Below are 57,671 nucleotides of genomic sequence, written 5' to 3' on the forward strand. Positions count from 1 at the left end.
AGACCGGCTTGAAGTCGGCCTCGAAGATCGGTTCCAGCACCAGTTTCAGCGCCGCCTGAACGACACGGTCCGCGATCGTCGGAATCCCGAGCTTGGCCTGGCTGCGCGCCCGGCGGCTGGCCGCGGCCCGCGGCATCGCCCTGCGCCCGCTGCTCATGCGCGACACCGACCGCGACCTGACCTCGGTGGTCGTGGTGCGGCACGACTCCCCGCACCGCAACGTCACCGACCTCAAGGGCACCACCGTGGCGGTCGGCGCCCTCGACTCGCCCCTGGCGACGCTGATCCCGCTGTCCCATCTGAACGGCCTCGGCCTACGCCCCCACGCGGACTTCCGGGTGGCGCGGCACGACGTGGGCGTGGGCCTGCACGGCGACCACGTCGGCGGTGAGCGCGACGCCGTCCGCGCCCTGCTCGCCGGACGGGTCGACGCGGCCTGCCTCCTCGACGCCGACCATCTGCTGTTCGGCCGTGAGGGAACGGTGCCGGTCGGCGCTACCCGCGTCCTCACCCAAACCGCCCGCTACGACCACTGCCTCCTGGTGGCCGGCGAAACAGCACCGCCGGACACCACTGACCGGCTCGCCTCGCTGCTGCTCTCCATGTCGTACGCGGATCCGGACGCCCGCCGCCTCCTGGACCTCGAAGGCATGACAGCCTGGTGTCCGGCACGCACCGACGGCTACGCCGCGCTGGACCTCGCGGTGCGGGAGAGCGGCTTCTACGATGCCGAGGGCTCGGTGACCGCGCAGGAATACCGGCCGTGACCGGGGAGCGCCCCACCACCGACGGGTCTCCCGTCGTCGATCTCCAGGACCTCGGATTCGACGAGGGGGCCCACCTCCTGGTGGGCCGCGCGCTGGCATGGGTGCCACCGGGCGGGGAGATCGCCGTACTCGGCTGCCGCCCTGACCTGACGACCGGCCTCGCGGCCTGGTGCCGACGCGAGGGCTGCGAGGTCCGGCTCCCCAGCCCGTCCGACGCGAAAGACGGCCGGCCAGGCGGCGCGGCGGGCGTGGGTGCGGCCCGGGCGCCGCGCGGTGGACCGCTGGTCGGGGGCCGAGCGCGCCGGCGGCGCGTCCCCCGACGGTGTCGCGGCCCGGCCCCCAGCACACTGGGGACTGGCCGCGCGCGGCGCGCTTGTCGAGGCAGGCGGACCCGAGATGGCCTTCGACTTCGCCGACCGCGACATGGTGTGGAGCGAATTGGCACCCACCCTCTACGCCCACGCCGCGGCCGCCAGGTGGGACCCGGCGACCGCGATCCCCTGGGACCGCCCCTTCACGCTCCCCGACGCCGTGGAGCAGGCCGTCGTGCAGATCATGACCTACCTGGTGGAGAACGAGCAGGCCGCGCTGATCGTCCCGGCGCGGCTGCTCGCCCGGGTGCATCCACACTTCCGCGAGGTGCTGCAACTGCTCGCCGTGCAGGCGGCCGACGAGGCACGACACGTCGAGGTGTTCACTCGCAGGGCGCTCCTCAAGGGCGGCCGCATGGGCACCTCGTCGGTCGGCGGGCGGGCCTCGCTGACCACACTGCTGGCCGAGCCCGACCACTCCCTGGCCTCCTTCCTGCTCTCCGTCCTCGGCGAGGGCAGCTTCCTGAACCTCCTGGCCTTCCTGGACCGCCACGCGCCCGACCCCGTCACCCGGCGCGTCGTCCAACTCGCCCGCCAGGACGAGGCCCGTCACGTGGCGTTCGGCATCGCCCATCTGGAACACCAGGCCACGGTCGATCCGGGACTGCGCCACCGGCTGCGGGCCGCCGTCGAACGGCGACACGACGCCTTGGCCGACACCGCTGGTCTCAACCAGGACGTGACGGACGCGCTGATCGTCATGGCGGCCGGGAAGTGGACGCCCCGGGCGATCGCGCGCGGCCACCGCGAAGTCCTGCGGCTCCAGGCGCAGATGGACGAGGGACGCCGGCGCCGACTGGTACACCTGGGATTCCCCCATCGCGAGGCCGCGGACGTCTCCGCCCTGCACACCCGCAACTTCATGTGACCCACACCGGAGCGCACCCGCGGCTCGTGGCCGGGATCACGGTGCCCCGGCCCCCGGCCCCCGCCGACCGCCGGCTCGGCCAGGGACGTCCCAGCCCGTCGATCGCGGGTTCGGTTCTGCCCGCCGCAGACGCGCAGCCGATGCACGAGGCGGCCGTCCGGGTGACCCGCTGTCCCGCGGCGCTCGCCCCCGGTCCGAGCAGGGGCGAAGCGGTGGCGGCGCTCCCCGGGCGGCTGCGGAGGCGCGCCCGCAGGCGACTCGACATCCTGCTTCCGGCGCCACCGAGAGTGCAGGTGGAGAGTTGCGGCCGCAGCCGCCGTTCGCCTGGAGGACAACTGGACCGGTGTCATGCGCCGATCGCGGGCAACCACCCGGCCGCTTCACTCCGCGACCGGCGCTCCCGCGGGCAGCAGGGCGCGTACGAGTGAACGCGCCGTGGCCCGCAGCCGCTCGGCGTCGTGATAAACGCTCTCCATGACGACGTTCCCCCTCGTCATGGTCACCAGCACGCGCGCCGCCTCCGCCGGGGAGACCGTCAGCCGGAGGCGGGCGTCCTCCTTCGACAGACGCTCCCGGACGAGCTTCTCCAGGGCGTCGAGCAGACCGCGCAGAGCGGTTTCGATGCGTGGGCCCTCGGCCTTCGTGTCGGTCGCGGTCTTGGTAGTGAGGCAGCCGCGCGGGGGGATTCCCTCGGTCATCGACGTGATCGTGAAGTCGAAGAGGTCACCGAGGGCGCGGTCGACATCGAGGTGCGCCAGCATTTCGGCAGCTTCCGAGAGGAAATCGTCGCGATATCCCTCAAAAACGCACAGGAACAGCGTTTCTTTGTCGCGGTACGCGTTGTAGAGGGAGCCGCGCAGGACGCCTGTCGCGGTCGCGATGTCCTGCATGGACGTCGCCCCGTAGCCCTTGGTCCAGAAGACCTCAAGAGCGCGATGGAGGGTCTGCTTCTCATCGAACTGACGCTGCCCGGCCATAGGCGGACTGTAAGCCATCCTTGACACACCCGTCAAGGAATGCCGGCATCCATCTATGACAGGTGCGTCAAACATGGGCCGCCGCGTCATCCGGACACCGGCCCGTACCGCAAGTGCAGCGATGTCCCGCACGGCAAGTGCGGCAAAGTGTGCGGCACGTGCGGCACGTGACAGCAATGTGAGGAATTTCCGCGATGGAGCATCAGACTTCCCGCCCTCTCGATGACCGCGTCGTGATCGTGACCGGAGCCGGTTCGGGGATCGGCCGGGCCACGGCGGTCGCGAGGGCCGAGGCGGGAGCGCACGTCCTCGGCGTGGGCCGGCGCCGGGCGGCCCTGGAGGAAACCGCCACCATGCACCCCGGCATCGCGACCCTCGCCGTCGATGTGCGCCTGGAGCAGGCCCCAGAGCTGATCATCGGTTCGGCGATCGACCGGTGGAAGCAGCTCGATGTGCTGGTGAACAACGCCGGCGCCTCCGTACGCGTCTCGTTCGACGAGGTGACTCGCACGCGCATCACCGATCTGTTCGACCTCAACGTCATCGCGCCCACCATGCTCACGCAGGCGGCGCTGCCTCATCTGCGCCGCAGCCGGGGCTCGGTCATCAACATCTCCAGTACCTTTGGCCATCGCCCGCAACCGGGCGCCGCCCACTACGCGGCGACCAAGGCCGCCCTGGAACAGCTGACGCGCACCTGGGCACTCGAGCTGGCCAAGGACGGGGTCAGGGTGAACGCCATCGCCCCCGGCCCCACCGAGAGCGAGGCGCTGTCCGTGAGCGGGCTCCCGGCGGAGGACGTGATCCGGGTCAAGAGGGAGCAGGCTGACCAGATCCCCCTGGGCAGGAGGGGCGAGCCGGGGGAAGTGGCGACCTGGATCGTCCACTTCGCGGATCCCACGGCGACCTGGCTGACGGGTCAGGTCCTCACGATCGACGGAGGCCTCGAACTCGTCTGAGGTGACGCGCCGTTGCCGTGCGGCCTCCGATTCCTCGCTCCTCCCCATGGCACGTCGTAAGTCGTCGATGAAATCGGTAAGTTGATTCTGCTGCCGGCATTCGTTCCATAGGGGGAGCGCGGGTCGAGGTGCGCAGGGAGAGTGCGAGCCGAGGGGGAACGATGACGCAGACGATGAACGCCGCTCGGCGTGGCGCGGACAGGGCTCCGACCGCCGCGGCGCGGGGCGGGTGCGCGCGCATGGGCGCGCGCCTCAACCGCGCCGGCGTCGCCCCACTCGCACCAGATGCCCCCATCGGCTTCCCAGCCGATGTACGGGACCGCGTGATCGTCTGCGGCCGGATCTCCGTGTGAGGCCCGAAGACGCCGCGCGCCGTATCTTCCAGCAGGCCGAGCGCGCGGAAGCCGAGCCCGGCGCACTGGAGTGGTTCCTCGGGTCGGAGGCCGTGGAGGCGGCCGACGAGGTGCGCGGTGGCATCGTCCTGTCCGACGGGAACGTGTGGGGCCTCGGCGCCCTGGCTCTCGGTTACGTCGACTGGTGCCGCTATCTCGCGGGGGGCGAGGTCGATCGGGGAGCGCTCGGTGCCGCGGTGCTCTGGTTCGTCGAGATTTACGAGCAGGATCCTGGACAAGTGCCGGACGGGCTGCGCCCGCTGTTCGCCACGTTGTCCGGCGAACCCGACGGTGCCGCGACGGAGCCTGGTTTCGCGTACGACGGGGGCGTCGGGGTGGCGCTGGTGTTCCAGCAGAGCCGCCACCCCGGAGCCCTGCCCATCGCCGAGGCCCTGCTGCGGCACGCCGTCGCCGGTTTTGGTGAGGGCAGCGTCGAGCAGGGCATCTGCCTGTCGGACCTCGGAATCGTCCTCCTCTACGGATTCCAGGACGGCGCGGGACGCCATGTGCTCTCCGAAGCCGTCGACATCGGCCGTGCCGCGGTGGTCTGCGCACCCGGCGTCCGGGACGAACAGGCCCGTAGGCACGGCAACTTGGGGTACACGCTCAGACACTGGGCCGAGGCGAGCGCGAACAGGGACGCGGCGCGGGAGGCGGTCGCCGAGCTGCGGCAGGCGGTGGAACTGTGCACGTGGAACAACCCGTTGCGCGCGCAGCACAGTGCCACCCTCGGTTCGGCGTTGTGCCGCGCCGCCGGCGATTTGAAGGAGCCCGCGCTGCTTTCCGAGGGCACGGCACTGCTGCGCGCGGTTCTTTCGGAGCCGGACGTCGTCGTGCCTCAGCGCGCTTCGTTCCTCTCCGACCTGGGCGCCGCCCTGATCATGCGGGCCATGGAAAGTGGCGACGACGTCGAGCTGTACGAGGAAGGCATCGCCTCCTGCCGCAGGGCCGCCGATACGGCACCGAACCCCGTCGAGCGCACGGTGTATCTCGCCAACCTCGGCCTGATGTTGAACGGGCGTGCGTCGCGTACCGATCACCCAGGTGCCCTGGACGACGCGTACACGGCCTCCTGCGCCGCCCTTGAGGGCGCACCCCCCGGGCATCCGGTGCTCGCCCAGGCACACTTTGTCCTCGCCCTTGTGCTGGACTCGCGCTACACAGCGACGGGCAGCCTCGCCGACCTGGACGAAGCCGTTGTCCACGCTCGCCGGGGTATGGAGTCCGCACCGGCCGACGACCTGCGCCGACGGGTGAACCACGGCACCAAGCTCGCCGACTTGCTAGGACGGTGCGCCGTCCCGCGGCATGCCACCGCCCCCGAGGATCCCGGGGAACTTGACGAGCCGATCACGCTGCTCCGCGGCCTCGCCGAAGAGGTGCCGGCCCGCTCCGCGGAGCGCGGCCGGGTACTCCTCGCGCTCGGGCGCTGCCTGAAGGCCTCAGGCAGAGGTGCCGACGCGGACGAGGCCATCGACTGCTTCCGCAAGTGCCTCGCTCTGCCACACCCCAGCGGCGACTTCGAGGCCACCGCACGTTTCGAACTCGGGGCGGCGCTGGCCGGACGTGCCGGTGCACACGACGACGCCTGGCAGCGGGGCGCCGACGAGATGCTCCGGGGTATCGACCTGCTCCCGCCCGGTGACCCGTTGCGCCGGGACTGCCACTCGCATTACGCCAAAGTCCTCGTGGACCGGGGCGACGCGACCAGCGGCGTCGACCTGTACGAGGAAGCGGTGCGCCTCCTGCGCGAGGTGATGACGCACCTCCCGAACGCCCGCAGCGCCGAAGGCGCCACGTTACGGTCGAACCTCGGCACCGTCCTGGCGAAGCTCGCCCTGCGCACCGGTCATGTCGAGCTCTTCGCCGATGCGGTGGCCAGCCATCGGGAAGCCGTCGCCATGACCTCGGCGGAGGACCACTACCGCGTGCACCGGCTCGGCGCCCTGGGCGAATCCCTGCTGGCTCTCGCCGAATTCCGCTCGGACCCCGAGTTGCTGAAAGAGGGCGTCGAGGTGCTGCGCGCAGCCTTGGCCGCCTCCGGCGATGCCACGCCCGGCCGGGCCCTCTGCCTCACCTCCCTCGGCGACGCGCTGCGCACCCTCGCCCGCTTCACCGGCGACCCCGCGCCGATGGAGGAGTCCATCCGACGCCATCGGGAGGCGGTCGCCACGCCGGTGGGACCACCGACGCCCGTGACTCTGCTCAACCTCGCCAACAGCCTGGCGGACCACTACCGCCACACTCGCGACGTACGCCACAGCGACGAGGCCATACGGCACTTCCGTGCTGCCCTGGCCGCTGTACAGCCCGCGTCCGACGTGCGGGGCGTCATCCTCATGTGCCTGGGCTACGCCGAGTGGTACCGGGCCGCCGACAGTGGCGACGAGACCCTCATGGACTCCGCCATCGGCACGCTGCGCGAGGCCGTGACCAACATGCCCAGGGCACGCCTCGGCATGGCGCTCACGAACCTGGGCGGCGCCCTCATCGACCGCGCGCGGGTCACCGGCAACCGCGTCTGGCTGGCCGAGGCCGTGACGGTGCTGCGCCGCGCGGTGCGGGACAGCCCACCGACGGCCATGGAACGTTCCCTGCACCTGAACAACCTCGCCGAAGCGCTGCGCCTCTGGTACGAGACCGTCGGCGATCCGTCCGCCGCCGATGAGGCGGCCGCGCTCCTGCGCGAGGCGATGGCCGTGGAGCACGGCGAGCGGCTGGGCGCCGAGCTGGCCGCCATCAACCTGGGTGTCCTGCTGACCAGCCGGGCCCGGCAGGACGAGGATCCGCACGCCGCCGGTGAAGCCCGGCGGGTCCTCGAAGAGGTGGTGGCCGGGCTCGGCGAGCATCACCCTTCGCGTTCCTTCGCCCTGCTCAACCTGGCGGGTGCCTGCGTCGCCGCTGCCCATGTGGCGGAGAAGGCCACATCGACCATGGCCAGGCAGGCGCTGCGCCGGGCGGTCACGGCCGCCCGAGAATCCCTCGTCAACATGCCCGAAGGCCATCCGAACCATGGCCCTGCCCAGTTGCTCCTGGCCCAGGCACAGCTGGCCCGTGCCACGCTGGGCGAACAGGTCGACCTGGCGGAGACGGCCCGCATCGCCCGCAGCTGCGCGCACAGTCCGGTCGCACTCAGCGCGGCCCGGCTCCTGGCCGCGCGCGCCTGGGGCCAGGCCTCGGCGAAGGCGGGTCACCACGCTGACGCTCTGGACGGGTACGCGTACGCCGTCGGCCTGTTGCCCACCATCGCCCCGCGCAGCCTCGCCCGCGCCGATCAGGAGGCGCGGCTGAGCATCAGCGAGGGCCTGGCGAGTGACGCCGCGGCGCTGGCGCTCAACGAGGGCGCGGCGGGCCGCGCCCTCGCCCTGCTCGAACAGGGGAGAGCAGTGCTACTCGCCCAGGGCCTGGAGAACCGGGCCGACGTGTCGCGACTGCATGACCTCGGCCCCGCCCTCGCAGCCGAATTCGAGCGGATCCGCGAGCAGCTCAGCGCCCCACCCCAGCTCTCCCCCGCGCTGCGCACCGGAGCCGGTGGCCTGGCCGTCCCGCCCCACGACGACCGCGAGGCGGGCGCGATCGCCGAGGCCCGGCACGCCCTGGCCCGGCGCTGGGACCAACTCCTCGACGAAATCCGGGAGTTGCCCGGACTTCACGGCTTCCTGCGCCCGCCCCCCATATCGGAGCTGGTCACCGCCGCCGCCGACGGCCCGGTTGTGGTGGTCAACGTCAGCGAATACCGCTGCGACGCCCTCGTCGTGACCCCCGACGCCGGGATCGACGTGGTCCCCCTGCCCGGCCTCACCCCGGACGCCGCCACGTCGCGGGCGGCGGAGTTCATCGACGGGATCGACGTGGCGTACGGCGGGAACGGCGTGGACAACGCGGTCGCCACGATGCGTACGCTCTCCGGGACACTGGGCTGGCTGTGGGACACGGTGGCCGCACCGGTGCTCGACCGGCTCGGCCTGGACGCCGTACCGCGCGACGGCGACCCCTGGCCCCGGCTGTGGTGGTGCCCCACCGGCTGGCTGTCCTTCCTGCCGCTGCACGCGGCCGGACGCGGCGCGCCGGACTCCCGCACCTGGGTTCTCGACCGTGCCGTCTCCTCGTACACGCCGACCTTGCGCGCCCTGGTCCGGGCACGCGGTGGGCTCACCCCCGGCCCTCCGGCGAACCCCTCCCCGCTGGTCGTCGCCCTTGACGAGACACCCGGGGCCGTGCGGCTGCCCGGCGTCTCACGGGAGGCGGCGCTGCTCGCGGAACTGTTCCCCTCGGGACGGCTGTTGGCCGGCGCCGGCGCCACGGTGGAAGCAGTCGTCCAGGCGCTTGAGGCCCACCCCTGGGTCCACTTCGGCTGCCACGGCGTCAGCGAGCTGCTCAGCCCGTCGCAGAGCGGCCTGGTCCTGTACGACGGACGGCTCACCGCGTCCGACGCCGCCGCCCAGCGCCTGAGGAGCCCGGAACTCGCCGTGCTGTCCGCCTGCTCCACGTCCCAGGGCGGCGTCACACTGCCCGACGAGGCAGTCCATCTGATGTCGTCCTTCCAACTGGCCGGATACCCGCATGTGATCGGCACCTTGTGGACCGTGGCCGACAAGCTGGCGACGCACGTCGCCGAGCAGTTCTACACCGCGCTCGCGGAGGACGTCGCCCGGGGCCGCCCCATCGATCCGGCCGCGGCCCTGCACCGTCCAGTGAGGTCCCTGCGCGACCGCTACGCGCAGGCGCCGCATCTGTGGGCGGCGCACATCCATACGGGCCCGTGAGACATGGCCGCACCGGACCCGGACCGGCGCGCGCTCAGGACGCCTCCGGCTCCGCGGCCCCGCGGACGGGCGGCGCGGCATCCCCCATCGCCGTGCCCGAAGGCCCCTGCGGCACCTCCTCCGGCTCGTCCAGGGCATCGGCCGGCCGATAGGTCCTGCGAGAGGAGAACTCCTCGACCAGGGCCGCCAAATCGGCGTCATCGCCCATCGCTTGATCCTTCGTCATTGACTACTCCCTCCGCTGCCGCCGCGGACGGCGGCAGCAGGACCTCCAGCACCTCTACGTCACTCGCCCGCACGTACACGCCCGCGGTACCGGGCACCTTTCCGAGGAACCTGCCGTCGGACCCCACACGGTACTGAGCCTGTAGATAGAGGTCCCCTTGCTGCGGATACGCCGAGACGGCGGACCGCGAACCGAGCCAACCGCCCACCCACAGGCCGCTTTTGAGGCGTATGCGTACGAAGCAGGACCCGCGGTCACGGAAGAGGGCGTCCCAGGCGGTCGGCATCGGCTCGTACCGGGCCCGCGCGTGCCGCCTCCGCCACACCGCCTCCGCCCAGGCCAGCGCGGACGGAACAGCGACAATCAGTAGCAGCGCGGCCAGTCCCGCTTGGCGCGGCTGCCACAGCAACCCAGAGATGGGCCCGCCTCCACCCCCGGCCAGCAGCCGCACCAACCATGGCCCCGCGGCCACCGCGTAGACGGCGTCGAGCAGGGCCCCGGCGGCGATGGCGCGCACGAGCCGGTTCTGTGGCTCCTGCTCGCTGGCGAGGGTGCCGCGCAGCCGCTCCCCTACGGCCTGGTAGAAGACGCCGGGCAGCACGAGGATCAGCAGGATGGTCAACTGCTGCGCCGTTCCTGGAACCATCGTGGTGCTGCACCCCCGTGCTCAGTGCGTCGGCCGCATTGTTGCCGCATCAGGATGACGTATGGGGAGGCCCGCGTCACGGGATCACCGAAGGTCGGCGACGCCAAAAGGACGGCGTCCGCGCTCGCCGAAGCGGTTCGACAGGTTGTGAAGGGGACGCATCAGGGGCCCTACAGCAGTAGCGCGAGGAATCCGACTACCGAGGGCGTGCCCACGAACGCTGCCGGTCCCGGAGCCTTTGACGCCTGTCGTCCCCCAATCGGCCGATCAGTGTCGTGTGCCGGTCGGCCGCTCCTGCGAGGCGTCCGCTCCCCAACTGGCCAGCAGGCGCAGCGCCTCTTCCGAGGGCGAGCCGGGCTCGGCGTGGTAGGTCGTCAGCGATTGCTCCTGATCGCCGGGGAGCGCGAGGGTCTCGTAGCGCACCGTCAGCTCCCCCACCAGCGGATGTGACAGGCGCATGGTGCCGTGTGTCTTCTTCTTGACGTCGTGAGCGGCCCACAGCCTGCGGAAGTCCTCGCTCTTCATGGCCAGTTCACCGATGAGCGAAGCGAGCAGTGGATCATCCGCGTGCAGGCCGGCCCCCAGCCGCAGCTGTCCCACCACGTCGTACGCCTTGGACTCCCAGTCCGCGAACAGCTTCCGGGATGCCGGATCGAGAAAGGTGATCCTGGCCCAGTTCCGCTCCTGCGGGGCACGGGCCGCCCAGTCTCCGAAGAGGGCGGAGGCGGTCTGGTTCCACGCCAGCACATCGGCACGACGGCCCCACACGTACGCCGGCACGCCTTCCATCGCCGTCAGCAGCTCTCGAACCTCGGGCCGCACCTGCCGGCGTGGCGGCGCGGGCCGCGGCCGGTGCCGCTTGGGCTGGGCCAGGCGTAGCAGGTGGGCGTGCTCGGCATCGGAGAGCTTGAGCACGCGGGAGATCGCATCCAGCACTTCGCGCGAAACGTTGCGGGCGTTGCCCTGCTCGAACCGTGTGTAGTACGCCGCGGAGACTCCGGCGAGCTGTGCCAGTTCCTCCCGCCGCAGACCCGGCACGCGGCGCCGTCGGCTGTGGTCGGCGAGCCCTACGTCGGCAGGCTTGAGGCGGGCCCTGCGGGTACGCAGGAACTCGCTCAGCTCCGCACGCGGGTCGAGTCCGCCACGCAGGTCGGGTACCGGAGCCGAATCCGAATCGGCAGACGGTCCGGTGCGGGCGGCGCGATGGGTTGCCATGTTCCGAGTATCGCTCGAAGTCCGCGGCCCAACCTGTCCCTGCCAGTGATAGCCATGCGAGACGTAGACGAGACGGGTGTCTGGCTAACACCGTGCGCCCGAAGCACGCTCGATACGTCCCTGAGTAACGGCATCGAAGCCGTGGCCAGCTCCGGGACCCCCACATCGCCGGGCAACGGCCCGTGCTGCCTTCATGGGCCCGCCCGGCCAAAGCACCACACGCCCCGACGGGCCACATACCGCTCCTGGAACAGGATCATGACCGACACCAACACCGAATCCGCGGCCTCGACGGCGACGGCTGCCCGGCAGGACCGCCTCCCGGGCAGGGCCTTGCTCGGCCTGTTCCTGGCCGGCTTCATCAGCATCCTCACCGAATGCCTCCCGGCCGGTCTGCTGCCGGAAATGAGCCGCACACTCCACACGAGCGTCTCGCTGACCGGTCAGACCGTCACGCTCTACGCGCTCGCCACCGCGCTGGGTGCCATCCCTCTCGCGCGGGCGACGGCCACATGGCCGCGCAAGCACGTCCTGCAGCTCGCCCTGGCCGTGGTCGTCGTCACCAACGCGCTCACCGCGCTGTCCAGCGACTACACACTGACGCTGGTGCTCCGCTTCGTCGCAGGTCTGGGAACCGGACTCATCTGGCCCCTCCTCGGCGGCTACGCCGCCCGCATCGCGCCAAAGGGACGCCAGGGCCGTGCCATCGCCATCGCCCTGGCCGGAACCCCTATCGGGCTGGCCCTGGGTATCCCGCTCGGGACCTGGCTCAGCAGCCTCGGCGGCTGGCACCTCGCCTTCTACGCCTCGGCCGCCGTGGGCGTCGTGACCATGGCATGGGTTCTGGTGGCACTTCCGAACCCGCCGGGACAGCCGGTCGACGCACGCCTCAAGATCTCGCGGGTCCTGGTCATCCCCGGGCTGCGTCCCATCCTGTTCGCGCTGGCCACATACATGATCGCGCACAACATCCTCTACACATACATCACCGACTTCCTCTCCTACGCGGGGATGGCCGGCCAGACGGGCTGGGTCCTGTTCGCCTTCGGGGTCACCTCTGTGCTCAGCGTTCTCGTGGTCGGTACGCACATCGACCATCACCTGCGCAAGCTCGTGGTGGGCAGCACCGTACTGTTCGCGGCCTGCGTGCTCGTGCTGGCCGTTCTCGCGCATACGCCGGTGCTGGTCTACGTCGCCGTCGCGGCGTGGGGCTTCGCGTTCGGCAGCTCCCCCAGCCTGTTCGTCGGTGCCGCGATCAACGCCACAGGAGAAGCCACCGACGTCGCCCAGTCCATCACCATCACGGTCTTCTCCGCCTCCATCGCGGTCGGCGGCTTCATCGGCGGTCTGCTGCTCGCGGGCCTGAGCACCGCCTCGATCACCTGGGCAGCACTGATCCTCCTGATCGCCGCAGCCGCAACCGTCATCGCCGGCAGGAAGCACTCCTTCCCCGAGAAGGCCTGATGCCGTGACACATCGCAGCCACGGCGCCGCACCAAAAAACGCATCCGCCGGGGCAGCCCGGCGAACCGAACAAGGGAGATCCTGAAATGAGTGACAACACCCCAGCGCCCGCCCACAGCACGCGAACCGGACACTGCCTGTGCGGCTCGGTCAGCTACCGATTCGATACACAACCCGAGGCCGTCGTCCTTTGCCACTGCGCTCATTGCCAACGACACAGCGGCGCGGCATTCTCGGTGAACGTTCTCGTGGACCGCGACGCCCTGGAAATCAAGGGAACGCCCAAGTCCTACCAAACCGTCGGAGTGGAAAACGGCAACCTGCGGGACAGACTTTTCTGCGGCGATTGCGGTACTCCGATCCTCACGATCCTTCACGAACGGCCCGATCTTGTGATCGTCAAGGCCGGAACCCTCGATGACGCAACAGGACTTGAGCCATCCGCCGAAGTATGGTGGCGTCGAGCTCAGGACTGGATCGAACCGAACCCGAACCGAGCGAGGTTCGACGGGGACGCGAAGTAACGCGCGTCGAGGATATCGCGGCGCCGGGAGTACTGCCCCCGCACCCCCCTTGCATTGGGAAAGCCGGAACGAGGAGTAGACCATGAGCTTTCGTACGATCAACCCGGCCACCGGTGAATTCGTGAAAGAGTTCCCGCTGCAGTCGGATGAAGAAGTATTTGCCGCACTGGAAACCGCGGACAGGCTTTACCGTGAAGACTGGAAGTTCAGGCCGGTCGCGGAACGGGCTCGAATCGTCAGCCGTGCCGCTCAGATCCTGCGGGAGAAGCGGGATGAATACGTGGAATACCTGACCCTGGAAATGGGAAAGGTCACCCGCTTCGGCTACTTTGAAGTCGATCTTGTAGCCAATATCCTGGACTACTACGCAGAGCACGGGGAGAAATTCCTCGCGGAGCAGTCGCTGCCCGACGAGCCCGGCGCAAAGCTGACCACCGAACCCATCGGCGTCATCTTGGCGATCGAGCCGTGGAATTTCCCCTACTACCAGCTCGCCCGTGTGGCCGCGTCCCAGCTGGTCGCGGGCAACGTGGTCATGATGAAGCACGCCGAGAGCGTGCCGCAGTGCGCCCTGGCCTTCGCGCGGCTGTTCGAGGAGGCGGGAGCCCCGGAAGGGGCTTACACGAATCTCTTCTGCAGCATCGAGCAGATCGCCGAGTTGATCGACGACTTCCGTGTGCGCGGCGTCACCCTGACCGGTAGCGAGAGGGCGGGGACTTCGGTCGGTGAACGCGCCGGCCGCAACGTCAAGAAGGCGGTCCTGGAACTGGGCGGCAGCGACCCTGCTCTGATCCTGGAAGGCGCGCCTTTGGAGCACGCGGTCGAGCAAGTGGTGATGGGACGCACTTACAACTCGGGGCAGGGCTGCGTCAACATCAAGCGCGTGATCGTGGTCGGCAGGGAACGGGGTGAGGAAATGCTGGCCGCGCTGAAGGAGCGCTTCGCCGCGATCAAGGTGGGTGATCCAAAGGACGAGGCTACCCTGGTCGGCCCCATATCCAGTGAGCGCGCCCTGGAAGGGCTGCTTCTGCAAATCGAGGACGCGAAGGCCGCGGGAGCCCGAATCGTTCACGGCGGCAACCGCGTCGACCGCCCCGGGTTCTACCTCGAACCGACGATCATCACGGACATCGGCGAGAACAACCCGCTCTACCAGGAAGAGGCCTTCGGGCCAGTGCTGTCCTTCTACGTCGTGGACAGCGAGGAAGAAGCGATTCAGCTCGCCAATGCCACCAGGTTCGGCTTGGGGAGCTACGTCTTCGACGCTGACGTCGAGCACGCCCAGCAGGTGGCGACTCGCATCGAGTCCGGCATGGTGTACATCAATTCCTGCTTCGCCGACTCGCCGAGCCTGCCCTTCGGAGGGGTCAAGAACTCCGGATTCGGGCGCGAACTGTCGGAACTGGGCATCGGCGAATTCCTCAACCGCAAGCTGGTGAGGGTCGCGCCGTAGCGCGCGCCGTTGACCGCCTTCGACGCGCTCTTCCACCTTCCGCTCACCGACACCCGTCGCGGCCCGGAAGAGATGCCGTCACGTCACCCGGTCAGGTCGTCCCGGATCATCTCCGCGGCCCGCTCGGCGATGCCGTACACGGTGGCGATCGTGTTGGCGGAGACGATGGTCGGCATGACCGAGGCGTCGGCGACGCGCAGGCCCGTCACACCGCGCACGCGCAGCGTCGGGTCGACCACGGCCAGCCGGTCCGTGCCCATGCGGCACGTGCCGACCTGGTGGGAGTAGGTGCGCAGGCTGGCGCGGAGGTAGTCGCGGACGTCGGCGGCGTCCCGCACGCCGGGCCCCGGCAAGACTTCCGCGGCACGCCAGGGCGCCAGGGCGGGTGCCTCGCCGATCCGGCGCGCGAGGCGCAGCCCGGCGGCCATGACGTCCAGGTCGCGGGGGTCGCCGTAGTAGTCGGGGTCCAGCAGCGGCGGGGTGCGGGGGGAGGGACCGGCGAGGCGGACCGTACCGCGGCTCCGCGGGGCGACGGCGCAGAAGGCGATGGAGTAGCCCTGGCCGGACACCGGAAGCTCCGGCGGCAGGGCGGGGGCGTGGTACGGGATCTCCACGAGCTGCAACTGGAGGTCCGGAGCGTCCATGGCAAGGTCGCCGCGGACGAGGCCGATCACCTCGGCGTGGTTGCCATCACCGGCCGGAACGGGGCGGGCCGGACTGTAGACCACGGTGGAGCGAGGGTGGTCCTGCAGGTTGCCGCCCACGCCGGGCAGGTCCAGCAGGACCTCGATCCCCACGCGCCGCAGGTGGCCGGCTGGGCCGATCCCGGAGAGCATCAGCAGCTGCGGGGAACCCGCCGTGCCCGCGCTGAGCACCACGTCGCCGTGGCAGGCCGCGAAGAACGTTCCGCGGCCGACGCCGTACTCGACGCCCGTGCAGCGCCCGTTCCTCACCCGCACCCGGTGAGCCAGGGCATCGGTCACCACGGTGAGGTTCGGCCGGTCGAGCGCGGGCGTCAGGTACGCATCGGCGGCCGACTGCCTTCGGCCGTCGACGATGTTCAGGTCCGACCAGCCGAAGCCGACCTCAAGACCGCTGTTGATGTCGGCCGCCGCGGGTTGGCCTGCCTCGGCCGTCGCGGTCAGGAATGCCTCCGCGACGGCCAGGTGCGAGGCGGCGGGGGCGACGGTCAGCGGCCCATCGACCCCGCGGACGGACGGATCGCGGCCCGGCGCCCGCTCGCTGCGGCGCAGGTACGGCAGCAGATCGTCGAAGCCCCAGCCGGTGGCGCCGGCGGCCGGCCACCGGTCGTAACCGGACCGGTGGCCGCGGATGAAGCACATGCCGTTGATCGAGGAGGAGCCGCCGAGGCCCCGGCCGCGCGGCCACGGGATTCGATTCCCGGTCGCGGCCTGCACGACGGTGGTATTGGCCCAGTCCGCGGAGGTGCCCTGCAGATCGGTCGTCCAGACGGCCGGTACACCGACCGCCTCCAGGGGTTCCCGGCCGCCGGCCTCCAGGAGCAGCACCCGGGTGTCGCGGGCCTCCGACAGGCGGGCCGCCAGCACACAACCGGCCGTTCCCGCGCCCACGACGATGACGTCGTACGTGTCCATGTCGGCTCCCGTGGCGATCCGCGACGCCCGAGATCCAAAGTATGCCCGTCCGAACGGCTTCGCCCGACGATCGGTGCCGCCGGCATCGGCCGGCACCGGGCACGCCCCGGGGCGGATCGCGACTCGCGGACGGCAGACAAGGGGTGATGTCAGCACTGACCCGCCGGACGGGCGTGCGGCTGTTACGCCCCGGGGCGGTATGCCTCCAGGTGGTCGGCCAGTTCCGTGGGGTGACCGAGCATGGGGCAGTGGTCACCGGGCAGTTCGTCGGGTGTAATGCCCAGGCGTTCTCGCACGATCCGGCGCATGTACTCGGCGGGGAAGAAGCGGTCCTCCCGGGACAAGAGGAACTTCGTGGGCACATCCGGCCACGCGTCCCGTGGCCATGCCTTCATGAACGGGGTGGCCGATTGCGTGCGCGTGTGCTTCTTGGCCTCGGCGGCCAGTGCCGGCGGGGTGTCGTGGTGGAACAGGGCGGTGTCGTCGTCGGGATCCCTGCCGTCGCGTTCGTCTTGCTCGCGCCTGGCCTGCTCGTAGCCGGTGTTGGCCCACCACTGGCCCGGACTCTCGCCCGTCGCCGGGATCTGCGCCTGCAGCATCACCAACAGGTCCACTGTCACGCGGTCGCACACCAGCGGTGCGGTGAACCCGCCGAAGGAATGGGCCACCAGGATCAGGTCGGTGCGACCACCGATGGCGTCGACCACGGTGTCGGCGTACTCGGCCAGCCCGGCCGATTCGTCGTCGCAGGGCAGGTCCACCGCCACCACGTCATGGCCCCGCCCGCGCAGCTCGGCCTCCAGCAGGTGCCAGTACCACGGGCCGGACGCGGCACCGGGAATCAACACATACGTAGCCATCGTCAGCGACCCCCTCGGTAGCGAACACGGTGCCTCAACGCCGTCGCACTGCCCGTCGATGCACGGCGAGCGAACACCCCCCTGCCGGGCCGGAGTTGTCCCCGCACTCGGGAGGAGATGTTCCACACGTCGATCAGGCGAGGGCATCCATGATCATTGTGTGACGAACAATCTAAACATCCTCGCGACCGCACTCTACGTGAAGTCGGAGTCCCCCGGAAAAATTCGGAGTCTCCGGCCGGCTTCCCCCCGAAGCGGAGGCCGGCCGCTCTGCGTTCAGACCGGCGGAGCACCGGTCCAGGCGGTGCGGTGGATGGGCTGGTCCGTCAGCGTGGAAAGCGGTCGTCCGCTGCCGCTCCTCCGGGCACGGACGATCTCCGCCGCGATGGACACCGCTGTCTCCTCGGGCGTCCCTGCCCCGATGTCCAGGCCGATCGGCGCGGACAGGAGGGCGATGCGCTCCTGGGGCACTCCCGCGTCCCGCAGCCGACGGACCCGGTCGGCCTGCGTGCGGCGGGAACCCATGGCGCCCACATACGCAACCGGCAGTCCGAGGGCCACATCCAGCAGCGGGACGTCGAACTTGGGGTCGTGGGTGAGCGCACAGATCACCGTGCGGGAGTCGATCCGCCCGGCCGCCGCCTCCGCCGCCAGGTAGCGGTGGGGCCACTGGACGACCACGTCGTCCGCGCCGGGAAACCGCTCCGGCGTGGTGAACACCTCTCTGGCGTCGCAGACCGTGACGCGGTAGCCCAGGAAGCCCCCGATCCTGGCGACCGCGGCTGCGAAGTCGATCGCCCCGAAGACAAGCATGCGCGGTCGCGGTGCGTAGGAGGCCACGTACATGGTGAGCTCCTCGGCCGTGCGCCGACCGTCCAGGCCGTAGCGCAGTGTGCCGGAGCCGCCGCGGGCGAGCATGCCGCGAGCGTCCTGTGCCACCGCCAGGTCGAGCCGCTCCCCGCCGAGGGTCCCTGTGGTGCGGTCGGTCCGGACCACGAGGCGCCTGCCCAGCCGGCTCCGGCCTGGTGCCGTGCAGGAGACGCAAGTGACTACGGCGACCGGCTCCTGCCGGGCCACCGACGCGGCTATCCCGCCGAGTTCGGGGAATGTGCGCCGGTCGACCCGCTCGACGTAGACGTCGAGGGTGCCCCCGCAGGTCAGGCCGATCGCGAAGGGGTCGTCGCCGCCGGTCACGCCGTAGCGCGCCAGGACGGGCTTTGCGGACACCGCGACCTCGCGGGCCAGTTCGTACACGGCCGCCTCCACGCAGCCACCCGACACGCTCCCGACGGCCCTTCCCCCAGGGCCGACGAGCAGGGTCGCTCCCGCCGTCCGCGGGGCGGATCGAGAGGTCGCGATCACACTGGCGACGCCCACCGGATCGCCGGCCCGCCACCACCGCAGCAGCTCGTCCAGGACCTCACGCATGCACGCTCACCTCATTCACGCCCCGCGCGCCGGGCCTCCGGCGCGCGGGGCCGGGTCGTCACAGTTCCTGGGGAAGGAGCTTGTCGAGGGTGATGGGCAGGTCGCGGATCCGCAGACCCGTGGCGTGGTACACCGCGTTGGCGATGGCGGCTGCCACGCCGACGACGCAGACCTCGCCGAGCCCCTTGGTGCCCAGCGGGTTGGTGTACGGGTCGACCGAGTCGATCCAGTGCGCCTCGACGGACCCGATGTCGGCGTTCGCGGCGAAGTGGTAGCCGGCCAGGTCGTGGTTGACGATCTGGCCGATCCGGTTGTCGATCACACCCGCCTCGTGCAGGGTCATCGAGATGCCCTGGGTCATGCCGCCGATGAGCTGCGACCTGGCCGTCTTGGGGTTCACGATGCGGCCCGCGTCGAACACGCCCACCATCCGGGGGACACGCACGGTCCCGGTCTCCTCGTGGATCCGCACCTGAGCGAACTGGGCCCCGAAGGAGTACATCTCGTACTGCGACGCGTACGGGTTGATGGGCGCGTCCACCGTGATGTCGAGCCCCTGGGCGGGGATCGTGCCGCCGTGCTCCTCGTCGACGAGGCGCCGCATCTCGCGCGTCGCGGCGACGATGGACGTCCCCCAGCTGCTGGTCCCCGAGGAGAAGCCGGCGGGCGAGGCCGACGGCAGGTCGCTGTCGCCGATCCGCATCGTCACGGCGTCGACGTCGACGTCGAGGCCGTCGGCGGCGATCTGGACGAGGGACGTCCAGGTGCCGGTGCCGATGTCAGCGGCCGCGATCGACACGGTGTAACGGCCGCCGGGAGCGGCCTGAACGCGGGTGGAGTTGCCCCGCAACTGGGGCGCCACGTGCAACCCGGTGGCCACCCCGGTGCCGATGAGCCAGCCGTTCTCCCGCCGGGACCTCGGTGTGGGGTCGCGGCGGTCCCAGCCCACGATTCGGGCCCCCGCACGCAAGCACTCCACGACGTGCCGGCTGGAGAACGGCAGGCCGGACTCGGGGTGCGCCTCCGGCTCGTTGAGGATCCTGAACTCGATGGGATCCATGCCGAGTTCGATCGCCATCTCGTCCATCGCGGATTCCAGGGCGAACGCGCCCTGTGTCTCGCCGGGGCCCCGCATGATGGTCGGCACGGACACGTCGAGCGGCAGGAGCCGGTGTGTGGTGCGCCGGTGCGGCGCGGCCCACATCGCGCGTGACACGATGGCGATTTGCTCCGCGTACTTCTTGGCGCGGGCGGTCTGCTGCACCGAGTCGTGGGCGATCGCCGTGAGCCGTCCGTTCCGGTCGGCCCCCAGCTGGACGCGGTGTCGGGAGGGGGCCCGGTATCCGGTCATGAAGAACGTCTGCTGACGGGTGAGCGCGAGTTTGACCGGGCCGCCTACGACTTCCGCTGCCATCGCGGCGAGGACGGCGTAGGACTGCGGGAACGTCTTCGAGCCGAAACCGCCGCCGACGTGCGGGGAGATGACCCGGATGTTCCGCGGTGGCAGTCCGAGTGTCATGGCGATCCAGTTACGCGCGTCGGTGACGCCCTGCGTACTGTGGTAGATGGTGAGCGTGTCCTCGCCCGTCCACTGGGCGATCGCGGCGTGCGGCTCCATCGGGCTTTGGAACTCGTGCGGCAGCGTGTACGTCGCGTCGATGGCGACCGGGGCCTCGGCCAGCGCGGTCTCGACGTCGCCCACCGTGCTGTCGGCGTTGGGCATGCCGTTGTTCAGTTCCCCGTCGGCGGTGCCGAAGAGGCCGACGTGGTTACCCGGCTTCTCCAAGGCATCCTCGTCGTAGCGCATCTCTGTGTCGTGCGGCAGCTCCTCGTAGGTGACGCGTACGAGCCCCGCCGCGTAACGGGCGACTTCGATGGTCTCGGCGACCACAGCGGCGACGACCTGCCGACGCCAGAACACCTCGGCCGACTGCAGGACCGCCAGCTCCGGGTCGTCGTTGGCGAGCTTCGGCGCGTTCGCGTGGGTGATCACGGCGAGGACGCCCGGCTCGGCCAGCGCGGCGGCGTCGTCCACCGCGATGACACGTCCCCGGGCGACGGACGACAGCACCAGGCCCAGGTAGGCCGGATTGTCCACCTCGTGCTCGTACGCGTACGTGGCCGCTCCCCGGACCTTCAGGGGCCCGTCGAGACGGCTCATGGAAGTCCCGACCGCAGGGGTTCGGGTGGAGGTCATCGCTGCTCCTTGGCCAGGTCGTTCAGCATGCCGACGATGACGTTGCGGGCCAATGGCACCTTGAAGCCGTTGCCCGACAGCGGCCTCGCGGCGGCGAGTTCCGCCTCGGCGGCGGCCCGGAAGGCGACCGCGGTGGCGGGTGCCCCGACGAGCATCTCCTCGGCCGTCCTCGCCCGCCACGGCTTGTGCGCGACGCCGCCGAGGCCGATGCGCACGTCGCGCACGGTGCCGTCCCGCACCTTCAGGGCGACGGCGGCGGAGACGAGGGCGAAGGCGTAGGACGCGCGGTCACGGATCTTGCGGTAGTGCGAGTGGGCCGCGAGGGGCAGGTGCGGCAGGTCGATGGCGGTGATCAACTCACCGTGTTCGAGCACGGTGTCGCGCTCCGGTGTGTCCCCGGGCAGGCGGTGGAACTCCCCGAACGGGATGGTCCGCTCGCCGCCGGGCCCCTGGACCCGCACGACGGCGTCCACCGCGCACAGCGCGACCGCCATGTCCGAGGGGTGCGTGGCAACGCACTCCGGTGACGTGCCCAGGACCGCGTGGTCCCTGTTGTGGCCCTCGATCGCCGAACAGCCCGACCCGGGCTCACGCTTGTTGCAGGGCGTGGTGAGGTCCTGGAAGTACACGCAGCGGGTGCGCTGCATGAGGTTGCCGCCGCACGTCGCCATGTTCCTCAGTTGCCCGGAGGCTCCCGCGAGCACGGCCTGCGACAGCATCGGGTAGAGCCGCCGGACGCGCGGATCGGCGGCGAGGAGGCTGTTGGAGACAGCCGCGCCGATCCGCAGGCCGCCGCCGGGCAGGTCGTCGATCGTGCCGGACGTGAGCCGGCGGACATCGACGAGGACGTCGGGCCTGGCCACTTCGAGCTTCATCAGATCGACCAGGTTGGTGCCCCCGCCCAGGTACGCGCCGCGCGGTTCCCGTGACAACAGGCTGACGGCCGCGGACGCGTCGTCCGGCTTTTCGTAACGGAAGGGGATCACCGCGCCACCTCCGCGATCGCGGGCCTGATGTTGGCGTAGGCGGCACAGCGGCAGAGGTTGCCGCTCATGCGCTCGGCAATCTCCCCGTCGTCCAGCGTGACCTTGTCGGCGGTGAGGTCCGCGGTCACGGCGCTGGGCCAGCCGGCGTCCGCCTCGGCGAGCATGCCCACCGCGGAGACGATCTGACCGGGGGTGCAGTACCCGCACTGGAAGGCGTCGTGCTCGACGAACGCCCTCTGGAGCGGATGCAGTTCCTCCCCGTCGGCGAGGCCGGCCGCCGTCACGACCTCCGCGCCCTGGTGGGCGACTGCCAGCGCGAGGCAGCTCACCGCGCGCTCGCCATCGAGCAGGACGGTGCAGGCGCCGCACTGCCCATGGTCGCAGCCCTTCTTGGGACTGGTGTTGTGCAGCCGTTCGCGCAGGGCGTCCAGCAGTGTGGTGCGGGTGTCCACGGTGAGCCTCTGCTCGACCCCGTCCACCCGGAGGGTGATGTCCACGTCCATGGCGTCGTTCCTCTCAGGAGTCCATTCAGGAGTGCGGCTTCCTGAGCCGCGATGTGCCGGCGGATGTCCGCTCACGTGGTGCCATCGCTTCCGTTCCCTGTCAGCCGTGGGTGTCCGGCGCGGTCGGGGGGCGGGTCTGCCGTCCGAGTGCGGCCCTGAGCCCGGTTCGACGACCACCGGCCGTCGCCTCCAGATGGCCACGTGCAGGGTCACTCCCATGCCGACGCCGTTCGGAGCGCTGTGGGTGACCCATTCCTCCGGGTACGCACGCCCCCCGTCCACCGTGTCCGCGTAGGAGTGCAGGGCCCAATGCATCAGGGCAGCTGCAACCAGGACGTCGGAACACCGTGTCCCGCGCCGCTCGCCACGCTCGTCCGTCCGGTGCGGACCCGACCTGTGAGGCTGTTGATCTGTGACCCCCTGCTGGTGAACCGGGTCGCCGGAAAGCTGTCGGGAACGGCGCGTGTGCTGCGATGCCCGGCCGGCCTGGACGCCGCGGTCGTCGACCGCCAGCAGCTCGCTTCGCGCCGCCGCACACTCAGCCCACCACCTGTCGATATCGCCCCAATCGCGAATAAATCGCACATATCGTTCGGTTAGTCTATGCGGTGTGCCACACCCCGGCGACCGAATTCCTGGTGTCGTCGCGACCACCGCCATCCGATGAATGCCGCCCTGCCGGCAGTGCGGTGTTCTGTCCAGGGGTGTCTGTTGAGCCGGCACGGAGCGCGGAAGCCGCGCACCAGCTGGCGGTACCGGTCCCCCGAGGTCATTGCAGCGGTGACCCATCCGCGCGCGTGCCGCAGAGCCTATGGGTAAGAACCGCGCGACATGCGAGGACCTGGTGCAATGCGGCGGCCAGCAGGGCGCCGACCATCGGAGCGAGCAGATAGATCCACAGAAAGTCCAGATGACCGGAGACAAGTGCCGGGCCGAATTGGCGGGCAGGGTTGATGCAACCCCCGGTGATCGGCCCGAGCAGGGTAATGCCCAGGCCGACGAGGAGTCCGACCACACCAGGCACCAATGGAGCCAATCTCGGCACCGACAAAAACCAGCCGACGAGCAGCACGATGACGGCCATGGAAGCCGCCTCCGCCGGAAAGAGGGCCAAGCTCGACCAGCCCGGGGCGGGGCGCAGCGCGGCGTCGCTCACCGGAGGGTTGTCGATCACCCCGCCCCACACACTACGGGCAACCAGCACGCCGAGGACCGAGCCGGCCAGTTGGGCCAGGATGTACGGCACCACCGACACACCGGGAAAGACCCGGAAGCGCCACATGGTCAGTGTGATCGCGGGGTTGATGTGGCCTCCGGAGACCCTGCCGACCGGACTGACGATCAGCCCCCAGAGAAGCACCCCCACTGCCACACCGACGATGAGCAGTTGCACTTCAACCGGCGGGATTGCCGAGGAGATGGGCGAGGGGCCCACCACCCATCGCACGATGGTGGTCACTCCGAACAGCAGGACCAGGGCCAGCAAGAGCTCCAGGAGGCTGTTCCGGAGGATCACGGACGGTGAGGTCGCCCGTGCGGGGGCGGCGGACGCCCGGCTGCGGGCACGGAAGAAGTAGTGCATGGGACTTGTCTCAGCCGACTCGATAAATGTCCAGTCATTCTAGTGCTTCGCTTCGGTGGACGAAATTTCCCGTGCGGAGGCCGAGGCGTTTGCACGGGGTCACCGGGCTGGGGTGCGGCGGGGGATGCCTTCGCTGGTGGCGAAGTAGAAAAGAGGCAGGAAGAGGAACACCGCGAGCGCGATGCCAGGGGTGATCGCCCAGCCGAGTCCCCCGCCGAGGAGATAGGCGGCGACGCCCACGGCGGAGCGGACGAGCCCATGCGGGACGTATTGGGCCTCGACGGTGGGGGTGAGGAGGCGGGGCCGACGGGTGAGCTGGACGTAGATCCACACCCAGGCGGCGCACATGGCGGCGGCGACGAGCGCGTAGAGCGCGACGGCGGTGCGTACGTCGGCGCCGGTGATCGGCTCTTGCAGCGCGTCGGACAGCACGCGGGTGGGGAAGGGAAGTGCGGCGGTGGTGAACAGCAACACGAGGTTGGATACGTGCAGCCCACGATCCACAGCACGGATGCGGGTGAATGCCTGGTGGTGGTTGAGCCAGATCACCGCGATGTAGGCGAAGGAGGTCAGATAGCCCAGATAGACCGGCCACTCATGCAGCAGTGCGGACAGCAGCCCGCCGTCCCGGTGGGCGGGAGTGGCCATTTCCAGGGCGAGGATGGTGATGGCCACGGCGAAGACCCCGTCACTGAACGCCTCCACCCGGCCGGTGTCGGTGGTCTGGAAGGCACCGCGTGCGTCAGGGCGTTCCGTCGCGGCGGGATCGGGGGACGGGGCGGGATCGGTGGCCATCTGGCCTCCTGTCGGGCTCGTCATGCGCGGGGGGGTGCTGCACCGGGGTGGACGTCCGCCCCCTGCGGGGCTGCGGCGCCGATGCCCAGGGGCCCGACAGTGAGGGCGCCTACCGCACGGGGACAAGGCGGTCGCCTCGTCCGTCCTGTCCTAGTATGGAGAGGTGGCAGCGTATGGAGAGGTGGCAGCGCAGGCGGGCCCGGCATGACCGGCGAAGTACGCGCGGTCCCGGTGGAGCGGGACCTGGCGTATGCGACCCACGACGGAACTGAACTGTCCCTCGACATCTACCGCGCCGCCCAGCCGGACGCAACAGTCGTGGTCTACGCACACGGCGGCGGCTGGACCAGGAGCGACAAGCGCGCCGACGGTGAGGGACGACTGGCCCCACTCGCCGCACACGGTGTGACGGTGGTGTCCGTCGACTACAGCCTGGCACCGCATGCGGTGTTCCCGCAGCAGCTGCACGAGCTCAAGGGGGCCGTGCGGTGGCTGCGCGCCCAAGGGCCTCGCCTCGGGCTCGACACCGCGCGACTGGGTGTCTGGGGGGCCTCCGCGGGGGCCTACCTGGGGTCCCTGCTGGCGCTGTCCGAGGGAGACAGCGCGCTGGAGGGCGCGGTCGGCGGAAACCTCGGGCGCTCCAGCGCGGTGCAGGCCGCGGTGCACTGGTTCGGCCAGTCGGATCTGGCCGCGTCGGCGGCGCGCACCGCCATTGAAGCGAAGCTCCTGCCCTTCCTGTTCGAGGCGGACCTGCTGGCCACGGACGACCCCCTGGAACTGACCGAGCGGGCGCGGGGGTTCAGCCTGGTGTCGCGAGCCTCGCCGCAGGCGCCGCCGTTCCTCATCGCCCACGGGGACCGCGACAAGATTGTCTCTCCGTCGGAGGGCCTCGCTCTCCACCACGCACTCGGCCGGGCCGGTGTGCGGAGCCACTTCGAACTTCTGTCCGGAGCCGGGCACGAGGATCCGGCGTTCAACAGCCCCACCATGCTCGCGACCACCGCCGCGTGGATGCGCGCGGTCCTGGGCTGACTGCCCGGCGTCTCCTCGCTGATACGCCTGGGACGACGGCCGGTGCCGAAGTCGGCTCCGGTACCGGTGGGAAAGGGGCTTCCTCCCGGTTCACGGCCGGGCGGCGGCGCGGGTGCGAGCCAGCAGGAGCGCGATGTCGTCGTCGGAACGCTGCCCGTTCGTCATCCGGTCGGTCACCTCGACGCAGAGGTCCTCCAGCGTGGTCCGCGGGAGGGTGAGCGCGGCCCGCAGCCGGTCCAGCCCGTGATCGATGCTCTCCTCGCGCGTTTCGACCAGCCCATCGGTGTACAGCGCGATCACACTGCCCTCGGCCACTTCCACCTCGACCGACTCGTAGGACCCCAACCCGACGCCGAGGGGCACCCCGGTCGGGACATCGGCGAACTCGACACCGCCCTCGGGCGAGACGATCGCCGGCGGCAGGTGCCCCGCGCTCGCTATGGTGCACCGCCGGGATGCCGGGTTGTACACCGCGTATACGCAGGTGGCCCCCACGCCGGCCGCGATCGGCTCGTCGTCGTCCTGGTCGCGCTCCAGTTCGTCGACGAGCTCGTCCAGACGCGCGAGCAACGCGTCGGGCGGCAATTCCAGATTGGTGAGTGTGTGGATCGCGGTGCGGATGCGCCCCATGGTCGCCGCCGCGTGGATGCCGTGACCGACGACATCTCCGACCACCAGCCCGACGCGACCGCCGGAGAGCGGGAAGACGTCGTACCAATCGCCGCCGACACCACTGCGGGAGTCTGCGGGCAGGTAGCGTGACGCCACCTCGACCGCGGCACCGCCGCGCAGCCTGTGGGGCAGCAGATCACGTTGCAGGGCGAGGGCGGCCGTGTGCTCGCGGCGGTAGCGTGACGCGTGGTCGAGGCTGACCGCGGCGCGTGCCGCCAGCCCCTCGGCCAAGGCCAGGTCGGCTTCGGCGAAGGGCACCGGGTTCGTTGTGCGCACGAAGACCGCCACGCCGAGCAGCATCCCGTGGACCCGCAGAGGAACGACCATCAGCGAATGCATCCCCGTCGCGTGGATCACCCGGGCCCGATCGGGGTCCTTGTCGAGCCACCCTCCGGGGGATGTGTCGAGGAGCGGTTCGAAGTGGGACGCGCCGGAAAGGAGGACGGCCGTAAATGGGGACCGCGGGGGGACATAGACCGGTTCACCCCGCAGCCAGAGGGACTCGGGCAGACCGGGGCGGACGGACGCGGCCGCGGCTCGATAGAAAGCGGGGAAGCTGGTGTCGGTCGCTTCGAGGCGGTCAAGGGGCTCGTCGTCAGGGGTGAAGGTGTCGGCCAGGTCGACTGTGACGTAGTCCGCGACGGCAGGCACCGCGGCGTCCGCCATCTCCTGGGCGGTGATCATGACGTCCAGCGTGGTGCCGATCCGCGTACCCGCCTCAAGGAGCAGATTCCGTCGCCGCCACACCGCGGTGTCGCTGAGGTCCACGGCGATCAGGCATACGCCCGGTGCCACGCCTGTCGGGGCGTCGAGGCGGAAGAGGGAGAGCGAGAACACCCTCTCCCCGCGCCCGGTCGCCGCGGGCACCACCCATTCGAGGTTGCTCGACTGCGATGCGTCATCGAGGACCCGGCGCAGGGCGATCTCCAGCGCTTCGGGGCGGCCCGGGACGAGCAGTTCCTCGACCCGGCGCCCGAGGTGAGGCCCGTCGACCAGGAGGCCCATGCCGTCGGCTGCCTCGTTCTGCCAGTAGCAACACAGCTCCCGGTCCCAGACGATCACGCCCTGCGGAGCGTGCCCGAACAGTGTGCGCAGCACCGCCGGGCGCGGCCAGGCATCGGACGGTTCGACGGGACCGGCCTCCCACACCTGCCAGTCGCCTCTGGTGTCGACAGGCAGCGGGGAGACGCGGAGGTTGACCTTGTGGCCGCTGACGCCAGCACGTCGCCCGAGCTCGACCGGCCCCGACCAGTCGAGGGAGGCCTCATCGGGGCCTCCAAGCACCGGTACGTCCGGACCGGACAGCAATCCGTCGACGGGCCGTTCCAGTATCTCGTCGGCCGGACTGCCCCACAGGCGTTCGGCGGCCTCGGTCCAGAGCGCCACGGTCCCGTCGGGTCTGATCAGGGCCACCAGCTCAGCCTGACCACTCACCTTCCGCACTCCTCGGTCCCCTCTGGTCATCGCTCGACGCCGCGGTTCCCGGCGTCGGCTCCCTCCGTGCGCGAGCCCTCGTCCCCCACCCACCATCGCCCACTCACTACCGCCAATGCACCTGAATGGGTCGAACATGCCATTTTTCGCTCAAAAGGTAAATTAAATATGTTCAATGCATGTAAGAGGACCTGCGCGGACCGACACCGGCACACGGACGGCGCCCGGTGACCGCCTGCTACGGCTACGGCTACGGCTACGGCTACGGCTACGGCTACGGCTACGGAGGAAGGTTTCACCCGATCTTGGGGCGAGGCCGCCGGCCGACGTACACCGCCTCCTTGAATGAGTGTCTCCCGCCTCCGGCGGGTGGGCCGGAGACGGGAGACACCGCCTTACTCGGCGGTCAGGAACTCGTCCATGGACAGGGGACGGTTCACAATGCGGATGTCACCGACGTTGCCGTGGAAGACGACGTCGATGGCGCCCGCGTACTCGTGGCCGCCCACCAGCCAGGGCAACCCGAGCGAGGTGAGACCGACCGACACCCGGTTCGGGTTGTCGACGACCGGAGCACCTTCGACGTACAACTTCGTGAGACGGCCGTCGTTGACCACCGCCAGGTGCCACCACTTGAGCTCCACCATGCCGTGACCCCAGTTGGTCGTCGGGTAGGTGTCGTTCAGCGGGTAGTGGTTGAACTGCGCCTCGCGGCCGTTGTTCGTGATGGCGAACTGTGCCACGGGCTCATTCGGGTCGGTGTTCTTGCCGTGCTTGCCTGCGGCCCCGGCCGAACCCCGGCGGCTGAGTATCGACGCGTTGCCGTTGTTGGCGGAGTTCCAGTCCAGCGGCATCATCACGAACGTCTCGATCGTGTACCCGGTTTTGAACGTCTCGGTGTTCAGCGGAGCCTTCGCCCCGGTGGTCAGGTACGTGCCGTGGACCGGGTTCCTGCCACCGACGAACTTCAGGCTGGCGTGCCCGGGCTGGTCGGGGTGGTGGTCGTCGGACCAGGTCAGCGCGTCCGCGGCCGTGCCTGGCACGGTCACCACGGACAGGTCGTTGCCCTTGCCGGACAGGTCGCGGACCGTCTGGCCCACGGTGAGCGGAGTGCCGGGCGCGCCCTGCCCGTCGAAACGCCAGTACGCCAGCGTGCCTTTCACCAGCTCCTTGCCGGCCGGCCGGGCGGGCCGGACCGGAACCGGGATGAAGCTGGAGAACCGCTGCTTGAAGTCGACCGGGATCGAGAAGTCGTCGACCGGGCCGGTGATCCGGGCGTGCTCGGCCGCCAGCTCGGAACGGGACTCCGGCTCCTGAGCCATGATCCATGGGTTGATCGTCTCGACGTCGATCGTGTTGCGGACAAGGTCGAAGTGGTACAGCCGGATCATGCCGCCACCGCCGAAGTAGCGGTTCTGGTAGTTCGTGATGTGCATGTACACGTCGTTGCCGGCGGCGTTCTTCTTGGTCGTACGCCCGGGAGGCCAGTAATGGCCGTTGAGGGTCAAGAAGATCTGGTCATTGTCGTTGATCAGTTTGTCCCAGACCGTCTGGCCGTAATCGGAGAGCACGGCATTGTTCTCCGGGTCGCCGGACTCGTACGGGAAAACGTTGTCATCGTACGGCGAAGCGACGATGTCGTGCGACGTGACGATCACCGGCGTCTTCGGGTGGGCCTTGATGACATCGCTGGCCCACGCGAAGCCCTGGTCGGTGGTCCGCCAGTCCAGGGCCAGCACGAGCCACGAGCGGCCGGCCGCATGGAAGATGTGCGCGGTGTTGTAGCCGGTCGGGTCCGACCCGGCGAACGTCTTCGAGTGCTTGAACCGCTGCGGGCCCATGGTCTGCAGGTACGGCGTGTCGCCACGGCTGTCGTCGCCGGTCACGTCGTGGTTGCCGGCCAGCACGCTGTATGCGGCACCGTGGGAGTCCAACAGGGCGAACGCCTTGTCGACCTCCTTGAACGACGACGGGTCGGCGTCCTGCGTCAGGTCACCGAGGTGCGCCATGAACACGATGTTGTCGTCGGCGTTCCCGCTGTTGTTGATGATGTAGCGGAACGATTCCTCCTGCGGCGTCCGGTTGACGCTGTCCTGGCTGCCCCAGTACAGGAACTGGGTGTCCGGCATGACCGCGAGGGTGAACTGGAGCGCGGTGGAATCCGGCCTCCACGTGCCGGTCTTGCCACTCTTGGTGGCGTCCGCGGCGAACGCGGGCGTCTCGCCGAGCGGGGAGGGACCTACTCCTACGGCCGCCGCTCCACCGGCCAACGCCGCGTTGCGCAGAAAACCACGCCGACTCTGACCGGTCGGCTCTTGTGATGGGTTGTCATCATGAATGGACATATGGGCTCTTTCCCGGTTGTTAGTTCAAACGGCAACGACATTACTCAGAAGCGACCCAAGCCGGGCAGACATGAGATGACAAATAGAGATTCAGTATCTGTCCAAGATTAAAAGCTCACGTCGAATGGTGGTCAGAAGCTGATCTTGATGAGCGGACAGCAACCAAAAAGAAGTCATGGCATAGCTGGCAGTGGTCAGGTCGGTGTCAGTTCTGGCAGGTTGTCGTGACAAGTTGGGGCAGGCGCCGGTCCAGACCGCGAGGAGTAACCCCAGTTCGCGGACGACCCGGTAAAGGCTCAGGCCGTCGGGGGCCCGGTCGGCTCGGCGGCATCACCGCTTCCACACTGCGGGCCGACAATTTCGCGCGGCAACAGCGAAGTGCCTCAGCCACAGGCGACGGTGAACGGCTGTGACCAGTGGGCGAAGGCGGTGGCCGACAACGGGGTGGAAGCGCGTCGGCGTTGCTCCGAGGGGACCCTGACCCGATGTCCGCCGGCGACCGGAGCTCTCACCCGGCGCGGCCGAGCTACGCGACCGGTTCGCCCCCGACTTCCATCACACACTCTGGGTGAAGCCAGTACCGAAGCGGTAGAACCTACGCCAGCGCGACGAGACATCCGTCCACGAGGCCTTCTGACGCCCCGCCAGGGTGATGGGGGGGTTCGTGAAGCACCCGATCGGATGCGTCGAGCCGGTCATGGAGACGGATGTCGAAGCAGGGCTGTGGGCCACTGAACCGGAGTCTCTGCTGTTGCGGCTGCGCAAGCGATTCGGGCGCGCAGAGCCGCGGCAGGGGATGCGGGACTACGTGCGCGGGCCGCTCCACCCGGTCGGCCGGAAGAACAGCCGGCGGTGCATCGGCAGGCGCACGCCCGGCTGGCTCAACGGGCGTCTTGGCGCAGCCGCCTGACATCCGGCGCGGCTTCTGAGAAGATAGGCAGTCGACAGAGGCGAGGCTGGTATGGACCCGATATTTTTAGCGGCGGGGACGGCACTGGTGAGCGCGATGGCCACGGATTCCTGGCAGCAGATCCGGGACGCCGTAGTGGGGTGGTGGCGCGGGAAGGACGCGGCGGACGCCGAAGTCGTCGGTGCCCAGCTCGACGAGGTCAGGCCGCAGATCCTGGCGGCACGACAAGCGGGCGACGCGGACAGCGAGGAGGCGCTGGCGGAAGTCTGGCGGTTTCGGCTTCAGCGGGTGCAGCGCGACCGGCCGGAGATGGCCGCCGAACTACGAAGCCTGCTCGATGAGCAGCTGCTCCCCGCCCTGCCGGATGTCGAACGGACCCAGGTGGGCTCGCTGATGATGAAGGCCACGGCATCCGGTAGCGCCCGGGTGTACCAGGCAGGCCGCGATCAGCACATCAACGAGCGTTGAGCGCTGAAATCGACCCGCCACGGGACGATGGACGGGACAGTTCCCCCCAGCTGCGTGCCGAGGCATCCGGCCAGTCCCGGATTTTTCAGGCCGCCGGAGACCAGGTCATCGCGGAGCAGGGCGACGTTCACCTGCACTACCTGGACGGCGTGCGCGAGACCCGGCAGGCATACGCGGGGACGGCCGCACCCCAAGACTGCCCCTACCCCGGACTGGCGGCGTTCGAGCAGGACGACGCCCGGTGGTTCTTCGGCCGTGACTCCCTGATCGCGGATGTGCTGGCCGCCGTGGATGAACGGCGCAACGGCGGCGGCCCGCTGGTGATCGTCGCCCCCTCGGGTGCCGGCAAGTCCTCGCTCCTGCGAGCCGGTGTGCTGTCGGGGCTCGAACGCGGCATGGTACCCGGCTCGGACCGGTGGCTGAGGCTGCTGTTCACCCCCACCGCTCGTCCGCTCGTGGCCTTGGCCGGGCGACTGGCCGAGGTCACCGGTGTCGATACGGCGCGCGCCGAGGCCGCCGTGAGCGCAGGTCCCGCCGCCTGTGCCGACCTGCTGTGTGAAGCCTCTCCCCGCCGACTCCTGATCGTGGTCGACCAGCTTGAGGAACTGTTCACGCTGTGCGAGAGCGAACGGGAGCGGCGCACCTTCCTTGACGTGCTGCACTCGATGGCGGACGGCCCGGCGCCCCCGGCGCTGGTCGTCTACGGCCTCCGGTCGGACTTCTACACCCGCTGCGCCGACTATCCGCAGCTGCGATCGGCATTGCAGAATCGGCAGATCGTCGTCGGCCCGCTGTCGGAGACCGGCGTTCGCGAGGCGATCATCTTCCCCGCTCGGGAGGTCGGCCTGACGATCGAGCCCGGACTCGTCGAACTGCTCCTGGCAGATCTGGGCGACCCCGTCTATGAGGCCGGGCGGCTGCCTTTGCTGGCCCACGCACTGCGCACGACCTGGCAGCAGCGACACGGCAGCACATTGACGGTCGACGGCTACCGGGCCACCGGTGGCATCCGGCACGCGGTTGCCACCAGCGCGGAGCGGATCTACTCCAGCTTGGACCCGCCCGTCCAGCAGGCCGCACAGACCATGTTCCTGCGCTTGGTCAGGATAGGTGACAACGCCGACGGCACGGACGACACCCGCCGCCGCCTCTCTGTGGCCGACGACCTGCCCGCCGCCGCTCTGGACGTGTTCACCGCCGGTCGCCTACTGACCCGTGAACACGACACCGTCAGCATCACCCATGAGGTTCTGATCCACGCCTGGCCCCGTCTGCGTACCTGGATCGAAACGGACCGGGAGGACCGCCTGGTCCGCCAGCGCCTCGAAGAGGCGGCAGCCGCCTGGGAGAGCAGCGATCGCGACCCGGACATGCTGCACCGCGGCAACCAGCTCGACGCGGCGCGCCGTTGGGCTGGCCACACCAGCGCGGTCGCCGCCGCCTTCCTCGCGGCCTCTCTCCAACGGTCCCGTCGCAGCGCCCTGGTGGCCCGCGCCGTAATCGCCACCCTGACCGCGCTCGCGCTGATCGCCGGCGCCGCCGCCATCGTCGCCTTCGTGCAACGCGGCACCGCCGAGACCGAACGCGACACCGCCCGCTTCCGGCAGCTCATGGCCACGGCCGAGGAACTCCGCAGCGGCAATCCGTCTCTGGCAGCGCAATTCGACCTCGCGGCCTACCGGGCGAGCCCGGACAACCCCGACGCGTACACCCGGCTGCTCAACGACGCCAATGCCACACTGTCGACTCCGCTCACCGGATTCCCGGATCCGGTGTCCAAGGTGGCATTCAGCCCGAGCGGCCGCACGCTGGCCGCTGTCGGCGGCAACGGAGCGGTCCGCTTATGGGACACCAGCGATCCGAAGCGCCCCGTATCACTCGGTGACCCGCTGCCCGGACACAGCAAAGGCATCATGACACTGGCGTTCAGCTCGAACAGCGAGAAACTGGTCGCCACCGGCGCTGAGGGGACGGCCTGGCTGTGGGACATCACCGAACCGGCCCACCCGGAACTCCTCGGCGTCCCGTTCAAGGGACATTCCAGTGCTGTGGGCATCGTGGTGTTCAGCCCGAACGGCGACGTACTGGCGACTGCCGACGACCGGACGATCCAGCTCTGGGACGTGAACGCTCCCGGCGGCCCCAAGCCTGTCGGCGGCCCGCTGACCGGGCACAGCGACTCCATCGGTTCAGCGGTGTTCACCTCGGACGGCAACACGCTGGTCACCGGAAGCCATGACGGCACAGTGCGGTTGTGGGACACCAGCGAGCCGGCCGACGCGGCTCAGTTGGGCCGGCCTCTGGGCGGAGACGACCACTTCTTCAGCTGGCTGCGCCAGGACGGCGGGACCCTGGCTGTCCCTGACAACGCCGGGAACGTCTGGCTGTGGGACATCACCGAGCCCTCCCATCCGAAGCAACTGGGCAAACCCCTGCCGGGTCACGGCAAGGCCGCGCAGTCGTTGACCTTCAATCCGGACGGCGACATTCTCGCCGTTGCCGGGGACGACCTCACTGTCCGTCTGTGGGACATCACAAATCCCACCCAGCCGAAACTCCGGGGCAACCCTCTGCCCGGTGCCGCTCTGTCCAGTGGCGAACTGCCCAACGAGTTATGGGGATACGGACATGAGCTGGTGTTCAGTCCGGACGGCAAGACGCTGGCGGTAGGCGGCAACGACGGAACGGTCCGTCTGTGGAACGTCGCGATACCGGACCAGATCACCCCACTCGGCAACGCCCTGACCGGACACACCGACGACATCCGGTCCATGGCCTTCAATCCTGACGGCACCACACTGGCCACCGGCAGTTCGGACACCACAGTTCGGTTGTGGAGTATCCCCGATCCTGAGTTCACCGGAGACGACGGGTTCGAAGGCTCCGTTGTGTTCAGCCCCGACGGAAAGACATTGGCTGCCCCCTACTCCGGAGCCAACTCTAAGGTGCCGATGTGGAACGTCAGTGATCCGGCGGCGCCTGAACCGTTGGACAACGAACTGCCCGGCTACACCGAGGACGTCGGCTCGGTACTCTTCAGCCCGGACGGAACCACGCTCGCCGCCGCAACCTATGAGGCGACAGTGCAGTTGTGGAACGCCCGTGACCCCAAACGTCCGAACCTCATCGGTGACGCCCTGACCGGTCACGCCGACCTCATTCACGACATGGCATTCAGTCCTGACGGCACCACGCTCGCCACAAGTGACAGCGAGACGGTGCGCCTGTGGAACACCATTGACCCAGCCCACCCCATGCCTCTGGGTGAGATCGTCGCCGTAGAACAATCGGCCTCGGTCCGTGACCTGTCCCTCAGCCCTGACGGCGCCACCCTCGCCGTAGCCACCGAAAAGGCGTGGGACTCTCGGGTACAGCTGTGGGACATCAGCGACCCGGCCCACCCTGAGGACATGGGCAGCCCCACTGCATTGGACGACTCCACACCGGGCCGCTCCGACGGCATCGCCAAGATAATGATCACCGGCAGCTCGCTGGTGACCGGCTCCCTCGACGGGACGGTGCGGCTGTGGGACATCAGCGACCCGGCCCACCCGCAAGCGCTGAGCGACCCTCTCACCGGCCACGCGGACGCGGTGATGTCCATGGCTCTCAGTCCGGACAGCCACACACTGGCCACCAGCGGCGTGGACCACACGGTGCGGCTGTGGGACATCAGCGACCCGGCCCGGCCCTCGGCACGCGGTGAACCCCTGACCGGCCACGCCGGCCCGGTGACATCGGTGGCGTTCAGCCCCGACGGCACCTCCCTCGCCAGCGGCAGCAGAGACGGGACGATCCGACTGTGGATGACGGACGCCGATCGAGCCATCGATCGGATCTGTGACACCGTCCAAGGCGCCCTCACTCGCGGGGAATGGAAAAAGCATCTGCCCGAGCTTGCCTATCAGCCACCGTGTGAATGAGTAGCATTCCGATCCCCCACCAATGCGAATCGCGAGAGACGCGAACTCGCGACGTTGTGATCTCAGATCCCGACGTGGCGGGCTGCCGCCTTCCGGTGGGCCTGGCCGTCCAACGGTCATCTTGACGGGCGCTTCGCGGCCTGCCACGAGGGCGATCGATATCTCAGGCGTGACGACAGGTCTTCAGATCCCCCCTGGAACAGCGACAGCGCCGGCGGCGAGGTGCCCGGTTCTTGTGTTCCAAAGAGGAGAGCAGCCAGCGCAGACGCTCCACTGCCGGCGACGCGGAAGCCATCTTGTGTGACGGTGCGTGACATGCCGCTTTCGGCGTAATGGGTGGGTTGGACTGTTTGGTGACGTCACTCTTTGAGAGTTGATCACGGTCGTGTCAGAAGGCACAGATCGCGTGAACGGCTGTATGAGCGAACCCGTCGGGACAAGCGCCAGGACCTTGATATGTCCGGACGGGCTCTGTCCCGGAAGCCGCCGACGACCCACGCGACGACGAAGGGCACGAACGCATGACTCCCATCAAGACCGCGGATACCACCGGCGGGCAGGTGCCGCCGGCCAGAGTCCCGCTGCGGGACGATGTGGAGAACGCGCTGATCAACGAGCCGAAGAACCACGCCTGTGGGCAGGAGGGCCGCCCCCTCGTTCCGGCCGGCGACAGCGGTACGGGCAAGAGCCACCTGCTGATCGGTGCCGGTGCGGCGATCGCCGAAGCGGGGCTGACGGTCCGCGACACCACTACCTCGGCCCTGGTGAACGAGCTCGCCGGGGCGGACCCCGTCCGGCGCATGTCCCGTGTCATCGGCCGCTACAGCAAGGCCGACCTGTTGTGTCCGGACGAGTTCGGCTACCTGAACCTGGACCAGAAGGACGCCAAGCCGCTGTTCCGGATTCCCACGGAGCGGGAGGAACGCAGGGCCACCGCCGTGGCCTCTCGCTCCCGGCTCAGCAAGTGGGACAAAACCTTCACCGACGCCCGCCTCCGCGCGGTGATCGCCGACCGGCTCACCCTCAAGGCAACCCTGATCCAGACCGGAGCCGATTCCTACCGGCTCAAGGCCACCGAAACCGAACACCAGGTGACCAGGCGCCGGTGATGGCGAGAAAGCAGCGAAAGCCCCAGGATCTGCCGCGTCTGCGCCTCGGCGCGGAGCTGGAGCGGATCGCGGAGCAGCTCACGTCGCTGGCCCGGGCCCAGGACCGGTTGCACGACCTGTATGAGGCAGTCCTCGGCCGGGACGTGGACCTGCCCGTTCTGCTGCGGCTGATCGTTGAGACCGCGATGGAGCTGGTCGGTGCCCGCTACGGCGCCCTGGGCGTGCTCAACGAAAGCGGCGAATATCTCGCACAGTTCATCCCGGTGGGCCTGTCGGAGCAGGAGAGGGCCGACCTGGCCGGGGTGAATTTCCCCCGGGGCCGCGGCCTGCTGGGATATCTGACCGCGCACCCCGAACCGCTGCGCGTCGACAACGTCCCCGGCCACCCCGACTCGGCGGGCTTCCCGCCCGGCCACCCACCGATGCGTACCCTGCTCGGTGCCACGGTCAGCATCCGAGGCAAAACCTACGGACAGCTGTATGTCTCCGAGCGACGCGACGGCCGGCCCTTCGACTCACACGATGAAGACATGATCGTCGCGCTGGCCGGCGCCGCGGGCCTGGCCATTGACGACGCCCGCCTCTACGAGCAAACCCGCCTCGACGCCGAGCAGTTCCAACGCCTGCTGCTGCCGCGCCTACCCGACGTGCGGCCCTTCGACGCCGCCGCCGTCTACCGCCCCGCCATCACCCCTGGTCACCTCGGTGGAGACTGGTACGACGCTCTGCTCGTCCCCGACCAGGCCTGCGCCGCCGTCATCGGCGACGTCACAGGCCACGACCTGCAGGCCGCCGCCGCAATGGCCCAGATCCGCAACATGCTGCGCGCCCTGCTCTTCGACCAGCGCACACCACCCAGCGCCGTCCTCACCCACCTCGATCGATCCCTCCAGGCGATCACCGACAACCCCCTCACCACCGCATGCCTCGCCCGCATCGAACCCGGAGCACCGGGAAGCTGGAGGCTGCGCTGGAGCACCGCAGGTCACCCCCCGCCACTGCTGCTCACCCCGGACCGCCGAACCCGCTACCTCAATGCCGACCCTGACCTGCCCCTCGGTGTGGACACCACCCGGCCACGCCACGACCACGCGCACCCGGTACCAGCAGGCGCAACCGTGATCTTCTTCACCGACGGGCTCATCGAACACCACGGCCACACCCTCGATGTCGGCCTGGAACGACTTGCCGCCCTCGTCATCGAGCACGCCGGCCTTCCTCTGCAGGAATTCGTGCAAGCCCTGGCCGACCATCACCCCAGCGATGGCCACGACGACATGGCCGTCCTCGCCCTGCGTACTCCGCCCGCCTGACCCTCAAGGCGTTCGGGCGGGCACACAAAAGACCGGGCCCCCTTCGGCTGTCTGTGCGATGCGCCCACCATGAGGGGGTCGTGGTTCACATTCACCTGCCGGCTCAGTCGCAGACCTGGTCCGTCCTGCTGCCCGGCGGGGCCAGAGACTTCTCCCCCGACGAGAGGCCGCGCCCCGCCACCGCGCACAGTTTCTCCAGCCATCGCTCCGGGTCGAGTTCGAGGATGTAGCCGTCCGACCCGTCGACCAGACCCATGAACGCCCCGTCCTCGGTCAGATCGGCGGTCGTGCCGTACCCCGGTGTGAAGTGGTAGCGCTCGGTGCCGCTGCGCACATCCCAGGTGGTGTACTCGTTCAGCGTGCTCTGGGTGCTCAGGGTGGACTCCGAGGCGAAGGCTCCGAGCCATTGGACACCCCGGTACGCCAGCGGCTCGAGCCACTTGTCCTCGCCCTCCTTGTCCATGTCCCACACCCGAACGCCGCCGTCGTAGGTCAACACCGCGAGGAGCCGTCCCGTCGGATCGAAGCCCAACTGCTTGACGGCGCCGAACTCCTTGACGTCGATCGAATCGACTTCCCGCCCTTCTTCGAAGTCCCAGATCACGATGTCGTAGTCCCCGGCGGGTGTGCGCACCGCCGCCTCCCCGTGACCCGGGCGTGCCACCGCCCAGGTGCCGGCGGCCGCGAACGAGACCTCGACCGACTCCTGAGCCCTGGGCCGGTAGGCCGTGCCCTCTTCCCGGCCCTGCGCCAGGTCCCATCGCACGACGTACGACAACGCCGAAATCACCACATGGTCGGGGCCGTCGAAGGTGATGTTGACCCACGCCGGCGTGCGCCCGGAGCGCGGGTCCGGGCCTGTGGGGTCGATGTTCGGCGGACGTGGCAGATCGATCCGGTCCAGCTCTTTCAGCGTGCCCCCGCCCACCTCCCAGACCAGGACGGTACGGCCGTCCTCCGCCGGCGTGAGGACCCGTGTGCCGTCCGGGCTGTACGCGCTGTACTGGGCGGCCAGCGGACGGGACGGCCGCACCGCCGCCAGCAGCCTGTGCGTACGCAGGTCCCACAGGCGCAGCGCCTTGCCGTCGGCGTCGACGCTGATGACGCGGTTGTGGTCGGCGTCCACCGTCCTGATCCGGGCGGTGAGCATGGCGCTGTCGAACGTGGACGGCTTCGGAACACCCACCACCATCACCGTCGCCCCGACGCCGACCACGGCCCGGAGCTTCTCGGGCGGCCCGGTGAGCGCCACGGCGGGCAGTTGCGAGCTGCCGGTGAACGACTCGTCCTCCTGTGCGGGCGCGGGCAGGTCAAGGGTGCCGGGGCGCCCCTCGACCAGGTCGAGGACCAGGAACCGGAACCTGCCGAGAGAGGTACCGAAGCGCTGCGCCGGGTTGATGAGGAAGCGACCGGTCCGGTCCAGGCGCGGCACGTACAGCGGGCAGACCAGGCCCAGTTGCCGCGTGCTGTACTGATTGCGCACTTTCGGACTGCCGGTCAGGTCCCAGGACTGCAGGAGCCCTTCCGGAGTGCACCGCACCAGCGTCCGGCCGTCGCCGCTCACCGTGACGGTACCGGTCCGGTCCGTTCCCCATGTCGCCGAGTCCCGTTGGCCGTTGGCGAGGTTCCAGCGAACCAGGCGGCCCTCGGCTCCTTCGGCCGCGCCTTCCTGGGTGATCCGGCCGATCACTGTTCCCTCCGGACCGAACCACGCCTCGGCCGTCTCCCATCCCTTCGGTGCGCTCAGCGTCTTGCCCACGCGCCGGCCGCTCTCGGACTCCCAGGCCAGGACCCCTTCGCCGGGCAGTGCGGCGAGCACTCTGCTCCCGGTGCCGTCGAAGCGGAGGTCGGTGGCGGCGCGAGCGTTCTCCCGTACGGCGTCACCGTCCCGCAGGACCACCGTGCGCCAGTCGCCCTCGCCTTCCGGAGGGATTCCCAGGGACACCGTCCCGTTGACGGACGCCCGCGCCGAGATGCGTCCGTCGGGCGAGAGCGTGACGATCCTTGATCCTGTCGGCAGGCCGCGCTCGTGCACCTTGTCCGTGCCGAGCGTCAGACCGACGCCGTCGCCGGAGGTCATGCCCACGTTGATGCGCTCGCCGTCCTCGCTCATCGCGACATCACGGACCGGAGCGTGGTTGTCCCACACCACCCGCTCCACGTGGCGCAGCCGCAGATACTGCCTGATCAACGCGGTGCGGGCCTCCGGCTCCTGAGCGGTCCGATAGGCCGCCCCCGAGTACAGCGCCGACGTCACCACCGACACGTCGTCGAGCTGCTCGGCCCGTACCGCCAATTGCTCGGACGCCGCCCGCCGCAGTTGCCCGTCCAGCTCCCCGTTGCGCCACAAGAAGAGACCGGAGGCGACTACCGCGAGCACCGTCAGGACGGCGAGGCCGCCGATGAACCACCGCTTCTGCCGCACCCGCCGCCGGGCACGCTCCTCCCGTGCCACCCGCCTCTCGACCGAGCGGTCAATGAACTGCCGCTCCGCGTCGGTCAGTTCGGGACCCCGAAGCGCCACCCACTGTTCCGCCTCCGCGAGCGGCTCACCCTCCAGGAGCTGCCCACGCTCCACGTCGTGCCGCAGCTCCGCCCGCCAGGCCAGGAACTTCCGGTCCTGCCGCACCCGCGCCTCAAGCCGCTCCCAGGCGCCGATCAGCGCCTCGTGGGCGAGTTCGACGGTCACCGCTTCCCCGTCACCGCCGCGCAGTACGAGCAGCCGCCGCTCGGCGAGCGCGGTCGCGATCCGCCACCGCTCCGCGCCCGCCTCCTCCCGGCTCAGGGCATTGCGTATCGAGGCCTCGCCGCCCGGCAGAAACCGGACGAGATCGGTGAGCAGCCGCATGGCCTCGGTCTCGTCGGCCTCGCGGACGCACTGCAGCCAGACGGTCTCGGCGTACCTTCCCAACGCGCCCTGGACGCCGCCGACTTCACGATACGTCTCGAATCTCAGCCGCCCCGCGGCCTGTCCGTCCCACAGCTGCGCCATGACGAAGCCCAGCAGCGGCAGCGCGCCGGGGCCGTCGCCCGCGTCGTCGAGCATCCGCTCCACGAGCCCGTCGTCGTACGTCACGGCGGGCGTCGCCTCAAGGGGGCTGCGGATCACCCGCTCCAACTGCGCGCGCGACATCGGGGCGAGCAGCCGCACCTGGCCGCGGCCGAGTGCCGGGCCGAGCAGCGGATGGTTGAGGGCCGCGTCCGTGAAATCCGACCTGAGGGTGACACACACCCGCAGTCCGTCGGGCTGGTGCGCGGGAAACAGCAGCCGGACGGCCTCCTCGACCTCGCGGTCCGGTCCGGCGAGCAGCTCTTCGCCTTGATCGAGCAGCACGAGCAGGCGCCGCTCCCACTCCCCTCCGGTCATGCGCAGGGCGTCCATGAGACCGCGCTCCGCGAGGAGATCCTCCAGCCGGCGCACCTCCTGAGCCCGTTCGGCTCCGCGCAGTCCGGGACGTACGGCCGTGACGAGCTCCGAGGCGAGCGCCGCCCGCAGGGAGGCGCCCTCCCCGGAGCGCACCACCAGGACGGCATGGCCTCGTTCACGCATCCGCGGCACCACGCCTGCGCGGGCGAGCGAGGACTTGCCGCAGCCGGAGGGGCCGACGAGGGTGACACACGGGTGGGAGCCGAGGAGCAGGGCGGTGACGTCGGCGATGTCGTCCCGACGCCCGAAGTAGACGTCCGCGTCGGCCTCTTGGAAGGTGGACAGGCCGCGGTACGGTGACGCGGGGCGGACCACGGGTGCCAGTTCGGGCAGTTCTGCGACGAGCGTGCGGGTGGGTATCAGAAAGCTCTGCGGGACCCCGCCGGGCTGGATCACGACGACCATACCGGCCACGGCCCGCAGCTGTTCGTCCCAGACCGGGCTGCCGCTGAACCCCTGCTCGACGGGTACGCCGTGCGGATCTGCCTGCGAGAGCTGGACCCAGCCCTCCGCGGTGCCGCCGCGCAGCCGTCCGTAGTGCCAGACGCCGCCCGGGGAGCGGCGCGGGAAGCCCGGCACGCGTACGTCGTGGCCCCACACCCGCTCGGTGTCGGCCATGTTCAGCGGGCGGGTCCCGGGTATCGCCGCGGGCAGCCGGAGGACCGCGATATCGCCGGTCTGGTCCGCCCGTACCGGCACCCAGCGCTCGACCTCCGCCGCGCTGCCGCCCTCGGCGAAGGGCAGGTCGACGAAGACCTCGGTGCCCGCGGCGATCTCGTCCTCGCGAGGCCGGCCAAGGGCGTCGTTCACCACATGGGCGCAGGTCAACACCAGTTCGGGGGCGACGAGAAAGCCGGCTCCCGCGAGTTCGCCGCCGGGGCCCATGACCCGGACCACGGCAGCGGCCAGTGCTTCTTCGGGACTCCGTGACCCGGTCCCCGTGCCCGTCCCCGCAGCCGTCACTCCGACCTCCGCGCTACCGCGACCCCTTGGGTCAACTCTTAGAGAGAGTATCCCCGTTGATGTCACCGCGGGCACTTCTGTTCCAGGTCGGAGTGACTGCGGGATGGGCCGCTGTGGCGGTGCCGGCGAAGCGACCTCCACCTCGGCGGACAGGGAGACGCCGGCCCAGGGGACCGCTCGGCCCGCGCCATCCGCAACCGCTCCAGAGCCCCGGAGAGCGGGCGGCGCCCCTTGAACCTGCCGGCCTCTCCCCTACCGTCCCGCCGTCTGCCACACCGTTTTCGTCTCCAGGAACGGTGTGATCCGGGTGAGTCCCGGCAGCGCTGCCCAGTCGGGAGAGGGATCCGGGCGCAGTACGCGGGTGAGGGTGGCCGCCGCCGCGGTTTCCAGCTCTGTCGCGAGGTCGCCCGCCCCGGCCAGGTCGATGGCGTTGACGTCGGCGTGCGCGGCGAGGGTGGGGGCCAGGTCCGCTGTGCGGCCTGTCAGGATGTTGACGACTCCGCCGGGCAGGTCGGAGGTGGCGAGCGCCTCGGCGAGGACGAGGGCGGGCAGCGGGGCGCGCTCGCTCGCGACCACCACGGCGGTGTTGCCGGCGGCGATCACCGGGGCGAGGACCGCGACCAGCCCGAGCAGCGGCGCGTCCTGCGGGGCGAGGACGGCGACGACACCGGTGGGTTCGGGAGCGGAGTTGTTGTCGTAAGGACCCGAGACCGGGTTCCCCGTGCCCAGCACCTGGGCGATCTTGTCGGTCCAGCCCGCGTAGTAGACCCAGCGGTCGATGGCGGCCGACACCAGCTCCCGCGCCCTCGCGCGGGCGACGCCCCGCGCGTCCACGGTCTCCTGGACGAAGTGCTCGCGGCGGCCCTCCATCATCTCGGCGATCCGGTAGAGGATCTGGCCCCGGTTGTACGCGGTACGGGCGGCCCACGGCCCGAACGCCTTGCGGGCCGCGACGACCGCGTCCCGCGCGTCCTTGCGGGAGGCCAGCGCGGCGTGGCCGAGGTGGTCGCCGTCGGCTGAGGTCACGGGGATGCTCCTGCCCGACTCGGAACGGGGGAAGGCGCCTCCCACGTAGAGCTTGTAGGTCTTGTGGACCGGCAGCCGGGCGGGTACGGGTACGGAAGCGCGCGCGGGTGCCCGGTCGGGGGTGGTGGCCGATTCAGCCATTGAGGTATGCCTCCAGTCCGTGCCGTCCGCCTTCGCGCCCGTAACCGGACTCGCGGTAGCCGCCGAAGGGGCTGGCGGGGTCGAATTTGTTGAAGGTGTTGGACCAGATCACCCCGGCGCGCAGCCGGCCGGCCGTCCACAGCATGCGGCTGCCCTTCTCCGTCCAGATGCCGGCGGACAGCCCGTACGGGGTGTTGTTCGCCTTCTCGACGGCCTCCTCGGGGGTACGGAAGGTCAGCACGGAGAGCACGGGGCCGAAGATCTCCTCACGGGCGATCCGGTGCGCCTGGGTGATGCCGGTGAAGACGGTCGGGGCGAACCAGTAGCCGCGCGCGGGGAGTTCACAGGCCGGTGACCACTCCTCGCCGCCCTCTTCGCGTCCCGTTCTGGCGAGGTCCTGGATCCGGGCGAGCTGAGCGGCGGAGTTGACGGCGCCGATGTCGGTGTTCTTGTCCAGCGGATCGCCGAGCCGCAGCTTGGCCACGCGCTCCTTGAGCCGGTGGAGGACCTCCTCGGCGATGGATTCCTGGACCAGCAGCCGGGAGCCGGCACAGCACACATGCCCCTGGTTGAAGAAGATTCCGGTGACGATGCCTTCCACCGCCTGGTCGAGCGCGGCGTCGGCGTAGACGATGTTGGCGCCCTTGCCGCCGAGTTCGAGTGTGACGCGCTTGGCGGTGCCCGCGACGGTACGGGCGATCTCCCGGCCGATGCCGGTGGAGCCGGTGAAGGCCACCTTGTCCACACCGGGGTGGGCGACCAGGGCGCGCCCGGTGTCGCCCGCGCCGGTGACGATGTTGACGACGCCCGGCGGGAGTTCGGCCTCCTGGCAGATCTCCGCGAAGACCAGGGCGGTGAGCGGGGTGGTCTCGGCCGGCTTGAGGACCACGGTGTTCCCGGTCGCGAGGGCCGGGGCTATCTTCCAGGCGAGCATCAGCAGCGGGAAGTTCCACGGGATGACCTGGGCGGCGACACCGAGCGGCCGGGGGCTGGGCGAGCCCGGCACGGCGAAGGGCAGTTTGTCGGCCCAGCCGGCGTAGTAGAAGAAGTGGGCGGCGGCCAGCGGGATGTCGACGTCCCGGGTCTCCTTGATGGGCTTGCCGTTGTCGAGGGATTCCAGAACGGCCAGTTCGCGGGCGCGGTCCTGGATGATCCGGCTGATCCGGTAGAGGTATTTGCCGCGTTCCGAGGGGGTGGTACGGGACCACACGCCGTCGAAGGCGCGCCGGGCCGCCGCGACCGCGCGGTCCAGGTCCGCGTCGGTGGCCGCGGTCACCTCGGCGAGTGGCTGCTCGTCGGCGGGGTTGACGGTGGTCAGGGTCTTTTCGCCCGGCTCGGTGAACTCGCCGTCGATGAAGAGCCCGTAGGCGGACCGTAGGCGGACCGCTGCCCTCGACTCGGGTGCGGGCGCGTAGACGAGCGCGCCGGGGGCGGGGCGGGTGGTTTCTGACATGTGTGCCTGGTCCCTTTCAGTCCACGGAGTAGTAGTCGGGACCGGGGTACGTGCCGGTCGTCAGCTTCGCCCGCTGCATCAGCAGGTCGTTGAGGAGGCTGGAGGCGCCGATACGGAACCAGCGCGGGTCGAGCCAGTCGGCCCCGGCGATCTCGTTCACCAGCACGAGGTTGCGCAGGGCGTCCTTGGTGGTACGGATGCCACCGGCCGGCTTGACGCCGACCTGCCGGCCGGTCGCGGCGCGGAAGTCCCGTACCGCCTGGAGCATGACCAGGGTGACGGCGGGCGTGGCGGCGGGGGCGACCTTGCCGGTGGAGGTCTTGATGAAGTCGGCCCCGGCGTGCATGGCGAGCCAGGAGGCGCGGCGCACGTCGTCGTACCCCGCCAGCTCACCGGTTTCGAGAATGACCTTCAGATGTGCCGCCTCGCCGTCGGGACGGGCGCAGACTTCCTTGACGGCGACGATCTCCTCATACACCTTGCGGTAGTCCCCGGCCAGGAACGCTCCCCGGTCGATCACCATGTCGATCTCGGTGGCCCCGTCGGCGACAGCGGTCCGGGTGTCGAGGAGCCGGACCTCCAGCGGGGCGCGGCCCGCCGGGAAGGAGGTGGCCACGGAGGCGACGCCGACGGAGGTGCCCCGCAGGGCGTGTACGGCGACGGGCACGAGGTCGGGGTAGACGCAGACGGCGGCCACCGGCGGCACGCTCCGGTCGGCGGGGTCGGGCAGCTGCGCCTTCGTGGCCAGGGCCCGTACCTTGCCGGGGGTGTCGGCGCCCTCCAGCGTGGTCAGGTCGACCATCCGGATCGCGAGATCGATGGCGCGCGCCTTGGCGGTGGTCTTGACCGAGCGGGTGGCCAGATCGGCGACGCGGACGTGCACCCCCGCCTCGTCGACGCCGGGCAGGCCGTAGAGGAAGTCGCGGAGCGCGGCGTTGCCGGCGGCGAAGGCAGGCGCGGCGGATGGGACGGGGACGGTGGCGGCGTCAGGCACGGGAGCCTCGCTTCTCTATGAGCATGTTGAGGATGAGCGCGACCACGAGGATCAGTCCGGTGACGACCATCTGGAAAAAGGATCCGAGGCCCATCAGATTGCAGAGATTGCGCAGGACCGACAGCAGCAGTACGGCGACGAAGGTGCCCATCACCCCGCCGCGCCCGCCGAACAGATTGGTGCCGCCGAGGACGACCGCGGCGATGGCGTCGAGTTCGAGACCGTTGAACGCGGTGGGCTGGCCGATGGTGAGCCGCGAGGTCAGCAGTACCCCGGCCAGCGCGGAGAGCGCTCCGGAGATCGCGAAGACCGCGGTGATCACACCGCGCACCGGCAGACCGGAGAGGCGCGCGGCCTCCTTGTTGCTGCCGACCGCGTAGATGTACTCGCCGAAGGTGGTGCCGCGCAGGACCAGCCCGGCGGCGACGGCGACGGCCACGAAGATCAGGCCCACGATCGGTATGTAGCCGATGAACCCGCCGCCCAGCAGCTGGAAGGTGTGCGGGAGGTCGCCGCCGGCCGGCTCACCGTCGGTCAGCAGATAGGTCAGACCGCGCACGGCGGTCAGCCCGGCGAGCGTCGTCATGAACGCGGGCAGCGACAGATAGGCGGACAGCCCGCCCATGACGGCGCCGAACAGCGCGCCGGCGGCGAGGCTGATGGCGATCGCCAGCAGGAAGTTGATGTCCTTGTCGATCAGCAGCGCGACGGTCATCCCGCCGAACGCGGCCACACTGCCCACCGACAGATCGATCCCGGCGGTGAGGATGACCAGGGTCATCCCCACGGCGACGATCCCTGTCAGCGCCGACTGCTGGAGGAGGTTGGACATGTTGCGAGTGGTCAGGAACTCCGGCGCCAGCAGGCTCGCGACCACGCACAGCGCGAGGAAGACCAGCACCAGATTGAATTTGACGACGAGGTCGGCACCGCGCATGCGGGTGGATCCGGCCCCCGGACTCCGGTCGTCGGTGACCTGCTTCGGCTCGGCCGCCGTGGTGCGTGTGCTCATGATGGTGCTCCAGGGGGTGTCGCTCCGGTAGGTGTCGCGCCGGTGATGACGGTGTGCGCGATGGTGGTCTCGTCGGCGGTACGGGGGTCGAAGCAGGCCACGTTGCGGCCCTCGTGCAGTACCCAGATCCGGTCGGCGTTGGCGGTCAGCTCGCCCAGTTCACTGCTGGCGAGGAGGACGGCCACACCCTGATCGGCGAGTTGGCGGACCTGACGGTAGAGATCGGCCTTGGCTCCCACGTCCAGACCGCGGGTGGGTTCGTCGAGCAGCAGGACCCGGATCCCGCCCTTGGTGATCCACTTGGCCAGGACCACCTTCTGCTGATTGCCGCCGGACAACTTGCCCACCAGCTGGTCCGCCGAGGAGAAGCGGACCCCGAGATCCTTGAGCACCGGGGCGGCCAGCCGGCGGCCCAGCCGGCGGGGTGCGAGCCAGGGCCGCCGGCCGAGGGCGGTGACGGCGGCGTTGCGGCCGACCGACAGGCCCGGCATCAGCCCCTGCTCCTTACGGCTCTCCGGTACGAGTGCCAGCCCGGCCCGTACGGCGGCGGCGGGGCTGCTCAGCCGTACGGCGGCGCCGTCCAGCGTGACCGAGACCGTGGCTCCGGTGTCCCCGAACAGCGCCTTGAGCAGTGTGGTGCGGCCGGCCCCGCCGAGCCCGGCGAGTCCCACGATCTCGCCGGCCCGCACCTCGATCCCGGCGACATCGATCAGCCCCGGGCCGCGCACGGAGTGGATCTCCAGCAGGGGCGGCCCCTGCGGACGGGGCCGTTCGGTGGTTCCGGTGAGTTTCCCGGCCGTACCGATCATGTCGCCGACCAGTTCGTCGGCCGTGGTGGTGGCCAGCTCCCGCACGGCGACCGACCGGCCGTCGCGCATCACCGTGGCCCGGTCGCCGATCTCCATCACCTCGTCCAGCCGGTGCGAGATGTAGATGACGGAGCGGCCCTGCGCGGTGAGCGAGCGGATCACCTCGAACACCTTGCGCAGATCGCTCTCGCCGAGGGTGGCCGAGGGTTCGTCCATGACGATGACCCGCGCGTCGGCGGTCAGCGCCTTGGCGATGGCGGTCAACTGCTGTGCCGCGATGGGCAGATCACGTACGAGGGTGTGTACGGAGAACTCCCCGCCGACCCTGGCCACGGCGGCGCGGGCCAGCTCGGCGCGCTCCTTGCGGCGTACGAAGGGCCCGTACGAGGGCGCATGGCCGAGCAGCAGATTCTGAGCCACCGTCAGATCCGGTACGAGATCCAGCTCCTGGTAGATCACGGCGATCCCGGCGGCCATCCCCGCCTGCGGGCTGGTCAGTTCGACAGGCTCCCCGTCGAGCAGGATCTCGCCCTCGTCCGGCCGGTAGGAGCCGGCGAGGATCTTCATCAATGTGCTCTTGCCCGCGCCGTTCTCACCGAGCAGACAGTGGGTCTCCCCGGCGCGCACGATCAGTTCGGCACCGTTGTTGGCGAGGGTTCCGGGGAAGCGCTTGACGATGCCGCGCATGGACAGCCGCGGTGTCCCGCCCTCGGTGTCCCGATGGCTCATGGCTCCTCCTTTCCGGATGTCGGGGCTCTCCGCTCTCATCGCTCCTCGCACTGGTTCGGGTTGAGCAGATGGGACGCGGTGTGATGGTCGGTGACGAGGGTGTTGCACAGTCCGCTGGAGACCACCGCCGCGCACACCGCGTGTTTGGCGGCGCCGGAGACGACGGCCACCGATACGGCGCTGTGGCGCAGATGGTCCAGCGGGAGGCCGAGGGTGCGGTCGTCCAGCGATCGGTCCACGATCGCGCCCCGCGCGTCGATGAACCGGCCGGCGACATCCCCGACCGCTCCGGCGGCGGCCAGCCCCGCCAGGTCCTCCGCCGTCAGATAGCCGGAGCTGACCAGGACGGAGTCGGCGCCGATGGCGCCTGGGCTGAACAGGACCGTGTCCGCCGCGGCGGCCTGGGTGAGGACGTCCGCGACCGCGCTGTCCTGTTCGAGGAGCCGGCGCGTGGCCTCCTGTTCCACGATGGAGGGCGCGGGCAGCACGCTGAGGGTGCCCTGCGCGAGGTGCGCGATCCGTCCCGCCATGTCCTGTGCGGAGGTGGGGGTACGGGAGCGGCTGAGCCCGCCGTTGATCTGGACGACATGGACGCCGGTCGCCCAGCCCGGGTTCAGCCGGGACGCGAGCAGGTCCAGCGTACGGCCCCAGGAGACGCCCAACTGCTTCGGCGCGGGCTGGAGCCGGGCGAGGTAGTCGGCCCCGGCCTCGGCGACCCGGGCGCGCAGGCGTTCCTCGTCGTCGCCCCGGTCGGCGGCGACCACGACGGCGTCGCGCAGCCCGAAGACGTCCCGCAGCCGTTCTTCCAGGCCGCGCATCCGGGCCTTGGGGTGGACGACCTCGATCCGTACGATCCCGGCCTGCCGGGCGTCGGCCAGCAGCCGGCCGACCTTCCAGCGGGTGAAGTGCAGTTCCTCCCCGATCTGCTCCTGCGTCCTGTTCTGCTCGTAGTACAGGGAGGCGACCTGGTAGAGCAGGGCCTCGTCCTCGATGTTGGTCATCCGGACCTCCTTGTCCGTTGCCGGGATCCGCGTCCGCTGCCGGGATCCGCCGGTCCTTCGTCCGGCCGGTCAGCTGCCCGGGTCAGCCCGGTTGACGGTCCGGCGCGCTGAGCCGGTGGGCGATCGCACGGGTGGCCTCGGTGGCGGCGCGGTAGTCCGCGTAGCCGCGTTCGAGGACATCGCGGTGGGTGGGGTCGGGTTCCACGATCTGTACCCGTGGAGCGAACCCCGCGGCGGCCTCGGTGAGCGAGGCCGCCTGGCCGGAGCCGACGGCGGCGGTGACCGCGCAGGCCCGCAGGGTCAGATTGTCCTCACTGACCAGACGCAGCGGACGGCCCAGCACATCGGCGGTGGTACGCAGCCAGAGCGGGTTGTGTCTGATGCCGCCCGAGACGAACACCTCGTCCACGAGGATCCCGCCGTCGACGAAGGACTCCAGCACCTGCCGGGTGCCGTAGGCGACGCCCTCGACGGCTGCCCGGTAGACCTCCGCCGGCCGGCTGCCGAGGGTCAGTCCGAGGACGGCGCCCCGCAACCGGGGGTCGCGCAGCGGGGTGCGGTTGCCCATGAAGTAGTCGAGGACCGTCAGCCCGTGGGCCCCCGGCTCCAGCGCCGTGGCCTCCTTGATCAGTTCCGGCAATTCCGCGCGTGGCCTGCCGAGGAGCTGCTCCCCGGCCCACGTCAGTACGGATCCCGAGGTGACCTGACCGCCCTCGACCAGCCAGCGCCCGGTGTTGAGGGCGTCCGGGTAGGGGCCCCAGACGGTCGGCGGGAAGACGGGTTCGTCGATCTCCGTGACGAAGGCGGTGGACGTACCGGAGACGACCGAGACCCGGCCCGGCCGCGCCCCGCCGACGGCGAGCAGGGAGAGATGGGCGTCGATGCCTCCGGCGCAGACCACGGCCCCGCCGGTGATCCCGAGCTCCTCGCGGGCCGCCGCCCGTACCGGCGCGACGGGGTCGCCGACCGGGACGATCCGGTCGGGAAGCTTGTCCCGCAGATCGGGCACACCGAACTCGGCATAGAGATCGTCGGGCAGCCCGGCGCCGCGCGGGTCGTAGTTCCACTTGCAGACGGCGTTCATCCGTGAACCGGTCCATTCGCCGGTCAGCCGCCACACGAGATAGTCCACGGCCTCGGTGATGTGGCGGGCCACGCGGTAGACCCCGGGCTCGTGACGGGCCAGCCACATCGCCTTCGGCACGAGCCACTCGACGGCGTCGGAACCGCCCGCGTACCGCAGCACGGGGTGGTCCGACCGGGCCGTCAGCTCCGACTCGGCGCTGGCCCGGCTGTCCATCCAGAGCAGCGCGGGACGCAGCGGCCGCCCCGCGCCGTCCAGTACGGCGACTGTCGACGCGGTGGTCGCGACGGCGACGCCGGCCACCGGGGGCGAGCCCGCCTCGGCGAGCGCGGCGCGGGTGGCGGTCACCACGGCGCGCCACCAGTCCTCGGGGTCCTGCTCGGCCCGGCCGGGGTCCGGGAAGGAGGTCGGATAGCCGCTCTGGCTGAGGCCGAGCGCCTCTCCCCCGGCGCTGTAGACGGCGACGCGGGCACTCTCGGTCCCCAGATCGATGGCAAGGAGCGCGGTCATGGGCGGACTCCCTTCGGCAGGACGGTCACAGACAGTCTCCGTTCGGCAGGAAGAGAACCTTGGAGCTGAACATGGAACGCTCACCGAGCCGGTGCAGGGTGCTTGACACGTCGTCGAGGCCCAGCTCGTGAGTGATCATGAACTTCCAACGGAGGCTGCCGTCGCCCATGGCGCGGGCGGCGGTGCGCCACTCGTCGCCGGGGAAGGGCGCGGAGAAGGAGTTCCAGGCGCCGTGCAGGGTGATCTCGCGGCGCAGAAAGTTACTGAAGGTGGACTTGGGCAGGACGACCGGGTCGTGCGGGATGCCGATGAAGACGGCCTGGCCGTGCCGGGCGGCGAGCGTGACCGCCTGGTCGGCGGTGGCCGGCACCCCGGCGGACTCGATGATCACGTCGTACCCGGGGCCCGCGAGTTCGGCGGCCCGCGCCGGCGTGGCGGCGGTGTGGGTGGCGCCGGCCTCCAGGGCCATGGCCGCCTTCTGCTCGCTCACGTCGATCGAGAGCACCTCGCTCGCTCCGGCCAGCCGCGCCCACTGGATGGCGAACAGACCGATGGGTCCCGCGCCGACGACCGCGACCCGGTGGCCGATGCGCAATGCGGTACGCCAGACGGCGTGCAGGGCGATGGCGGCGGGGTCGAGCATGGCGGCGGCGCGCGGGTCGAGATCGGCGGGCAGAACCATCAGATTGCCCTCGGGGACGGTGACGTACTCGGCGTAGGCGCCAGCACGCCGGCTGCCGAAGTAGTCGTAGTCCTCGCAGAGGCTGAAATGTCCCTGGGCGCAGGGGGCGCAGCGGCGGCAGGGGATCAGCGGCGGTACGGCGACGAGGTCGCCCTCCTTGACCGTGCCCGCGGCGGCGAGTTCCGCGCCGAGCGCCACGACATGGCCGGAGAACTCGTGGCCGCAGATCAGCGGGAGGTGGTACGCGCCGCCGGGCCGCAGCATCCGGGGGATGTCCGAGCCGCAGACTCCGCAGGCGGCGACGCGGACGAGTGCTTCCCGGGGCGCGGGTTCCGGTACGGGAACCTCCTCGACGCGAATGTCGCCCGGGGCGTGGAGCAGGGCGGCTCGCATGGTCTGCGGCATGTTCGTATCGCTTTCTCGGGTGGGGCCGGGCACACGGTCGGATCCGGCCGGTGGCATGGGGCGCGGGGTCATTCCTTGCCCGTGAGCGCGAAGGTGCCGGAGCCGGTGTAGGTAGCGGCGTCGGCACGGTCGATCAGGCCGGTTCCGGCGTCGACGGAGGCGGGGACCTTCTTGCCGGCCTGGACGTCCAGCGCGGTCGTCACGGCGGTGGCACCCAGCGAGATCGGGTCGTTGAGCGCGGTGGCGAGGTACGGGCCGTCGGACGCGATGGACTTGACCGCCTCCATCAGACCGTCGACCCCGGCGACCCTGACGTCGGTGCGGTTGTTCTCCTTGAGTACCTGGAGCGCGCCAAGAGCCATGTCGTCGTTGTGCGCGTAGACCGCCTTGACGTCGGGGTTCGTCTGGAGGAGGTCCTGCATGGCGGTGACGGCCTTGGAGCGGATGTAGTCGCAGTAGGGGCCCGGCACGATCTTGATCTTGCTGTTGGCGGCCACGGCCTCGTGGAACCCGGCGCTGCGGTCGCGGGCCACCGCGCCGCCGGCATCGCCCTTGATCTCGATGACCTTGCCGCCCTGGGCGCCGAGTGCCTTGGCGACCTCCGCGCCGACGAGCCGGCCCATCTCCTTGTTGTCGCGGCCGACATGCGCGACGGCGCCCGAGGGCACCGGGCGGTCCACGGTCACCACCGGGATGCCGGCGGCCTTGGCCGCGGCCAGCCCCGCCTTGACGCCCTTGGGGTCGACGGGGTTGACCAGCAGGACATCGACGCCGCGCGTGATCAGGTCCTGGATGTCGTTGTTCTGCTTCGTCACGTCGTCACCGGCGTCGGCGAAGTTCAGCTTGGCCCCGGCCTTCTTGGCGGCCTGCTCGGCTCCGGTGCGCAGCTGGACGTAGAAGGGCGACTGCTGGGTCGCCTGGCTGAAGCCGATGGACAGGCTGCCCGTGGACTTCTTGCCACCGCTCTCCGTGCCACCGGGGGTGGTGGAGACGGAACAGGCGGCAAGTGACGCAAGGGCCGATGTCGCGACAAACATCCCGAAGATGCGCTTCATACGCATGTGGGCCTCCAAATGTGGTCCTGGCCAGGGACAGTAGGTGCCGTATTAACCTCACGGCAACACATGCGGTTTTTTTTGCTCTCATGCGCAGAGACGCCACTGACCTGGTGTGATCCGCCGCATGCGAGGGGTTGATGCGGGGAGGCCCGCCCGCGCGGGCCGTGTCGACGGCGTGCCGGCCTGCTGGAGTTCGACAGCAAGACGCGTGCAGTTGTCGTGGACCGCGGTCCCTGTCAGCTGCTGCCGGCGGGCGAAGGACTTCTCCTCGTTGCGAGGCTCATCCCCCGAGATGCACACGCGCGGCGAGGAGTGTGTCCGGCACCTCGGGAAGGCCGCGGGACGTCCTGAGGGGCCATCTGTCGTTCGGCGTCGAGGACCCGTTCCTCGGCGATCACCAGCACCGGATCCACGCTGGGGAGACAGCAGGTCAGCTCGGCCGCGCCAGGTAGACCGTCGCGAGCACTCCGCCTGTCTTCCATACCGGTCCCGTTGCTCGGCCCCTGCCGACAGCAACGTCCACCGAGCGTGGTCACACCGCGGGTTTCAGCTCCTGCTCGGCCCAGACGGTCTTGCCCTCAGCCGTGTACCGGGTGCCTCGTCGTCGGGAGACCCGCTCGACGATGAAGAGGCCTCGGCCGCCCTCGTCGGTCGTACGGGCATGGCGCATGCGCGGGGTGGTGTCGCTGGCGTCGGAGACCTCGCAGACCAGCACTTGGTGTCGGATCAAACGGAGGGTGACCGGTGCGGCACCGTATCGAATGGCGTTGGTGACCAGTTCGCTGACGATGAGTTCGGTGGTGGCCGCGAGTTCCTCAAGTCCCCACTCGGTCAGCTGACCGGCGGCCAACGCGCGGGCCCTGCCGACGACGACCGGCTCGTTCGGCAGCTCCCAGGAGACGACCTGGGTCGGTCCGAGAGAGCGTGTCCGCGCGAGGAGCAGGGTGGCGTCGTCGAACTGCGCTTGGCTCGGCAGGGTGTCGACCACGGCCGAGCAAAGCTCTTCCAGGGGTCCGTCCGGTTGTGCCGCCAGGGCGCCGCCCAGGCGGCACAACCCCGCGTCGATGTCCTGGTCGCGGGTCTCGACCAGTCCGTCGGTATAGAAGGCGAGCACACAGCCCTCGGGCAGTTCCAGCTCCACGGCTTCGAAGGAGGCCATCCCGACACCGAGCGGCAGGCCGGGCGGAAGGTCGGGGAAGGTGACCTGGCCTTGTGGCGCGATGATCGCGGGTGGCGGGTGCCCGGCTCGTGCCATCGTGCAATGCCGCGTCACCGGGTCGTAGACGGCGTAGAGGCAGGTGGCCCCCGCAGCCACGGCGGTGTCGTCCTGGAGGTCGGTGCTTTCCTCGGCGAGGCGGTCGACCGTGTCGTCGAGGTGGGCCAACAGCTCGTCGGGGGCCAGGTCCATGTTCGCGAGCGTATGCACCGCCGTGCGGAGCCTGCCCATGGTCGCCGCGGCGTTGATGCCGTGCCCGACGACATCGCCCACGACGAGCGCGACCCGGGCGCCGGACAGTGGGATCACATCGAACCAGTCACCTCCCACGCCGTCCTCGGTGTCCGCGGGAAGGTACCGGGAAGCCACCTCTACGGCGTCCCCCCCGGTGAGGCGGCGCGGGAGCAGGTTGCGCTGAAGTGCGAACGCCGCGGTACGTTCGCGAACGTACCTGCGGGCGTTGTCCAGTGCCAGCGCGGCGCGACTGACGAGCTCCTCGGCGAAGAGCAGATCGTCCGCCTCGAATGGGGCCGGGTCGTCCATGCGCATGAAGGCCGCCACCCCGAGCACCGCCCCGCGCGCGTGGATCGGCACGACCATCAGGGAATGCATCCCGTACTTGCGGATCGTCTCCGACCGCCACGGATCCTGACCGAGCCACGCACTGCGGACGTCCAGCACCGGTTCCAGGTGGGATCTGCCCGAGGTCAGGACATGGGTGAAGGGCGAGGGCGCGGGAACGAAGGCTTGCTCCCCCCGCGACCAGTGGGACTCCGGAGCCCCCTCGTGGATCGAGGCGACGCCGGCTCGGCGGAAGGACGATACAAGTCCGTTCGTCGCGCCGAGCCTGGCCAGGGACTCCTCGCCCAGCGATACCGACTCCGCCAGGTCGACGGTGACGTATTCCGCGATGCGCGGCACGGCGAAGTCGGCGAGTTCCTGCCCGGTCCGCATCACGTCCAACGTGCTGCCGATCCGCGTGCTGGCCTCACTGAGGAAAGCCAGACGCTCCCGCGCCCGCTGTCTGTCCGTCACATCGACGCTCATGACGCACACGCCCAGAGTGTGGCCCTGAGCGTCTTCGAGGCGGAAGTAGGAGGTCGAGAACGAGTTCCCCCGGCGTGGGTCCGTTCTGTCCAGTCCATCCGGCAGACACACCCGGTACGCGTGGTCGACTATCGGGGTGCCGCTCTCCAGGACCTGCCGCATCACCGCCTCGACCTTTTCGGCCTCGCTTCCCGGCAGCACCTCTGTCAGTCGCCGCCCGAGCCGTTCTTCGCGGGTGAGGCCGTCCTGAAGTGCCAGGGCGTCGTTCACCCAAGTGCAGCGCAGCTCCGGATCGCGGACGGCGATGCCGATCGGGGCGCTGGACAGAAGCGACTCCATTCCCGTCCCGTCCACCGGCCAGGAGGAGGTCCCGCTCATGCCGGTCGCGGAGACGAGCCAATGGGTCCGCCCGCCCTGCCCCGCCAGCGGGCAGGCCCGGAGGGTCACATCCAGGCGGCTGCCATCGCGATGGCGGAGCCCGACGACGCCGGACCAGTCGCACTCGGTACGGCCCTGCTCCGCGCACGCCGATGCCTTCATGATGTCCTCCGGGGCTGCCAGCACCTCCGTGGCGGAGCGGCCGACCGCGTCTGCGGCCGAGAAGCCGACAAGCCGCTCAGCGACCTGACTCCACCCGACCACCGTCCCTATCGCATCGACGATCGCCACGGCGGCGCCGCTCGTCTGCCCCGCCCCGCTTCCAGCGTTCGGCGCCATGTCCTCACCTGTGGCCATCGTGGCCATCCCTCCTGTGGGGTGCGTCCCGGACGGCGGGACCTGTATCGGCGATGCGATCGAGCCAATCCGACAGCAGCGCGCGCTCGGCACGCGTCACCGCGGTGGTGTCGCCGTCGCGCAACGCCTCGCGCAGGGCCACGGCTCGGCCGGCGATGTCCGTCACCGCCTCCCGCTCACACTGACCTACGGTCGAGATCGCTCGCAGTACGTGTTCGCGGGCGACCGTCGACAGGTCGAGATCCCGCTCAGGAGACGGAGTCGCGATCAGTGACAGCACGGCACCGAGGCCACTGGCGTGCATGAGCCGAGTCGCGCGCTCCACACTCATGCGGAGCCGGCCGGCGACCGCCACCCGGGCGAGGTTCCGGCGCAGGATCGCCTGGGTCTCCAACCCCGCGGGAACGTCCCCTCGGTAACGCCCTTCGCCGAACATCAGCACGTAGAAGCCCGGCCGCGAAAGTCCGAACTCCACATGCAGGTTCCACGAGCGGCGCAGGTCGGTGATGGGATCGTCGGTTTCTTCCAGGGCCCGCTTCTCGATGAGGTACTGCCGGAACCCGTAGGCCGCGAGCGCGTTGAGCAAGCCCTCCTTGTCACCGAACAGCCGATACAGCGTCGGTGGCTGAATCCCGGCCGCGGCGCTCACCGCCCGCGTGGAGACAGCCGCGCGGCCCTCGCTTGTCAAGAGATCCGCTGCGGCGCCCAGCACCCGTTCCCGAGTACGCATGCTTCGGTTCTGCATAATTCATCACTATTACCATATTTCCGATCTCATTGATATGATTTTCGAGATTTGTGAGAGTCTGGTAACATTCGCGGCTTTCAGGGAGGCCGCGCAGTCCAGTACCGCCGATGGCGGCAGTGAAAGCGCCCGTCTCCACGAGCCAGGGGTGACCAGCGGCAGTGACGTTTTTGCCTGCTGCGTCACGCGGTCGGCGCAGCCTGCCGCATCGACGCGACCTCGATCACCTCGGCGACGACCTGATGTCCCGCATGGCCGGGATCCTGGAAGAGGCCTTCAAAAGCACCACGTGCTACGGGCACATCCGAGCGCGGCCCGTCAGCGACAACCGCGGGCGTTGAGCCGCGCGGCCTGACGCGTCAGGTGGTCGCGCTCGGCGAGGTTGGGTGCCTTCTGGGCCGCCTCGGCGTACAGCCGTGCCGCCGTCGCCAGGTCGCCGTCGCGCTCGTGAAGGTACGCCGCCACCGCGGCGTGGCGGGGCAGCGAGCCGTCCAGCGCCATGAGCGCCGCCAGGCCGGCGCGCGGTCCGCCGGCCTGGCGGACGGCCACCGCCCGGTTGAGCCGGACGACCGGGCTGTCGGTCAGGCGCGCGAACTCGTCGTACCACTCGACGATCTGCACCCAGTCGGTCTCCTCGGCGGTGAGCGCGTCAGCGTGGAGTGCCGCGATGGCGGCCTGGGCCTGGAACTCGCCCAGCCGGTCGCGGGCGAGGGCCGCCTGCAGGATCTCGACTCCCTCGGCGATCAACTCGGTGTCCCACCGTCCGCGGTCCTGCTCGGCGAGCGGCACCAGGCAGCCGTCGGGCGCGGTCCGGGCGGCGCGCCGGGCGTGGT

At 70.0% G+C, this 57,671-nt stretch carries 40 protein-coding genes (1 of these 40 running past the window's edge); 13 read left to right on the plus strand and 27 right to left on the minus strand.

Annotation, left to right across the window (positions count from 1 at the left end):
- Positions 1-92: 92 nt before the first annotated feature.
- A complete protein-coding gene (locus ACIRQP_RS18195) occupies positions 93-767 on the plus strand; it encodes a phosphate/phosphite/phosphonate ABC transporter substrate-binding protein (protein WP_403890679.1) in 675 nt (224 codons plus the stop codon).
- A 252-nt stretch (positions 768-1,019) separates the two neighbouring features.
- Positions 1,020-2,006 (plus strand): ferritin-like domain-containing protein, encoded by a 987-nt coding sequence (locus ACIRQP_RS18200; protein ID WP_403890681.1) that lies wholly within the window; start codon positions 1,020-1,022, stop codon positions 2,004-2,006.
- Between the two features lie 380 nt (positions 2,007-2,386).
- On the opposite strand, the gene ACIRQP_RS18205 is transcribed toward ACIRQP_RS18200, so the two are convergent.
- The gene (locus tag ACIRQP_RS18205) at positions 2,387-2,983 is read right to left on the minus strand and encodes a TetR/AcrR family transcriptional regulator (RefSeq protein ID WP_403890684.1); all 597 of its coding nucleotides are present in this window, start codon (positions 2,981-2,983) and stop codon (positions 2,387-2,389) included.
- A 194-nt stretch (positions 2,984-3,177) separates the two neighbouring features.
- Between ACIRQP_RS18205 and ACIRQP_RS18210 the strand changes: the two genes are divergently transcribed.
- Both ACIRQP_RS18210 and ACIRQP_RS18215 read left to right on the plus strand, forming a co-directional pair.
- Positions 3,178-3,942, plus strand: a complete 765-nt coding sequence (locus tag ACIRQP_RS18210; RefSeq protein ID WP_403890687.1) for an SDR family NAD(P)-dependent oxidoreductase — start codon at positions 3,178-3,180, stop codon at positions 3,940-3,942.
- Positions 3,943-4,291: 349 nt separating this feature from the next.
- The gene (locus tag ACIRQP_RS18215; RefSeq protein ID WP_403890689.1) at positions 4,292-9,100 is read left to right on the plus strand and encodes a CHAT domain-containing protein; all 4,809 of its coding nucleotides are present in this window, start codon (positions 4,292-4,294) and stop codon (positions 9,098-9,100) included.
- 34 nt (positions 9,101-9,134) lie between these two features.
- Here ACIRQP_RS18215 and ACIRQP_RS18220 read toward each other — a convergent pair whose 3' ends face one another.
- The 3 genes from ACIRQP_RS18220 to ACIRQP_RS18230 form a co-directional block, all read right to left on the minus strand.
- Positions 9,135-9,326 carry a hypothetical protein gene (locus ACIRQP_RS18220; protein WP_403890691.1) on the minus strand — a complete coding sequence of 64 codons (192 nt, stop codon included), beginning with the start codon at positions 9,324-9,326 and terminating at the stop codon, positions 9,135-9,137.
- A complete protein-coding gene (locus ACIRQP_RS18225; RefSeq protein WP_403890694.1) occupies positions 9,298-9,972 on the minus strand; it encodes a DUF6338 family protein in 675 nt (224 codons plus the stop codon). The genes ACIRQP_RS18220 and ACIRQP_RS18225 overlap by 29 nt, the downstream gene beginning before the upstream one ends.
- 267 nt (positions 9,973-10,239) lie before the next feature.
- Positions 10,240-11,187 (minus strand): helix-turn-helix domain-containing protein, encoded by a 948-nt coding sequence (locus ACIRQP_RS18230; RefSeq protein WP_403890697.1) that lies wholly within the window; start codon positions 11,185-11,187, stop codon positions 10,240-10,242.
- A gap of 258 nt (positions 11,188-11,445) precedes the next feature.
- Here ACIRQP_RS18230 and ACIRQP_RS18235 point away from each other — a divergent pair, with 258 nt between their 5' ends.
- The 3 genes from ACIRQP_RS18235 to ACIRQP_RS18245 all read left to right on the plus strand — a co-directional run bounded on the left by ACIRQP_RS18235 (position 11,446) and on the right by ACIRQP_RS18245 (position 14,628).
- Positions 11,446-12,651 (plus strand): MFS transporter, encoded by a 1,206-nt coding sequence (locus ACIRQP_RS18235; protein ID WP_403890700.1) that lies wholly within the window; start codon positions 11,446-11,448, stop codon positions 12,649-12,651.
- An 86-nt stretch (positions 12,652-12,737) separates the two neighbouring features.
- The gene (locus ACIRQP_RS18240) at positions 12,738-13,175 is read left to right on the plus strand and encodes a GFA family protein (protein ID WP_403890702.1); all 438 of its coding nucleotides are present in this window, start codon (positions 12,738-12,740) and stop codon (positions 13,173-13,175) included.
- A gap of 82 nt (positions 13,176-13,257) precedes the next feature.
- A complete protein-coding gene (locus ACIRQP_RS18245; protein ID WP_403890705.1) occupies positions 13,258-14,628 on the plus strand; it encodes an NAD-dependent succinate-semialdehyde dehydrogenase in 1,371 nt (456 codons plus the stop codon).
- Positions 14,629-14,711: 83 nt separating this feature from the next.
- Here the strand turns inward: ACIRQP_RS18245 and ACIRQP_RS18250 are convergent, their stop codons facing one another.
- The 8 genes from ACIRQP_RS18250 to ACIRQP_RS18285 all read right to left on the minus strand — a co-directional run bounded on the left by ACIRQP_RS18250 (position 14,712) and on the right by ACIRQP_RS18285 (position 24,595).
- Positions 14,712-16,244 carry a GMC family oxidoreductase gene (locus ACIRQP_RS18250; RefSeq protein WP_403890707.1) on the minus strand — a complete coding sequence of 511 codons (1,533 nt, stop codon included), beginning with the start codon at positions 16,242-16,244 and terminating at the stop codon, positions 14,712-14,714.
- Positions 16,245-16,426: 182 nt separating this feature from the next.
- Entirely contained in the window at positions 16,427-17,104 is a 678-nt protein-coding gene (locus ACIRQP_RS18255) for an alpha/beta hydrolase (RefSeq protein WP_403890710.1), read from the minus strand.
- A 276-nt stretch (positions 17,105-17,380) separates the two neighbouring features.
- Positions 17,381-18,532, minus strand: coding sequence for an XdhC family protein (locus ACIRQP_RS18260; protein WP_403890713.1), 1,152 nt, complete (start codon positions 18,530-18,532; stop codon positions 17,381-17,383).
- Between the two features lie 58 nt (positions 18,533-18,590).
- Positions 18,591-20,729: a xanthine dehydrogenase family protein molybdopterin-binding subunit gene (locus ACIRQP_RS18265; RefSeq protein WP_403890715.1), complete on the minus strand. Its 2,139-nt coding sequence runs from the start codon at positions 20,727-20,729 to the stop codon at positions 18,591-18,593.
- Entirely contained in the window at positions 20,726-21,715 is a 990-nt protein-coding gene (locus ACIRQP_RS18270) for an FAD binding domain-containing protein (RefSeq protein WP_403890718.1), read from the minus strand. Before ACIRQP_RS18270 ends, ACIRQP_RS18265 begins: the two co-directional genes overlap by 4 nt.
- Positions 21,712-22,218: a 2Fe-2S iron-sulfur cluster-binding protein gene (locus tag ACIRQP_RS18275; RefSeq protein WP_403890721.1), complete on the minus strand. Its 507-nt coding sequence runs from the start codon at positions 22,216-22,218 to the stop codon at positions 21,712-21,714. Before ACIRQP_RS18275 ends, ACIRQP_RS18270 begins: the two co-directional genes overlap by 4 nt.
- Before the next feature lie 769 nt (positions 22,219-22,987).
- Entirely contained in the window at positions 22,988-23,800 is an 813-nt protein-coding gene (locus ACIRQP_RS18280) for an MIP/aquaporin family protein (protein ID WP_403890724.1), read from the minus strand.
- A gap of 99 nt (positions 23,801-23,899) precedes the next feature.
- Complete coding sequence (locus ACIRQP_RS18285) at positions 23,900-24,595, minus strand: TMEM175 family protein (RefSeq protein ID WP_403890726.1); 696 nt, start codon at positions 24,593-24,595, stop codon at positions 23,900-23,902.
- 204 nt (positions 24,596-24,799) lie between these two features.
- On the opposite strand from ACIRQP_RS18285, the gene ACIRQP_RS18290 reads away from it, so the two are divergent.
- Complete coding sequence (locus tag ACIRQP_RS18290) at positions 24,800-25,627, plus strand: alpha/beta hydrolase fold domain-containing protein (RefSeq protein ID WP_403890729.1); 828 nt, start codon at positions 24,800-24,802, stop codon at positions 25,625-25,627.
- Between the two features lie 90 nt (positions 25,628-25,717).
- Here ACIRQP_RS18290 and ACIRQP_RS18295 read toward each other — a convergent pair whose 3' ends face one another.
- Both ACIRQP_RS18295 and ACIRQP_RS18300 read right to left on the minus strand, forming a co-directional pair.
- The gene (locus ACIRQP_RS18295; protein WP_403890732.1) at positions 25,718-27,733 is read right to left on the minus strand and encodes a SpoIIE family protein phosphatase; all 2,016 of its coding nucleotides are present in this window, start codon (positions 27,731-27,733) and stop codon (positions 25,718-25,720) included.
- A gap of 395 nt (positions 27,734-28,128) precedes the next feature.
- A complete protein-coding gene (locus ACIRQP_RS18300) occupies positions 28,129-30,078 on the minus strand; it encodes a LamG-like jellyroll fold domain-containing protein (protein ID WP_403890735.1) in 1,950 nt (649 codons plus the stop codon).
- A 664-nt stretch (positions 30,079-30,742) separates the two neighbouring features.
- On the opposite strand from ACIRQP_RS18300, the gene ACIRQP_RS18305 reads away from it, so the two are divergent.
- From ACIRQP_RS18305 to ACIRQP_RS18325, 5 genes are all read left to right on the plus strand, one after another.
- On the plus strand, positions 30,743-30,988 hold the full coding sequence (locus ACIRQP_RS18305; RefSeq protein WP_403890738.1) for a hypothetical protein: 246 nt from the start codon (positions 30,743-30,745) through the stop codon (positions 30,986-30,988).
- 96 nt (positions 30,989-31,084) lie between these two features.
- Positions 31,085-31,456, plus strand: a complete 372-nt coding sequence (locus tag ACIRQP_RS18310; RefSeq protein ID WP_403890741.1) for a hypothetical protein — start codon at positions 31,085-31,087, stop codon at positions 31,454-31,456.
- Complete coding sequence (locus ACIRQP_RS18315; protein WP_403890744.1) at positions 31,453-35,379, plus strand: hypothetical protein; 3,927 nt, start codon at positions 31,453-31,455, stop codon at positions 35,377-35,379. Before ACIRQP_RS18310 ends, ACIRQP_RS18315 begins: the two co-directional genes overlap by 4 nt.
- Before the next feature lie 521 nt (positions 35,380-35,900).
- A complete protein-coding gene (locus ACIRQP_RS18320) occupies positions 35,901-36,488 on the plus strand; it encodes an ATP-binding protein (RefSeq protein ID WP_403890747.1) in 588 nt (195 codons plus the stop codon).
- Positions 36,488-37,801 (plus strand): PP2C family protein-serine/threonine phosphatase, encoded by a 1,314-nt coding sequence (locus tag ACIRQP_RS18325; protein ID WP_403890751.1) that lies wholly within the window; start codon positions 36,488-36,490, stop codon positions 37,799-37,801. Before ACIRQP_RS18320 ends, ACIRQP_RS18325 begins: the two co-directional genes overlap by 1 nt.
- A 103-nt stretch (positions 37,802-37,904) precedes the next feature.
- Here the strand turns inward: ACIRQP_RS18325 and ACIRQP_RS18330 are convergent, their stop codons facing one another.
- The 13 genes from ACIRQP_RS18330 to ACIRQP_RS18390 form a co-directional block, all read right to left on the minus strand.
- Positions 37,905-42,191 carry a trypsin-like peptidase domain-containing protein gene (locus ACIRQP_RS18330; RefSeq protein ID WP_403890754.1) on the minus strand — a complete coding sequence of 1,429 codons (4,287 nt, stop codon included), beginning with the start codon at positions 42,189-42,191 and terminating at the stop codon, positions 37,905-37,907.
- A 252-nt stretch (positions 42,192-42,443) separates the two neighbouring features.
- Complete coding sequence (locus ACIRQP_RS18335; protein WP_403890757.1) at positions 42,444-43,358, minus strand: aldehyde dehydrogenase family protein; 915 nt, start codon at positions 43,356-43,358, stop codon at positions 42,444-42,446.
- On the minus strand, positions 43,351-44,811 hold the full coding sequence (locus ACIRQP_RS18340; protein WP_403890759.1) for an aldehyde dehydrogenase family protein: 1,461 nt from the start codon (positions 44,809-44,811) through the stop codon (positions 43,351-43,353). Before ACIRQP_RS18340 ends, ACIRQP_RS18335 begins: the two co-directional genes overlap by 8 nt.
- 16 nt (positions 44,812-44,827) lie before the next feature.
- Positions 44,828-45,805, minus strand: coding sequence for a deoxyribose-phosphate aldolase (deoC, locus tag ACIRQP_RS18345; protein WP_403890762.1), 978 nt, complete (start codon positions 45,803-45,805; stop codon positions 44,828-44,830).
- Positions 45,798-46,817, minus strand: coding sequence for an ABC transporter permease (locus ACIRQP_RS18350; protein WP_403890764.1), 1,020 nt, complete (start codon positions 46,815-46,817; stop codon positions 45,798-45,800). Before ACIRQP_RS18350 ends, deoC begins: the two co-directional genes overlap by 8 nt.
- Positions 46,814-48,355 (minus strand): sugar ABC transporter ATP-binding protein, encoded by a 1,542-nt coding sequence (locus ACIRQP_RS18355; RefSeq protein ID WP_403890767.1) that lies wholly within the window; start codon positions 48,353-48,355, stop codon positions 46,814-46,816. The genes ACIRQP_RS18350 and ACIRQP_RS18355 overlap by 4 nt, the downstream gene beginning before the upstream one ends.
- A gap of 35 nt (positions 48,356-48,390) precedes the next feature.
- Positions 48,391-49,356 (minus strand): sugar-binding transcriptional regulator, encoded by a 966-nt coding sequence (locus ACIRQP_RS18360; protein WP_403890770.1) that lies wholly within the window; start codon positions 49,354-49,356, stop codon positions 48,391-48,393.
- Positions 49,357-49,438: 82 nt separating this feature from the next.
- A complete protein-coding gene (locus tag ACIRQP_RS18365; protein ID WP_403890772.1) occupies positions 49,439-50,950 on the minus strand; it encodes a ribulokinase in 1,512 nt (503 codons plus the stop codon).
- A 25-nt stretch (positions 50,951-50,975) separates the two neighbouring features.
- Complete coding sequence (locus tag ACIRQP_RS18370) at positions 50,976-52,037, minus strand: galactitol-1-phosphate 5-dehydrogenase (RefSeq protein WP_403890775.1); 1,062 nt, start codon at positions 52,035-52,037, stop codon at positions 50,976-50,978.
- Between the two features lie 68 nt (positions 52,038-52,105).
- On the minus strand, positions 52,106-53,098 hold the full coding sequence (locus ACIRQP_RS18375; RefSeq protein ID WP_403890778.1) for a substrate-binding domain-containing protein: 993 nt from the start codon (positions 53,096-53,098) through the stop codon (positions 52,106-52,108).
- Between the two features lie 529 nt (positions 53,099-53,627).
- Positions 53,628-56,093, minus strand: a complete 2,466-nt coding sequence (locus ACIRQP_RS18380) for a SpoIIE family protein phosphatase (RefSeq protein WP_403890780.1) — start codon at positions 56,091-56,093, stop codon at positions 53,628-53,630.
- On the minus strand, positions 56,080-56,823 hold the full coding sequence (locus tag ACIRQP_RS18385) for a TetR/AcrR family transcriptional regulator (protein ID WP_403890783.1): 744 nt from the start codon (positions 56,821-56,823) through the stop codon (positions 56,080-56,082). Before ACIRQP_RS18385 ends, ACIRQP_RS18380 begins: the two co-directional genes overlap by 14 nt.
- 333 nt (positions 56,824-57,156) lie before the next feature.
- Positions 57,157-57,671 carry the 3' portion of an RNA polymerase sigma factor gene (locus tag ACIRQP_RS18390; protein WP_403890786.1) on the minus strand. Its footprint extends 631 nt past the window's final position, so only the last 515 of its 1,146 coding nucleotides appear in the window; its start codon lies off the right edge, out of view; it ends in the stop codon at positions 57,157-57,159.

This window comes from Streptomyces sp. NPDC102274 (assembly GCF_044766385.1).
In the GTDB taxonomy this organism is placed as follows: domain Bacteria; phylum Actinomycetota; class Actinomycetes; order Streptomycetales; family Streptomycetaceae; genus Streptomyces.

Bases quoted from the DNA above. Each gene is read 5' to 3' on its own strand.
- ACIRQP_RS18205 (WP_403890684.1), bottom strand. From the start codon at position 2,983: ATGGCCGGGCAGCGTCAGTTCGATGAGAAGCAGACCCTCCATCGCGCT.
- ACIRQP_RS18210 (WP_403890687.1), top strand. From the start codon at position 3,178: ATGGAGCATCAGACTTCCCGCCCTCTCGATGACCGCGTCGTGATCGTG.
- ACIRQP_RS18220 (WP_403890691.1), bottom strand. From the start codon at position 9,326: ATGACGAAGGATCAAGCGATGGGCGATGACGCCGATTTGGCGGCCCTG.
- ACIRQP_RS18225 (WP_403890694.1), bottom strand. From the start codon at position 9,972: ATGGTTCCAGGAACGGCGCAGCAGTTGACCATCCTGCTGATCCTCGTG.
- ACIRQP_RS18230 (WP_403890697.1), bottom strand. From the start codon at position 11,187: ATGGCAACCCATCGCGCCGCCCGCACCGGACCGTCTGCCGATTCGGAT.
- ACIRQP_RS18235 (WP_403890700.1), top strand. From the start codon at position 11,446: ATGACCGACACCAACACCGAATCCGCGGCCTCGACGGCGACGGCTGCC.
- ACIRQP_RS18240 (WP_403890702.1), top strand. From the start codon at position 12,738: ATGAGTGACAACACCCCAGCGCCCGCCCACAGCACGCGAACCGGACAC.
- ACIRQP_RS18245 (WP_403890705.1), top strand. From the start codon at position 13,258: ATGAGCTTTCGTACGATCAACCCGGCCACCGGTGAATTCGTGAAAGAG.
- ACIRQP_RS18250 (WP_403890707.1), bottom strand. From the start codon at position 16,244: ATGGACACGTACGACGTCATCGTCGTGGGCGCGGGAACGGCCGGTTGT.
- ACIRQP_RS18255 (WP_403890710.1), bottom strand. From the start codon at position 17,104: ATGGCTACGTATGTGTTGATTCCCGGTGCCGCGTCCGGCCCGTGGTAC.
- ACIRQP_RS18260 (WP_403890713.1), bottom strand. From the start codon at position 18,532: ATGCGTGAGGTCCTGGACGAGCTGCTGCGGTGGTGGCGGGCCGGCGAT.
- ACIRQP_RS18265 (WP_403890715.1), bottom strand. From the start codon at position 20,729: ATGACCTCCACCCGAACCCCTGCGGTCGGGACTTCCATGAGCCGTCTC.
- ACIRQP_RS18275 (WP_403890721.1), bottom strand. From the start codon at position 22,218: ATGGACGTGGACATCACCCTCCGGGTGGACGGGGTCGAGCAGAGGCTC.
- ACIRQP_RS18280 (WP_403890724.1), bottom strand. From the start codon at position 23,800: ATGCACTACTTCTTCCGTGCCCGCAGCCGGGCGTCCGCCGCCCCCGCA.
- ACIRQP_RS18285 (WP_403890726.1), bottom strand. From the start codon at position 24,595: ATGGCCACCGATCCCGCCCCGTCCCCCGATCCCGCCGCGACGGAACGC.
- ACIRQP_RS18290 (WP_403890729.1), top strand. From the start codon at position 24,800: ATGACCGGCGAAGTACGCGCGGTCCCGGTGGAGCGGGACCTGGCGTAT.
- ACIRQP_RS18300 (WP_403890735.1), bottom strand. From the start codon at position 30,078: ATGTCCATTCATGATGACAACCCATCACAAGAGCCGACCGGTCAGAGT.
- ACIRQP_RS18310 (WP_403890741.1), top strand. From the start codon at position 31,085: ATGGCCACGGATTCCTGGCAGCAGATCCGGGACGCCGTAGTGGGGTGG.
- ACIRQP_RS18320 (WP_403890747.1), top strand. From the start codon at position 35,901: ATGACTCCCATCAAGACCGCGGATACCACCGGCGGGCAGGTGCCGCCG.
- ACIRQP_RS18325 (WP_403890751.1), top strand. From the start codon at position 36,488: ATGGCGAGAAAGCAGCGAAAGCCCCAGGATCTGCCGCGTCTGCGCCTC.
- ACIRQP_RS18335 (WP_403890757.1), bottom strand. From the start codon at position 43,358: ATGGCTGAATCGGCCACCACCCCCGACCGGGCACCCGCGCGCGCTTCC.
- ACIRQP_RS18340 (WP_403890759.1), bottom strand. From the start codon at position 44,811: ATGTCAGAAACCACCCGCCCCGCCCCCGGCGCGCTCGTCTACGCGCCC.
- ACIRQP_RS18350 (WP_403890764.1), bottom strand. From the start codon at position 46,817: ATGAGCACACGCACCACGGCGGCCGAGCCGAAGCAGGTCACCGACGAC.
- ACIRQP_RS18355 (WP_403890767.1), bottom strand. From the start codon at position 48,355: ATGAGCCATCGGGACACCGAGGGCGGGACACCGCGGCTGTCCATGCGC.
- ACIRQP_RS18360 (WP_403890770.1), bottom strand. From the start codon at position 49,356: ATGACCAACATCGAGGACGAGGCCCTGCTCTACCAGGTCGCCTCCCTG.
- ACIRQP_RS18365 (WP_403890772.1), bottom strand. From the start codon at position 50,950: ATGACCGCGCTCCTTGCCATCGATCTGGGGACCGAGAGTGCCCGCGTC.
- ACIRQP_RS18370 (WP_403890775.1), bottom strand. From the start codon at position 52,037: ATGCCGCAGACCATGCGAGCCGCCCTGCTCCACGCCCCGGGCGACATT.
- ACIRQP_RS18375 (WP_403890778.1), bottom strand. From the start codon at position 53,098: ATGCGTATGAAGCGCATCTTCGGGATGTTTGTCGCGACATCGGCCCTT.
- ACIRQP_RS18380 (WP_403890780.1), bottom strand. From the start codon at position 56,093: ATGGCCACAGGTGAGGACATGGCGCCGAACGCTGGAAGCGGGGCGGGG.
- ACIRQP_RS18385 (WP_403890783.1), bottom strand. From the start codon at position 56,823: ATGCGTACTCGGGAACGGGTGCTGGGCGCCGCAGCGGATCTCTTGACA.